This is a genomic window from Bifidobacterium sp. LH_449 (genome assembly GCF_056356755.1).
In genome coordinates this window covers 403,701-452,239 of the sequence record NZ_JBKEUV010000001.1, presented here as the reverse complement: position 1 = coordinate 452,239, position 48,539 = coordinate 403,701, and the positions used below count along the sequence as shown (strand labels likewise).

Here is a 48,539-nt window from a genome sequence, read left to right as displayed (position 1 = left end):
TACGAGAGGACCTGGGTGGACGGACCTCTGGTATGCCGGTCGTCACGCCAGTGGCGCGGCCGGTTGGCTACGTCCGGGAGGGATAACCGCTGAAAGCATCTAAGCGGGAAGCCTGCTCCAAGATAAGCATTCCGTGGCCTCTTCGGAGGCTTGTAGTCCCCATGGAGAACACGTGGTCGATAGGCCGGAGGTGGAAGCCCTGTGAGGGGTGGAGCCGACCGGTACTAACGGACGAACGACGACATCACTCTTGTCCTAATGCCCATGTTTTGGGTGCCTGTGTCGGCATGGCCGGTTCCATGGTCGACAGGGAGCGCTGCGTCGCATACGGTTGAAACGAATCGATTCTTTTTCGCGTCCATTGTCCGGTTCCCGGACCGTCACGGTCCATGCCACGCCCCTTCTCGTGGGGTGTGTTCGTGTTGGTTTTGCGGTGGCCTTGGCCCAGGGGAGACGCCCGGTCCCATTCCGAACCCGGAAGCTAAGACCTGGCACGGCGATGGTACTGCACTCGAGAGGGTGTGGGAGAGTAGCACGCCGCCGCATTCATCGTTAGGGGAGGCCCCACGGCTCGTGCCGTGGGGCCTTTCCCGTTTCCGGGCCGGTCCCGGTTTCCCGGTTCCTGAAAACCGTCGCAACGGCACCGGTGCTGATATGGCGGTCCCATCGTTTCCTGGGTGCCGGTTTCGTCAGAACCACGTGGTTCTGACGGTTTTATGGTTTCCTGGACGCCAGCTTCGTTAAAACCACGTTGTTTTAACGGTTTACGACCTCCTGAAAACCCGTTCCGGCATATCGGTGCCAAGATAACGTGTTGGAATGTCCTACCGTTGCTGCCAGGCTTCGAGAAGCATGCGATTACGGTCGGTGTTGACGTCGAAGGTGTCGTCGAGACGCTCACGGTAAATCGCGCAGAGTTCGTCGCGGCGGCCTTGCAGCTCGTAGATGGCCTCGCGAAGGCTTTCCCACTCGTACGGCACCAATTCCTCAGGAAACATCAGCGTCGCCTGATTGGGGCTATCACGCTCCACCAAATCAATGAAGTCAAGTAAGTCGCCCCAGCGCTCTGTGGCCCACAATCGGGCGGCATATGCATCCGCAAGAGGCTCGGTCGTATGATGCTCAAACAGGAAACGATCGGCTCCAGCAGCATCTCCACTGACACGCATCAAATCATGACGCAAAAACTGTATGGAATGCTCAAATTGCTTCCTGACGCTTTCCGCAACCTCACGAGGATCCTCCAGCATTGCGGACGCCGCCAACCCCTCCGCCAAATCAGCAGGCAAATCAGGCATCGGTCCAATCATCGCAGCCAACTCTTCATTCGAAATATCTATCGTCGACGCGTCCTGCGAAGCAGTATCAGGCGAAAGACCATCAGTCGAAATGCTACCGGCAGGAACGGCATCAGCCGAAGCGGCATCAGACATTGCCTTGCCGGATTGTGCATTATCGCTAGCAGCGTTACCAGCAGACGCATTGCCGTCAGCATCATCTGCAAAGCCGCCAAAAGTGGGGTCGGCAAGCAGCGCGTCCATTGTCGCAAGCGCCTTATTCAACGCGTCATATGCGAACATGCTCGTATCATCCCATTGCGCAAACGACAGACAGCACGACAGCAACTCGACCATCTGCATCGGATTGAGGCGGAAATCCTCATTGCAGGCAACCTGTGTGATCGTACGCAAGGCGGCCTCGCCGGTCATCGGATCCGCATGACAGGCCACCGAATCCAAGTACAGACGCGTGTTTTGAATCAGTTCTTTCAAATAATCGAAGCCCTCATTGTCGCGGTCGGCGACATTACCAACGAATTTCGCCGTCAACGCGATAGCCGTCGCCAAATTTGCGGCCGCATCCTCCCAACGCGTGCTCATCAGCGCATTGCCGACGACGGCGTCTACCCCTGACAACGCCTGCGAATCCATATGAAATGTCGGCATGTCGATACGCGGCATCTCCACGCCGTCTTCGGTTCGTACAGCCGTCGGCACAATGGACGCCATCGAATCGAAATACCATTGCATGGGCAGACGAATCACCATTTCCGCATCATGCGGGGCGGCGACAGGCATATCCTGCCGGTCCGCGTTCGCCTGTTCGGAAGTCTCGCGAATCAGATGATGCCACAAAAATGTGGGGCCGTCGAATTCACAGGATGCCAGCCAACCGTTATTGATGAAATCATTTAAATCATCGAATTCTTGGCGCAGATTCAAATGTTGCATATTGTCCGTCATATGATTCCTGGCTGATCGTGAAATTGGTGGCTGCGTATTGTTCAAGCGATATTTTCGGATAGTTTCCAAAATTATTGCGGATTCATTGTATACGCGGACGCATATATGCGGATTGACATACGCGAATGGCCTCATGACGGGAACTTCAAACCGTCATGAGGCCATTCGTTAAGGATTGATTCGAGAACACGAAATCATGGATTCCGGCATCCTTGAATGCGCGGTCACTCGAACGGGTAACGCATGCCCCAGGTGTCGCGAATCGAATCCATCAAGCGCATAATGCGCATCGTGTCGGCATGAGGCATCTCCTCGCATTCGAGACGGCCGTCAAGAATCGCGTTCGCAGCGGACGCGACCTCATATTCGTAGCCGGTCAGCTGCTCCGGCACGTCATAATGCGCAACAACCTGATGATCGACGTCATACACGTCAATCGCTTCGACATTATTGATGTTCTGGCAGGCGATATAGCCCTTCGGACCATAAATAAATCCGTAACGATCCGACGCGTTCATCATCGAACTGTAAGCGACGGCGGTGGTGCCATCCTCGTAATAGAACGTCATGTTGTTCTGCGCATCCACGCCGGTCTCATACGGAATCATCGACGTTGCGAAATGGTCGAGCTTGCGGCCTTCCAACACCATGTCGATGAAGTTGATCGGGTACACGCCGACGTCAAGCAGAGCACCGCCAGCCAGCTCGGGATCATACATGCGCTGCTTCTTCCACACCGGATAGCACAGATTCGCGTTCACGGCCTGGACCTCGCCGATCACGCCGGAAGCGACAATGTCGTTGATCATCTTGCGCGACGGCATATAACGCGTCCAAATGGCTTCGGTGCACAACAATCCGGTCTCGCGGGCGACGGCCAACAGCTCTTCGGCCTGCTTGGCGTTGCCTGTGAACGATTTCTCGACCAGAACATTCTTGCCGGCCTTCAAGCAGGCGATGCCTTGTTCGGCGTGCATGGCGTGAGGCGTGGCGATGTACACGAGATCCACGTTCGGGTCGGCCATCAGCTCATCATAGGAACCGTACGACACCGGAATGTTGTATTGTGCGGCAAAGGCTTCGGCGCGCTCGCCGTCGCGGGCGGCGACGGCGTACAACGCCACCAGATTCTCATAGCGTGGGTCGGCTTCCATCTTGACCAACGTTTGCGCCATCAGATGGGCGATGCCGCCGGCGCCCAGAATCGCGACGTTGACTTTGAGACCGTCACGTTCGGCTTCGGCGCGCTTGCCGTTCAGTCTGCTCATGCGTTCCTCCTTGCGTCTGCTCTTCCACAGCATGTTTCACGCAATGTTTCACATATGATGCCGTGTGAAGAGCGTGTATACGTGATTATCAGATTACGCGCATCGGCGACCTTTGCCGGACGCAAAACGCATCGACTGTGCTTCGGCCGTCGTTGCGCGGCGTCATAGGGCGACATATGACATCGCATGGCGTATTGCGATGTCATCGCCTATCATGATGTCATCATGACGGCAAGGAACGGACAGGACGCGACAAGCAAATATGAGCGCGGTACGCGCAGCTACACGATGTCGCGCATTCGCGGCAAAGACACATCCATTGAAATGCTGGTGCGACGTTACCTGTTTTCGCGAGGATTGCGGTTCCGTAAGAACGACAAACGATATTCTGGCCATCCGGACGTTGTGCTGCCGAAATACCACACGGTCGTGTTCGTCAATGGCTGCTTTTGGCATATGCATGAAGGCTGCACGAAGCATTCCATGCCCAAATCGAATGTGGAGTTCTGGAACGCGAAACTGCTGCGCAATCATGAACGCGACATTCGCCAGCATGCCGAATTGGAGGCGATGGGCTGGCGTGTAATCGTCGTATGGGAATGTGAACTCGCCAAAGCGACGCGCCAGGATCGCCTGGAGCGCCTTTACCATCAGATTATCGACGGCGATACGTCCACCCGCGACTGAATGCGGAGGCTGTGGGCAGTGTGACCTCCGTATTCAGTCACAAACCACGTGCCCCGCGCGTGCCCCGCGTCCTTACGCCTTAAGCGCTTCAAGCTGCTGCTTTGCCTTGTGGAGTTTGGCGAAGATTTCGTTACGCCGTTCCGTGCTTTTCGCGCGCTGATGATTCGCGGTGAGTTTGGCGATTTCCGCTTCCAACTTGCTGATTTGCATGCTGCGTGTGATGCGGGCATCCAAATTGGCCGGATCTGCATAATCGACGCCGAAAATGATTTGAGAACAGAAGGATTCCCATAAATCATCAATGCTGGCGATTGCACTCTGATTGCTGGTATCGCCCGCGGCATCACAGGCAACACCAGCGGCACCGTCACCAGCATCACCACCCGCATTCAAATCCGGGAATCGCAGCGTCGCTTCAGACGCGGGCTTCCATGCAGACGTGAAAATCGTGTATGTCGGCGTGTGCCCGGGGCGGCAGGGGAGCGCACGTCGTACGGCGAACGCACATTCTTCCATGCCGTCAATAATATTGCCTTCCACATCGCGAGCATCACGAACACAAACAAATATGATGCCGGATTTACGTTGCATCGCAATCAATTCAATGATTTCGCGCGGAATCTGCGAGGATTCAGCAGGCAAACGCAATCCGATAACAAGAATTTCAGGAATACGTTTTCCGTTTTGCAGTCCGGTATTTGCAGAACGCATCAGCGACAGCATAGTGATGCTGCTGATGTCATGGGTGAGACGCTGCTTGATTTTGGAAGAAACCGGTATTTTTGCGACGAATAATCCTTTCGGCAGCGTTGCCTTTTGAGCGGGAACCGCCGTTGCTGCAGGCAGGGACATGGTCAGCGCATTCACGGATCCGCATGAAGCAATGGTCATCGTCGACTTCCTTCCACCAGTATCGGTTTTGCTTCGCACTGTAATCAATATGGAAAGCAAAGTCCAGCATCATAAAGTCGCGACAATAAAAATTACGAATGCAATTGTTCTTTGCTGGGGGTCTCATAGCCTTCCGGCTCCAATTGGAATGTGGTATGAGGCACGGAAACGGGAAAATGTTCACGCAGACAATCCTGCAGACGAGCAAGGATCCGCGCCGCTTCCTCCATGCTCAATCCCCGCTCCACCACAATATGGGCGGTCAAAATCGGCATTCCTGTCGATACAGTGCTTGCATGCAAATCATGAACGGCAATCACATGCTCAACCGATTCCAAATGCGCGCGCACTTCATCCAAATTCAAGCCTTCCGGCGTCTGCTCCAACAGCACTCGCATAGCCTGAATAAGTAAATGAATTGCGCGAGGAATCATGAGTAAAGCAATCAGGCCGCCAGCGATGGCGTCAAATCCTTGCCAGCCTGTCAACATCATTACACTTGCGGAAATGACGACGGCAACCGATCCGAGTGCATCGTTCAACACTTCCAAAAAGGCGGCGCGCATGTTCATATTGTCATGAGACTGCGCGGACAACACAAGAATCGAAATAATATTTGCGGCAAGACCGAGAATGCCGAAAAACAGCAGCAGATTCGGATTGTGAATATCATTGCCGGGATGATTGGTGAATAGACGCGCTACCGCTTCGATAAGCGCATAAATGCCGACCATTAGCAATACCAGCGCGCCTCCGGCAGCGGTAATGACTTCCAATCTGGCCCAGCCCCATGTGCGTGTGGTGTTTGGCTTGCGCCGCATTAGAATCGCGGTGATGGCGGAGGCGGCCAATACGGACATGTCAGTCATCATGTGACCGGCGTCGACCAGCAATGCCAACGATTCCGTGACGACGGCGCCAATGACCTCAGCCAAAAAGACGGTGCCGGTTGCGCATAACGTAATCAGCAGTCGGTTTTGATGCTCCTTGACGGTTTGCATTGCGGTTGCATTGTGATTGTGCGCCATTGTGTTTTCGCCTTCTTTGTGTACCGCGTTTAAGCTGATGAACGATTCCGACTATATCCCGCAAAATGCTGAAATATCAACGTTGTCAATCTGCCGGCTGAATGCTTGGCGGGGGACTCGTGGAATTGTTTGGTTTTGTTTCGGATCCGTCATGGGAGATGGTTTGGGTTGCTCCAGTTTGTGCCGCGGACGGGGTCGCTTACGGCATTTTGTGGAGCATGATTGGCGCGGCTGCTCCAGTTTGTGCCGCAAAGTAGATGGCGGCGACGTAAGAATGGAAGCGTGAACGGGATCAGCGGCGGGAAGAGGAGAGGATGAAGGAAAAGAAAAGTGCCCGAGACGCGATTCGAACGCGCGACACCCGCTTTAGGAGAGCGGTGCTCTATCCACTGAGCTACCCGGGCAACGACGTTTCATTGTACACGCTTTTATACGTTCTCCGCCATTCGCGTCGTGTCGATTCCGTGCATAAGTCGCCGCAAGCCCTGTGGATTCACGTTTTCGCCAAACGAAATGCGCTATGGTAGGGGGCTTACCGGCAACTTCGATCGTATGAAAGGCGGGCGTGATGTCGAGAACAGCATCCGCGGCGAGAACGGCGGCTTCACCTGCCGCGCGAGGGCGAAAGCCTGGAACGGGCCGCAAGCGCCATCGTATTGCCGGCGCATTTGCGGGAATCTTCGGACTTACCGCACTGCTGTGCACATTGTGCCGTGCGCTGCCGTCTGAATTGCAAGCGTTGCCATATATTCCGATTATTGTGTCGGCGACGCCTTGGTTTGCGCTTTTGGCGGCTGTCGCTCTGATTTTGGCGTTCGTTTCACGCCGATGGTGTATCGCGTTGACGGCTGTTCTGGCGATTTGCTTGCAGATATGGTGGCAGTATCCGTTTTTCATCGTGCAAGATCAGCTTTCGGATGAGGCGGTTGCCGCAGTGGGCGGCGCGTCCGCGAATACGGGCGATTCGTATGCGCGCGTGATGACCTGCAATGTGTATCGTGGCGCGGCCGACGCGCAGTCGATTGTTGACGCAGTGCGTGATGAACGCGTGGAAGTGTTGGCGTTGCAGGAGACTTCCGATGAATTCATTGATACGTTGAATGCGGCTGGCATTGGCGATTATCTGCCATATGCACAGGTGTCCAGTTCGGATGGCGTGTACGGTAATGGGATTTGGTCGGCGACGCCGTTGGGGAATCCGTCGGATGATGATGTCGATTCAAGCGCGTCCTTTATGCCGGGAGGCACCGTCACGTTTGCAGATGGCAGCAAGCCGGTGCGTTTTGTGTCGGTGCACACGACGGCGCCTGTTCCGGGGTATTGGGATCAGTGGAAGCGCTCGCTGGATGAATTGGCGTTGATGCGTGCCGATACGGATACGCGATACGTGTTCATGGGGGACTTCAATGCGACGGATGATCATACGCCGTTTCGCATGTTCTTGGGCGATCGTTTCCAGGATGCCGCGCAGGTTTCCGCGCATGGCTTCGCATTTACATGGCCGTCCGATCGCGTGTGGCTGCCGGCTTTTGCCGGCATCGACCATGTGGTGATCAATCAGGATATGCAGGCCGGACAGGTGGAAGTGCTGGATGTTCCCGGTTCGGATCACAAGGCGCTGCTGGCCACGATTGCCGTGTGACACGGCATACAGGAACGCGAAAACGGGGACTGCGCTCTGTGCGCGGACCCGTTTTTAGTATGCAGAATCAGTATCTGGCGAAATCAACCATTAATATTTGTATTCTTTCTTTAACGGAACCGTAATGCTGGACATGCATGTGTTTTTGTTCTTTTTGGACAATTGAATCACAACAGTAAAAAGCTCGTTCGTCAATATATTCGTGACATTTGAGCAGGTTGTTGGTTCGAATGCGATGAAACGAGGAACAATGACACAAACGATTGCGAAGTTATTGGATGAGGTTAGCCAGCCTGTCGGTCTCAATGCGTTTGATGGATTGTCCAAGAACGCACCGGCGCCGTTTTGGCTGTTTCGTGGCGTATGCGCAGCTTGGGGCATCGAACATGAACGTGCAGCTTTGAATTTGATTACGGTTTCGGAAAATGCCACATTCCTGCTTTTGCTGGATAATAAACCGGAAGGCGTCGTACGAGTTTCCCAACCGGGATATGTGGGCGGACCTGAGGCTGTCGCTTCGGAAATCAGTTGGATTAATGCGCTTCACGACATTAAGGACATCAATATCATCAATCCGGTTCCGACGGTTCGTGGCACTTTCGTAACGAAGATCAATGATCCCAATGGTATGAGCTGGACCGTTATCTCCACGAAATTTGTTGAGGGAACGGTTTTGGAAGATTTGGATAATCCGGCACCTTACTATAAGACCATTGGAAAGTGGGCGGCGAAATTCCATGAGCAATCTCGTCATTGGGATAAGCCGTTTGGTTTTACACGATTCAATTGGGATATATCGAACATGATTGGCCCCTCGCCACGATGGGGACGGTGGGAACACGCATCGCTGACGGAACAAGAGCGTGACATCTGCGAACGAGCATTGTGGAAGGCTCTCGACACAGTGATGAAAGCGCCTCGCACAAATGAGACATGGGGACTTATCCACGCGGATTTACGTCCCTCCAATGTGATTCGAAGGCCCGGGGGTGATTTGGTCATCATCGATTTTGATGATGCCGGCTACAGCTGGTACCTCTACGATTACGCTTCTTCGCTGAGCTTCGTCGAGCATAAGCCGTATGCGCCGCAACTGGCGCAGGCATGGGTTAGCGGATATAAGGAAATTGCGGGGCCGTTCGATGATGAAAGTCTGCAAATCATGTCGGCGTTGTCGATGATTCGACGTCTGCAAATGCTTGGTTGGACAACCAATCATCGCAAAGATGCTCTGCCCGAAGGATTAAGCGACGAGCAAGCGCCCGGCAGCGTTGAATGCGCCGAACGATACTTACATGATTCCCTGTGGCTTTTGCGATGAGTAAAAGGAAGGAGTTTTTTGAATAGTCATTTTCAATATGCGCGATCGACTGTTTGAACGGTTGCTTCGCCGATGATGTGCATTCAATAAGAGAGGAAGGTGACTGTCATGACTGCAGTTGCTTCAAATAGATCCGGTTTTGGTGACGTGACATATGTTGCTACCGATAAGGATTATTTTCAAAAAAGACAATTAAAACGTACTGCTGGAGCGTTCGGCCTCTGGGCGATGGGCATTGCCGCAGTCGTTTCGGGAGATTTTTCCGGATGGAACGGCGGTCTTGCGCAAGCAGGATGGGGCGGAATGTTTATTGCGGGAGTCATCGTGTACGTGATGTACGTACTGATGCTGAATTCAATCAGCGAAATGGCTTCGGCAATGCCTCATACAGGCGGTGCGTATTCATTCGCACGTGCGACAATGGGAGCTTGGGGAGGATTCTTCACAGGGCTGGCCGAAACTATTGAATATGTGATGACGGCAGCCACAATCGTATATTTCTCGTCTTCTTACGCAGATGCGATTCTTATGAATCTGACCGGATTCTCGCTGGATGCGATTGGCCTGCAATGGGTCTGGTGGTTGCTGCTGTACGTGGTGTTCGTAATTGTCAATTGGCTGGGTGCTGAAAGCTCATTCCGTTTTGCGGAAGTGGTTTCCATCATGGCGCTCGTGATTGTGGCTTTGTTCGGTATCGGTGCCGTCATCTCAGGCCATGTCGATTTCTCCACGCTGCTCAACGTTAAGCCTGAAACGGGCCAGTCGTCATTTTTGCCGCTCGGCGTTGGTGCGGTATTTTTCGCCATGCCGTTTGCGATGTGGCTGTTCTTGGGTATTGAACAGTTGCCGCTGGCTGCTGAGGAAGTGCATAATCCTGAACGCAATATCCCTAAGGCTTCTCGCTTGTGCATCGCAACTCTTGGCATTTCCGCACTGATTATTGTGTTCCTGAATCCTGCGGTTGTGGGAACGGCATCATTGGCACAGTCGGATGAGCCTCTTCTGGATGGTTACAGGGCCATTCTGCCAGGCAATGTGGCCGCTATTTTGTCTGCATTCGCTCTGGTCGGCCTGCTTGCTTCGGTGCAAGGCATTACTTTTGCATATGGTCGCAATCTTTATTCGCTGTCTCGTGCCGGCTATTACCCGACTTTCCTATCTTTGACAGGTAAAAATAAGACTCCTTACTGGGGACTGATCGTTGGGGCGATTATCGGTTTTGCGGCGTTGTTCATCATCGCTTATGGCGGTGCGGGCGCAGGCTCGGTCGTCCTGAATATTGCAGTGTGGGGAGCGGTTCTTGCCTATTTGCTGCAGATGGTGTCTTATGTGTTGCTGAAGTATCGCATGCCGAATATCAAGCGTCCATTTGTCAGCCGTTTTGGCGTTCTGGGAGCTGTCATTGCCGGCGTATTGGCGTTGATGATTTTCGTGTCCGTGCTGCTGAATCCCGATTATAGGCTTGCCGTCTATGTGATGGTTTGCATCTACTTGTTGGCGACACTGTTCTTCGCGTTGTACGGGCGCAAGCATTTGGTGCTTTCTCCTGAAGAAGAGTTTGCCGCTTCGGGAGGCAATGCTGAATACCGCACTGATAACTGAATCAATAGATAGTTGATTTCATCTGGCCGGCATCGCTTGCTGATTTGATGCCGGCCGATGATTCAACATGATTTGCTGCTTGAAATTTGGCGTTTTAATACGATTTAAGAAGGAATTATGGCGACTCGTTCAACAATCATGGATACCAACAGTTTCCGTCCGGAAATGGCTGCCGCTTTGGATAGTGAGACCCGCAAGCTTGTCAAGGAACGCGATGTTCTAGGGCCGGCTTATCGACTGTTTTATCGTACTCCTGTGCATCTGGTGAAAGGTCGTGGTTCTCACCTGTGGGATGCAAATGGTGAGGAATATTTGGATGTGTACAACAATGTGGCATCTGTTGGCCATTGCCATCCGCGTGTAGTGGAAGCCATGACGCAGCAGGCGAGCATGCTGAACACGCATACACGCTATTTGCATGAGAATATCCTGAATTACGCTGAGGATATTTTGTCGACCATGCCTGACGAACTTGATCGCATTATGTTCCAGTGCACGGGTTCTGAAGCGAATGATTTGGCGGTAAGGGTTGCACAGGCGTATACCGGTGGCGAAGGCGTTATCGTGACCGCCGAAGCTTATCACGGCAATTCTGCGCTGACTTCCGGCCTGTCTCCGGCCCTTGGAACCGCGCAGCCACTGGGCCTGACCATGCGTATGATTCCCACTCCTGATGTGTACCGTTTGACGATTGATGGAAAGCCTGCATCTGAATGCACCGCTGCGGAATTCGGCGGATGGATGGCCGGCGAGGTCCGCAAGGCCGTTGCCGACATGGAACGCCATGGCATTCATTTCGCGGCGCTGCTGGCGGATTCCATTTTTTCATCCGATGGCGTGTATCCCGATCCGGTTGGCTATCTTCAGCCCGTTATCGATACCGTGCATGAGTTGGGCGGTGTGTGGATTGCTGATGAGGTGCAGCCTGGATTCACTCGTACCGGTGATGCGTTCTGGGGCTTTGAACGTCAGGGTATTGTTCCGGATTTGGTCACATCCGGTAAGCCGATGGCTAACGGTCTGCCTACTTCGTTGATGGCTGCACGCCATGAAGTGCTTGAAGCGTTTGCGGGCTCCATCCCGTACTTCAATACATTTGGTGGTAATCCTGTGTGCATGGCCGCAGCTCAGGCTGTGCTTGATGTGATGCGTGATGAAGATACGCAGGGCAATGCGAAACGTGTCGGCACTCTCTTCCGCAATGCGGTGCGTGGATTGATGGATCAGCATCCCTGCATCGGTGATGTGCGTGGAACCGGTCTGTATATTGGCTGTGAAATCGTTGTGCCTGGCACGAAACAACCTGATCAGGCGACTGCGTTGAATATTTTGGAAACTCTACGCGAGCATCATGTTCTGACTTCGGTATGCGGACGTTTTGGCAATATCCTGAAGCTGCGTCCTCCGCTGGTTTTTAGCGAATCAGATGTCGACTGGTTTATGGATGCCTTTACGAAGACTCTGGAAACATTGAAATTGTAGACTCTTTCGTACTGATGGGCTGGCGGCCATCATGGCTGCCAGCTTTTTCATTGGAAGGAGCGGCGGCATGAACCATCAAACAGCTCATCAAGATGAGTCGATGCGAGCATCGATTTCATGCGAAGACGTGGTGCGGCTGATTCGTTCCTTCATCCGTGAATATGAATTATCCGCTGGGGAGAAAATCGGCACTGAACGTAAGCTTGCCGAATATCTGGGCATTAGTCGATTTCTGTTGCGTGAGGCGTTGCACGAAATGGAACGCAGTCACGAAATCATTCGCAAAATAGGGCGTAACGGTGGCATTGTCGTTTCCGATGGCCGGTTAGAACGTTCTTTGAATACCTTGGAATCATTACCGGAAATTGCGAGGCGACAAGGATTCCGTGTGTCGTCCAAGGTTATGCAGGCTGTTATTTGTCCGGCTTCTTCGGCGGATATGCGGATGCTGAAATTGCATGACGGCGATTCGGCGATTTATATGGTGCAACGATTGCGCTTTTTGGATGACAAGCCACTGTCCTTGGAAATTTCGCATTTGCCGGCATCATTGTTTCCCGGCTTTTTGTCGCAGGATCTGACGAATCCGTTTTATGGGATTTTTCAGCAGCAATATGGAATTCGCGCGCTCGTTGTGGATGAATGTTTGGAGCCCGTACGAGCCGCGGGAAACGTATCCGCACTATTAGGGATTGACGTTGATGATGTTGTCATACGGATTCGTCGCGTTGCTTTTGATGAGCAAGGTAGGGCGTTTGAACTGGCAACGGATATGTATCGGGCTGATCGCGTGCGCTTTACCATGCATCATTCCGGATACGTGAGGATTTCCGCTTCAAAGAATGAAACGGAATAGAACGACAACGGTCGCGGAACTAATGCGATTGGCGTGATGTTTTCGCCGTTGTTGCAACGCATTCTGATGGCAGTGTAATTGGAACGGCTGCGGCGAGACGGATATGCAAAATAATACGAGAAAGAGGATGATGTCTTCGTGGATCATCATCCTCTTTTGTATGGCATCGCCTATTATGCGATGTACCGGAATGCTTAGTCGATATTGGCTTGGGTGCCGGCGGTTTCCGCTGCTTCGGCCTGGTCGGCCTGCGCGGCGTCAAGTTTGGCGCGCACTTCACCCAGCAGTGACTGGGCGCGCTTGGCGAGGGCTTCGCCGATTTCCCATTGGCGCATCGACTGGTCGAGATTCAGTCCACCGGCCTCCAGTGCCTGCACGGCTTGGATGAGCTTGTCGCGTGCCTCCTCGTACGGCATCTGTGCGATGGCTTCGCGTTCCTTGTCGGTCAGGCTGGATGCTGCGGTGGCTTCGGTGTTGTCTGCCATGATGGTTCCCTTCGAATATTCGAATATTTGCTGATTTCGATGTAATTTGTGTGATTTGTTGTATTGTGCGCGTATTGCTGGCGTTATGCCTTCACGTTTTTTGCCTCGGCGACGATGATGCCGCGCTTCAATGTGACGGTGATATCGTCGCCGGCATTGACCGCGGTGGCGTTATCCAGCACATGCCCGTCGGCGGTTTGTACGACGGCATAGCCGCGGTTGAGCGTCGATTGGGGGCTGAGGGCGGTCAGTGATGCATGCGCTTTTTCGATGGTGAGGCTTGCATCGTCGAGAATGCGCGTCAGGCCGATGCGCATGCGTTGCAGGGATTCGTCGATAAGCCGTTGGTGTGGCTCCAGCATGGTGTGTGGATGCGTAAGGCTGGGGCGACTCGCATAGCCTTCGATGAGGCGGATTTCATTGCTGACTTTTGCGTCGATGCGCATACGCATACGTTGCAGGGCGTTATCGACAAGCTGCTGCTGTTCGCGCACGTCGGGCACGACTTTTTTGGCGGCATCCGTTGGTGTGGATGCGCGCAGGTCGGCGGCCAGATCGATAAGCGTCCAGTCGTCTTCGTGTCCGATGGCGGAGATGATTGGCGTTTCGCATGCGGCCGTAGCTCGTACGACGCCTTCGTCGGAGAATCCGATGAGATCTTCGAATGCGCCGCCGCCGCGTGCCACGATGATGACGTCGACGTCGGGGTCGGCATCCATTGTTTGGATCGCTTTGATGACGTCAGCCGGGCATTGTTCGCCTTGCACGTGAACATGCATGATTTTGAAATTGACGATTGGCCAACGCAGTCGTACGTTGGTGACGACGTCGCCTTCGGCGCGGGCTTGCGGCGCGCAGATAAGGCCGATGCATTTGGGGAATTCCGGCAATGGGATTTTGTTTTCCGCGTCGAACAGGCCTTCGCCTTTAAGCTTCTTGCGCAGTTCGTCGATCATTTCTTTCAGGCTTCCGCCGCCGCCGGCTCGTACGATGACGTCGCCGCGCAACGATAGGGAAGTGCGTTTCATCCACAGATTCGGCTTGCCGTGGATGACGACGCGGTCGCCTTGGACGAATTGGGTTGCTGCGGCCGCGAATTGGCCGAAGCCGTTGACTTCCATGGCGATGTCTTGGAAGTCGTCGCGCAGGGTGATGTAAGCGGAGCCTGCGCGTCGTGTATTGATTTGGGTGATTTGGCCTTCAACCCATACGGAAGGCCAGCGTTCCACGGCATTGTGGAATTTTTCGCTTAACACGCTGACCGGCCATGGATTATCCACGGTGGTTTCGCCCGCCATGCGAGGCAGTTGGTCAAGGGGCTTTGGCACTGTATTCATGCATTCCAGATTCTCCCACGAGAGGGACAACCATGCTCTGCGTGAGGCGGCGAAGTAACGCTCATCGCTGGAACGTCAACGACTCGCCGAAGTCGATTTTTGTGGTATTTTTCACAAGGTTATTTTTTGGCGGAATGAAGCCAAAAATCACCATATCTAGTTTTCTCTCGGCGTGCCGTCCCTAGATATAGGGGTGGGGGTGTCGTACAGTACCTTAAGCAGTTCGGTGCGGCATCGTGGAGGCGATGCCGCACCGAACGATGAGACGAGGTATGTATCGGCCGGAAAACAGAGGCAACCGGCCCGGAAAGGAAGCGGAATGGACGCTCAGGTTCTGCATGAGGCCAGTGTCGACATCATCCCTGGCAAGGTGATGGTCGAGAAGCGTGACGGCCGTATTGTTGATTTCGACCCGATCAACATCATCAATGCAGTGAAGTCCGCTTTCGCCGATCTTGACAAGAAGGTCGGCCCGGAAGAGGAGCGCATGATTCGTGAACTCGCCGACCAGGTGGAAGGCGAAATCCGTGAACGTTACAACGGTCCGGCCAAGATTGAAGACATTCAGAATCTTGTGGAGCACGGCCTGATCGACAATCACCTGTATGAGGTCGCCCGTACCTACACCAATTACCGTCTGAACAAGGACATCGAACGTGCCAAGGCCACCGATATCAACGAAGCGGTGAGTCGGCTGATCAATCGCGACGAATCCCTCGTGCGTGAAAACGCCAACAAGGATTCCAACGTGTACGCCACGCAGCGCGATCTGCTGGCCGGCGCCGTGTCTAAGGCGTCCGCGTTCTCCATGCTGCCGGAAGTCGTGTCCAACGCCCACATGAAGGGCGACATCCACTTCCATGACGCCGATTATTCGCCGTTCACTTCCATGAACAACTGTTCGCTGCCTGATTTCGGCGACATGCTGAAGCACGGCTTCGCGCTGGGCAACGCCATGATGGATTCCCCGAAGTCCATCGGCACCGCCTCCACGCAGATCACGCAGATCATCAAGGACATCGCCGGTGCCCAGTATGGCGGTCAGACCGTGAATCGTGCCGACGAGATGCTCGAAGAGTATGCCAAACGCGACTATGTGAAGAACATGGACATGGCCCATGCCATGATTCCGGATTCCACACCGGTCGAAGTGGCCGAAGCGATGGTGAACGGGCTGAAGGCCCAGGAGCCGCGTTGGCTGCATTTCGAAAACCGTGATCCGCTGCCGGAAGATAAGCCGTTTGACGAGAATCTGCCGGAATTGGAGCAGCTGCGCGAGGTCTATGCGAAGATCATGACCCGCAAGGCCATCTATGATGCCATGCAGACCATGGAATACCAGATCAACTCCAATCGTGTGTCCAACGGTCAGACCCCGTTCGTCACCGTTGGCTTCGGCTTGGGCACCAGCTGGTTCGCCCGCGAAATCCAGCGCGCCATCCTGCTCAACCGTATTCGTGGTCTGGGCAAGGACCGTCACACCGCCATCTTCCCGAAGCTGGTGTTCACCATCAAGCATGGCATCAATGCCGATCCGGGCGACCCGAACTACGATCTGAAGCAGCTTGCCCTCGAATGCGCCACCAAGCGCATGTATCCGGATGTCGTGTTCTACGACAACATCGTCAAGATCACCGGCAGCTTCAAGGCTCCGATGGGATGCCGCTCCTTCCTGCAGGGCTGGATCGATCCGAAGACCGGCGAGGACGTTGAAGACGGCCGTATGAATCTCGGCGTCGTCACCGTGAACGTGCCGCGCATCGCGCTGGAATCCCACGGCGATAAGGACCGCTTCTGGCGAATCTTCGAAGAGCGCATGGAAATCGCCCACCAGGCGCTGCAGTTCCGTATCATGCGCTGCAAGCAGGCCACCCCGGTCAATGCCCCGACGCTGTTCCGTTACGGTGCGTTCGGCCGTCTCGGCGCCAACGAGAACGTCGACCAGCTGTTCCGCAACGAGCGTGCCACCGTATCGCTGGGCTATATCGGCCTGTATGAGACAACCGCCGTGTTCTATGGCAAGGATTGGATGCGTGACCACAGCTGGGATGAGGACGGCAAGGAATTCGCCCTGTCCATCGTCAAGCGCATGAACGAGCTGTGCAAGGAATGGAGCAAGGCCGAAGGCTATCATTATTCCGTGTATTCGACCCCGGCCGAATCCCTGACGGACCGCTTCAACCGCATGGACCATGAGAAGTTCGGCGAAGTCGAAGGCGTCACCGACCACGACTTCTACACCAACTCCTTCCACTACCCGGTGTGGCTGCAGCCGACCCCGATGGAGAAGCTCGACTACGAGAAGGACTTCCCGTACTACGCGTCCGGCGGCTTCATCAACTACTGCGAGTTCCCGTGCCTGCAGGCCAATCCGAAGGCGTTGGAAGCGGTCTGGGACTACGCCTACGGCATCGGCATCGGATATCTGGGCACCAACACCCCGATCGACCACTGCTTCGTGTGCGGCTTCCAAGGCGATTTCGAACCGACCGACGAAGGCTTCAAGTGCCCCGAATGCGGCAACGCCGACCCGGACCAGTGCAATGTGACCAAGCGTACCTGCGGCTACTTGGGCAATCCGGTGCAGCGTCCGATGGTGCATGGCCGCCATGAGGAGATCGCGCATCGCGTCAAGCACATGTCCGGCGAAACCGGGCATGTGACGCTGTCCGACGGCGAAACCCGCGAATGGTTCGCCGAAACCAAGTAATAACGGAAAACGATGTCAGGGGGACGGTCGCCTAACGACGACCGTCCCCCTGACATACGCCGTCCGGCGCCATCCTGCTTGTCTGCATGTGGACGCAGCAACGTGAAATCAGACCTGAACAGGAATCGTTGCATTCGAAAATCATCCCACAATGAAAGGGGCCGTTATGGCTTTGCCGCTGACCGTCCGTGATTTCGCATCCGGGGAAGAAAACCGTGGCCCATCCGTGCCGAGCGACCTGTGCAACAACCCGCGTGCGGGGCAGTGGGACAATCGTATGAGCCATAATATGGTCGCCGACTACAAACGATTCCTCATGACCGATGGCGAAGGCATCCGCTGTTCGCTGTACGTTTCCGGATGCCCCTTCCACTGCGTGGGCTGCTACAATTCCTCGATCTGGGATTTCCGGGCGGGATACGAGTACGACGATAGGCTCGAAGAGCAGATCATGAACGACCTTGCACAGAACTACGTGCAAGGCATCACCTTCCTCGGCGGCGAGCCGATGCTGAACACCGGCATGCTGTTGCCGCTCGCACGCAAGATCCGCGAACGTTTCGGGCACGGCAAGGACATCTGGTGCTGGACGGGATACACGTGGGAGGAGCTGATGCGCGAAGGAGAGACGCAGGACAAGCTCGACCTGCTGGCATACATCGACGTGCTCGTCGACGGACGCTATATCAAAACATTGCACGATTCGCTGCTGCAGTTCCGCGGAAGCTCCAACCAGCGCATCATCGACGTGCCGAAATCCCTGCAGACCGGCAGGCCCGTGATCTGGGGGCGTCTGCACGATCAGGAACGCTTCATCCCGGAAATCTACGGCAAGGAACGCGCCGCAGGCGAAGGCGCCGCCAGCTGACGCGGCGAAGCATGCGCATTCCGGGACGCAGTCCGATCGTTCAGCGTCGATAGGATCGAAGCGTCGACGCCGTCGGTCCTCAACGCCGACAGCACCACCGGAGGCATGGCCGTCGACAGTCGCCGGAAGAATCCGGTGCGCATCAAGTGACGCATGCCATCATCGTCATGCGCGTAGTGGCTGAGCATGCTGGTGATGCCGCCGAACATGAAATCGACGGCCAGAAGGGATTCCTCCCCGAGCTCGCTTTGCCGTATGCCCAACGTCCCGCACCAGATTTCGATTAGTGAGGCTTTCAACAGCCGTTGCAATGCGGGCGAGCCGTGAGGTCCCACGACCAGGCATAATCGCGCGAAGCGCTCTGGCGAAGTCGACGGTAGCTCGGTCTCGAAATCGCCCGTCATCATCCTGTTGATAATCGCTATGAAGACGTCGACGGGGACGATGTCCTCCAAAGCGTCCTGCGCCAGCTCGTCAAGGTTTTTGTATCGGTAATAGAATGTGTTCTTGTTCACATGCGCGGTGCGCACGATGTCGCGCACCGTGATCGAATCATAGGAGCGTTCCCCGAGCAGCGTCCAAAACGCCTCCTGCAGGCGGACCGTCATGGGTGAACTGCGTCTGTCCATATTCCTCATTCCCGATCGAGACGACGGATGATGGCCGGAATCCGCGAATCCGGCCATGGCCGATCGCGTGCCACCAAATTATCATATTCGTTTGTTCTCTGGAAGCCGCTGCGGCGGTGAGGAATCAAGGAGGAGCATCGAATGGGGAAGACGTCTGGGCGGGACCGGCATGGCACAGGCATGCGGACTCCGGCCATCGAACTGCATCATGTCGTCAAACGATACGGTATCCGTACGCCGTTCGCGGACAGCAGGAAAACGGTGTTGGACGGTGTCGACCTGATTGTGCCGGCCGGTCGGATCCTATGCCTTCTGGGCCCCTCCGGCGCGGGAAAGACCACGATGGTGAACCTGATCATGGGCAATGAAACGCCATCCGCCGGCACCGTGACCGTTTTGGGCGAGCAGGCGCCGTATCCGACGGTTCGCCGTCGCATCGGCTATATGCCTCAGGATGAAGCCTTGTATGACGATATTACGGCGGAGGAGAATCTGCGATTCTTCGGTGCCATGAACGGCCTGCGAGGACGTGGATTGTCGGAACGGGTGGACGCAATGCTGGAATTCGGACGGTTGACGGATCATCGTCGCAAATTGGTCGCCGATTATTCGGGCGGCATGAAACGCCGTCTTTCATTGGGCGTCGCCTTGCTGCATGAACCGGACGTGCTTGTATTGGATGAGCCGACGGTCGGTCTGGATCCGGAGCATCGCCGGCGCATTTGGAAGGAATTCCGGTCGATGGCGCGCAACGGCACGACTTTGCTGGTCACCACGCATGTCATGGATGAAGCGGAGCGCTGCGATGAAATCGCAATGCTGGATTCGGGCCGTATCATCGCCGCGGCGCCGCCGGCCGAAATCCTGCGCGATACCGCGACGAATACCTTGGAAGACGCGTTTTTGGCGTTAAGCCACGACGGCGACGCCGGCCAATGACGCACACGACGGCATATCGGTGACAAGTCGGATGGATGTAAGGAATAAAGGATGAAAACATTATCGGTCGCGCGCCGAATTCTGGCCCAGTTCATTCATGACAAGCGGACGCTTGCGTTGCTGTTCGTGGCGCCGCTCATCGTGCTGTGGCTTCTGTCGGTGCTGTTGGGCGCCGACGCATACACGCCGAAATTGGCCACGGTATCGCTGCCGAGCGACTACCAGCAGGTCCTGGAACGGCAGGATGCCGTTATCTATGATGTCTCCGCGGCAAAGGCCGAGCACATGCTGTATGACGATGATGTGGACGCGGTATTGCGCATCACGGACGATTCCACGTTGAACGTGTGGGCGGAAGGCAGCGATGCCGGCAAGACGGCCGCCGTGTCGCAGGTCGTGGCGCAAGCGTTGTCGGACATGCAATCCGACGCCATGGACACGCTGCGCGAGGCGATGCCGACAGCGCCTCATATGGCGGTCACGGACGTCGAAACCACGTATCTGCACGGCAACGAAAACTGGAATATGTTCGACAACTACGGTCCCGTGTTCATCGGCATATTCCTGTTCGTGTTCACCTTCCTCACCAGCGGCATGTCGCTGGTCGACGAACGCACGGCGGGAACCATGCAGCGTTTCCTGGCGACGCCGGTCAACCCGCTGCAGATCATGGGCGGATACATGATCGGTTTCGGCCTGCTCGCATGCGTACAGGCCGCCGTGATCCTTTGGGTGGCGTTGTCGTTCATCGGATTCCCCAACGAAGGCGGTCCCGCGCTGGTGGTGTTGATGTCCGTGTCCATGGCGCTCGTATCGGTGACGCTCGGCCTGCTGGTTTCAGGCTTGGCCCGCAACGCGTTCCAAGTGATCCAGCTCATCCTGCTGTTCGTCGTCCCGCAGATTCTGCTCTGCGGCTTGTTCGATCTTTCCTCCGCTCCGGGGTGGATGCAGTGGCTGAGCCGCCTCATGCCGCTCACCCACGGTGTGGACGCGTTGAAAAACGTCATGCTGCGAGGATGGGGATTCGCCGATACCGCGGCTGATTTTGCCGTCGTCTGGGGATTCGTGCTGGCGTTCTTCCTGCTTGCGGCTTGCGGCTTCCGCAAAAAGCGCGCCCGTCATCCGCGCCCATGATCGGTTCGCGGATGGGGAGAAGGCGAGCCGGGCAATGTTCGCGATACGAATAATACGTGGCGCGTGACGCGGATTGTGACGTGGCTTCGGACTACATTACGTAGAGAGCAGCCGGGCGCAACGAGGCTGAAACCTCGTCCCGGAAAAGAGATAGTAGAGGTTGGTGCATGAGCGACGCAACGCATACCGTGGCGACAAGCCATGATACAAAGCCGTTACGCGTAGGATTGGATATCGGGTCGACCACGGTCAAGGCCGTGGTGCTGGACGCTTCGGATTCGCTCAACGACGTGCTGTTCTCCGACTATCGCCGTCACCACGCCAACGTGCGCGCCACCGTAGCCGGACTGCTGAAAGACATCCATGCGGAGCTGGAACGCCAAGGCCGCGGCGACGAGCCGATTCGGCTGGCCATCACGGGATCGGGCGGCCTTGCGCTCGCCGACAGCATCCATGTGCCGTTCGTGCAGGAGGTCATCGCCGAAACCCGCGCCATCGACCAGGAATATCCTCAGGCCGACGTCATCATCGAACTCGGCGGCGAAGACGCGAAAATCACCTATCTGAAGCCGACTCCGGAACAGCGCATGAACGGCTCCTGCGCGGGCGGCACCGGCGCGTTCATCGATCAGATGTCGACATTGCTCGACACCGACGCCGCGGGCCTCAACGACATGGCCAAGCAGTATCAGACGCTGTACCCGATCGCGTCGCGCTGCGGCGTCTTCGCGAAAACCGATCTGCAGCCGCTCATCAACGACGGCGCGGCCAAGCCGGATCTGGCGGCGTCCATCTTCACCGCCGTCGCCACGCAGACCATCGCAGGCCTCGCATCGGGCCGCCCCATCCACGGCACCGTCATCTTCCTGGGAGGTCCGCTCTTCTTCATGTCGGAACTGCGCGAAGCCTTCCGGCGCGCCCTTGACGGCAAAGTCGACGAATTCATCGTCCCCACCGACGCGCATCTGTACGTCGCCTACGGCGCGGCGCTGATCGCGGGCGAGCCGGACGGCATCGACATCGACGGCGAGCACTTCGAACCGCGTTCCAGCGCGGAGATCCTCGCCGATCTGGACAATCTCAACAATCTGCCGGCCAATACGGCGACGATGCCGCCGCTGTTCCCCACCGAAGCCGATCGCGAGGCGTTCAACGAACGCCATCATCGCGAGCATGTGCATGTCGGCACGTTGGAAGGCGCGCACGGCCCGCACTTCCTCGGTATCGACGCGGGCTCGACCACCATCAAGGCGACTCTGGTCAACGACGACAGGGAAATCGTCTGGTCCAGCTACGCCACCAACGAAGGCAGCCCGCTGACAGCCGCGGTCAACATCGTCAAACGCATTCAGGGCGAACTGCCGGAAGGCGCGTACATCGCCCGATCCTGCGCCACCGGATACGGCGAAGGCCTCATCACCACCGGTCTGCATTTGGATGAAGGCGTCGTCGAGACGATGGCGCATTATCGCGGCGCCGAAATGGTCAGCCCCGGCGTCACCGCCGTCATCGACATCGGCGGTCAGGACATGAAATACCTGGCCATCACCGACGGCGTCATCGATTCGATCGCGGTCAACGAGGCCTGCTCGTCCGGCTGCGGCTCCTTCCTGCAGACCTTCGCGCATTCGATGGGCCTGACCATCGAGGAATTCACGCAGGCGGCCCTGAATTCGACGCATCCGGTCGACCTGGGCTCCCGTTGCACGGTGTTCATGAACTCCTCCGTCAAGCAGGCGCAGAAGGAAGGCGCGACGATGGAGGACATCGCCGCGGGCCTGTGCTATTCCGTCGTGCGCAACGCCTTGTATAAGGTCATCAAATTGCGTGATTCGGGCGAACTCGGCGACACCGTCGTCGTGCAGGGCGGCACATTCCTGAATGATGCCGTATTGCGCGCCTTCGAATTGCTGACGGAACGCGAGGTGACGCGCCCGAACATCGCAGGATTGATGGGCGCGTACGGCGCCGCATTGACGGCGCGCATGCATTACAGCGACGTCGCCGATGCCGCCGACAACGCCGGCGACGACGCGCATACCGTCACCGTTGACGGCGTGACGCACACCATTTCGGACATCCTTTCCGGCGAAGAGCTCGACCACCTGTCGATGACGTCGGAACGCGACGTGTGCAAGCTGTGCCAGAACCACTGCAAGCTGACCATCACCACATTCCAGGACGGCTCGCGCTACGTGACCGGCAACCGCTGCGAACGCGGCGGCGACGCGAAGAAGCAGCGCTCCGACCGGCCGAACCTGTACGACTACAAGTACAAGCGGTGCTTCGCATACCGCCGGCTCACCGACAAGGCGGCCACGCGCGGCGAAATCGGCATTCCGCGCGTGCTCAACATGTACGAGAACTATCCGTTCTGGTTCACGCTGCTGACCAATCTCGGCTTCAAGGTCGTGATCTCCGGACGAAGCAGCCACGAACTGTTCGAAACCGGCATCGAATCGATCGCCTCGGAAAACATCTGCTATCCGGCCAAGCTCGTGCACGGGCACATCAAATGGCTGCTCAACAAGGGCGTCAAAACCATCTTCTACCCGTGCGTCTCCTATGAGGAGAATCTGGTCGAAAACGCCGACAACCACTACAACTGCCCGGTCGTGGCGAACTATCCGGTCGTCATCGGCGCGAATATGCCCGAACTGCGAGAAGAGGGAATCCGCTACATGCGCCCCTACTTCAACATGGCCAACCACGGGCTGATGGTCGACCGCATCGTCGAGGAGTTCGCGTGGGCGAACGTCACGCGCGAAGAGGCCGAGCAGGCGGTCAAGGCCGCATACGCGGAAGACAAGGTCTTCAAATACGACGTGCAGCAGGAAGGCCTGCGCGCGCTGGCCTATATGAAGGAGCACGACTGCCGGGGCATCGTGCTTGCAGGCCGTCCATACCATATCGATCCGGAAGTCAATCACGGCATTCCGGAAACGATCTGCTCCCTGGGCATGGTCGTATTGTCGGAGGACTCCATCTGCGAACTGCAGCCGGGGCAGAAGCTCAATCTGAGCGAATTCCTCGCCGAAGGCGAAAAGGATCCGCGCGCGAAGACCGCCAACGGATTCCGCCATGTCGGCGACCGCACCGTCACCAGGATGCCGCTGCGCGTCACCAACCAGTGGGCCTACCATTCACGCCTGTATGCGGCGGCCAGCTTCGTCGCCTCCTATCCGGGCCTCGAATTGGTGCAGCTCAACTCGTTCGGCTGCGGCCTCGACGCCATCACCACCGATCAGGTCGCCGAAGTCCTCGCAGACAAGGCCGACGTGTACACGCTGCTGAAAATCGACGAGGTCTCCAATCTGGGCGCGGCAAAGATCCGACTGCGTTCGCTGAAGGCCGCCGTTGAAGAGCGTGAACGCAACAGGAAGCTGCATGACGGCGATGCCGCCCGACAGGAGGCGGCCGTCGCCGAAGACGCATCATCAGTAGAGGCCGTGTCTTCGGCGTCCGAGCGGGAATCCGCGAATGCCGAAGCCGTGAATCGGCAGGCGGCGACGTCTTCGCCGGCGAACGGCGGATTCCGCAAAACCGGCTCCGAAGCGCCGACGCCCGGCCGTCAGGTCATGCTGGATACGGTGATGCGCAACAATCCCAAGCTCACCGAAGCCGTCAGAACCGCCGCGCATCGCGCCGCCGAAAAGGGAGCGGAGAAGAACGGCGTCAGCGCAAAGCCTGCCGCCGATTCGGCCGTCAGGAAGACTGCCGGGAAGACGGCCAAGTCCGCGCACAATTCGGCGACCATGTCGAAGTACGCGAACAAGGTGCCGTTCGGCAAGTCGATGAAGAAGGATTACACCATCGTGGCCCCGCAGATGAGCCCGATCCACTTCTCCCTGGTCGAATCCGCGATCCGTTCCGCGGGATACAAATTCGACATCATCGAGCACGCCAGCCGAAAGGACGTCGAAGTCGGCCTGAAATACGTCAACAACGACGCCTGTTATCCGGCCATCATGGTCATCGGCCAGCTTGTGGACGCGATCCTGGAAGGCAAATACGATCCGGACAAGACCGCGCTGGCCATCACACAGACCGGCGGCATGTGCCGTGCGACGAATTACTTCGGCCTGATCCGCAAGGCGCTCATCGACGCCGGATACCCGCAGATCCCCGTGCTGGCGATCTCCACGCAGGGGCTTGAGGACAATCCGGGCTTCAAAGCGACGCCCGCGCTGCTGCATCGCGCCATCAAGGCGCTGATCATCGGCGACCTGCTGATGAAATGCCTGTACCGTGTGCGCCCGTATGAGGCGGAGCCCGGAAGCGCGAACGCCCTGTACAGGCAGTGGGATTCCATCGTGCGTGAAACGTTGGAGCATCACGGATTCTCGAAGACCGCCGCGAAGACCATCGGCAAGGGCTACCTGCCGTACGGCACGCTGGTGCATGAAATCGTCAGGAGCTTCGACGCGTTGCCGTTGAAGGACGGGCCGCGCAAGGTGCGCGTCGGCGTCGTGGGTGAAATCCTGGTCAAATACCATCCGGACGCGAACAACCATGTGGTCGACGTCATCGAATCGCAGGACTGCGAGGCCGTGGTGCCGGGCATCATGGAATTCATGACGACCCGTCCGTATATCTCCGATTGGAACGAGCATTATCTCGGCATGGGCGGCAACCCCGTGTCTTACGCCGTGATGCGTTGGGGCCTTGACCGTTATTATGCGCCGGTGCGCGACGCCATCGCCAAATCGAACGGCAAGTTCCAGCAGGACGAGCCCATGGACGAGCTGGTCAAGAAGGCCGGCGAAGTGACGTCCATCGGCGTGCAGGCCGGCGAAGGGTGGCTGCTGACCGCCGAAATCCTGGAGCTCATCGAACAGGGATGCCCGAATGTGGTGTGCGCGCAGCCGTTCGCCTGCCTGCCCAACCATGTGACCGGACGTGGCATGTTCGGCAAGATCCGCCGCCTGTACCCGCAGGCCAACATCGTGTCGATCGACTACGATCCGGGCGCGTCCGAAGCGAATCAGCTCAACCGCATCAAGCTGATGATCGCCGCCGCCAAGAAGGCGCATAACAAGGAATCCCGTTGATGAACGGCCGTGCTTCGCGATCGGCTTCCGCCTCCGGCCCGGCCAAGCGCGTCCGCAAATCGCCGGAGGAGCGACGCCGTGAAATCCTGGATGCGGCGACGAAGCTGATCGCGAAAAGAGGCTATTACGGCACGTCTTTGAAGGACATCGCCGATGCGGTGTCGATGAGCCAACCCGGCCTGCTGCATTATGTCGGGACCAAAGAGAATCTGCTGTCGATGCTGATCACGGATGACTATGACCTGTATGGCAGTCCGGAGGACTTCATCCAGTCCGGACTGCCCGGCAGTGATCCCCGGGCGCCGCTGTTCCCCGCATATCTGCGCTATCTGGTGCGCTTCAACGTGAAGCGCAAGGATCTGATGCGGCTATACACCATGCTGGAGATCGAGGCGCTTGATTCCGACCACCCGCTGCATGATTATTTCGACGGACGCCCGGCTGCGGTGTGGGACCATTATTCGCGTTATCCGTGGAGCATCCCCCCGCAGTTGGGAACTTGGGAGGAATCCATGCGTCCGCTGGTACGGCAATGCATGGCGATGATGGACGGCGCGCAGCTGCGCTGGTTCCGCAATCCTCCCATCGATTTGTACGAGGAGTGGCTCAGATGCGAGCAGACGCTTTTCCCGTCGCCGCTATGGGATCGCTTTCGCTGATTCCCGCCATTGATCGATGCACGGGCCGCCTGAAGTGATATGAGAGGATTTCTTTGACGGTGGCGTCGCATGGGCCCTTTATGCGGGGCTTGTGCTGCCTTTCATGATGCCCATACCGTTCTCCTCTCGGATGGTCGTCGATTTTTTTTTTCATGCCGTCGGCGTTTGACGATGGCATGTACTCTAATATGATTATGTCTAACACCTGTTAGATATAGTGTTGTCGCGATTTTCATCGATGATGATGGCAGAAAGGAATACACATGAGCGCAACGTCGGTTGATCACATTCTGTTCGGCGCGGCATATTATGACGAATATCTGATGATGAAAGGCCTCGACCGCATCGATACCGATATGGAGATGATGAAGGCCGCAGGCATCAACGTCATTCGTATCGCCGAATCCACATGGAGCACATGCGAGCCGCAGCCCGGCGTCTTCGATTTCTCCCATGTCGACCGCGCATTGGAAGCCGCGCGGCGTCACGGCATCGACGTGATCGTCGGCACGCCCACCTATGCGGTGCCCTCCTGGCTGGTCGCCATGCATCCGGACGTGCTTGCCGAGACCCCATCGGGCAAAGGCAGGTACGGATCCCGTCAGATCATGGATATCGTCAACCCCGCATACCGTTTCTACAGCGAACGCGTCATCCGCAAACTGATCTCCCACGTCGCCGACCATCCGCGCGTCATCGGCTACCAGGTCGATAACGAAACGAAATACTACGATTCCGTTTCCAACGATATGCAACGCCTGTTCGTCAAATACCTGCAGAAGAAGTTCGACGGCGACCTGAACCGTCTCAACTCCCACTTCGGTCTCGACTACTGGTCGAACCGCATCGATTCCTGGGAGGATTTCCCGGATGTGACCGCATCGATCAACCAGTCGCTGCGCGGTGAATTCGACGTGTTCCGTCGCGCCCAGGTGGCGGACTTCCTGCAGTGGCAGGCCGACATCGTGCGCGAATACGCGCGTGACGACCAGTTCATCACGCAGAACTTCGATTTCGAATGGCGCGGCCACTCCTTCGGAGTGCAGCCGGCGGTTGACCATTTCAAGGCATCCAAGGCCCTTGACATCACCGGTGTGGACATCTACCACCCGACCGAAGACGATCTGACCGGCAAGGAAATCGCGTTCGGCGGCGATATGACGCGCTCCACCAAGGACGGCCGGAATTATCTGGTGCTGGAAACCGAAGCGCAGGGACAGCACGGCTGGCTTCCGTTCCCGGGGCAGCTGCGCCTGCAGGCGTACTCGCATCTGGCCAGCGGCGCCGATTCCGTGATGTACTGGCATTGGCATTCGATCCACAATTCATTCGAAACCTACTGGAAGGGTCTGCTCAGCCACGATCTGGAGGCAAACCCGACCTATGAGGAGGCCGGCGTATTCGGCCGTGAGATCGCCGATCCGAAGGTGGGGGAGCGTCTGCTGCATCTGAAGAAACGCAACGGCGTCGCCATCATGGTGAGCAACGAGTCGCTGAGCGCCCTCGACTGGTTCCTGATCGAAGCCGGCTTCCCCTTCGGCGGTACGCTGAAATACAATGACGTGGTGCGCCGCGTATACGACGCGCTGTTCGAGCTGAACGTCGAATGCGACTTCGTGCCTTCGGACGCTCCGGCGGAACGCCTCGGCAAGTACGAGATGATCGTCACCCCGGCGCTGTACTGCGCGTCGCAGGAGACCATCGACAACCTGCACGGCTACGTCGCCAACGGCGGGCATCTGGTCTCCACCATGCGCTCCTTCGTCTCCGACGAGGAAAGCACCGTATGGGCGGATCGCGCACCGCACGGTCTGACCGACGTATTCGGCATGACCTACAACCAGTTCACCCGTCCGAAGAACGTCGCACTCGACTTCACCGACGCATTCGACGCCATGGACTGCGATGCCTCGGTGCTTTGCGACGCGCGGTCCGAAGCGTTGATCGAACTGCTCAAGGCGGATGCCGGCACCCAGACGCTGGCGGCCTACGGCCATTACGCATGGAAGGACTATGCCGCCATCACGCGCCATGCCTTCGGCAAGGGCGACGCCGAATGGATCGGCACGTTCCCGAGCGCGGAAGTGACGAAGGCGGTTCTTGCGGAGGCCGTGCGCCATGCCGGCATCGAATCCGCGGGCCAGGCGCTCGCCGGCGTCGTGACGGTTCGCCAGGGCGTCAACACCAAGGGCGAGACGGTCACCTATCTGCTGAACTATTCTGCTCAGGAGGTCCGTTTCGCAAGTCCCGTCGCAGGCGAGGCGGTCGTGGCGCCGGTCGTGCTCGGCACGGACGGCACCGTGGACGAGGCCGCATCCGCCGACGTCGCGCTAAAGCAGGGCGACGCAGTCGGCGTCGGCGACGAGCTGGCCATCGGCCCGTGGAACCTTGCGGTCATCGTCGGCTGATGTCTGATTGCTGATCGTCGATCGCCGATTCGAGTGGCCGGAGCGTGTTCGCTCCGGCCACTTTTGTGATTTGCGCTTATCGGCGACCGTCTGACGTATTTGATGCGGGTCAGCGGTATTCATCCCATTCGGGGGAGGGGAACAGTATCTGTTCGGCCCTATTCCAGAGTTCCGGCATGGTTTCATGCGAATTGGTCAGCGACTGTATCTGCACGCCGTCCATGATGAAGAATGCGGTGACGATGAGGTCATGCAGCTGTTCCTGCGAGCGATATCGTTCCGGCAGTCTCCAGTCAACGGACATCATATTATTCAATACGATATCGTGGCGACGCTGATAGAAATCGTGCGCGGGGTGTTGCGGGTCTCCCGCTTCGACGGCCAGTTTCATGAACAGCATGACCATATTCGGCCGCTTTGTGTTCTCTATGACCACGTTCCGCAGCACGGTGGGAAGGCTGAAGCCTCCGTCGTCGCCGACGTCGATCGAGTTGACGCCATGGAAGACGTCAAAGCCGTCGTAGAGCGATTCGATGACCATGGACAGCAGCTCTTCGCGGTTATGTACGTAATGGTTCAGTCCGGGCACCGTCATTCCGACGGCGTCTGCAAGAGCCTGCATGGGGAATCCGTAGGAGCCGTAGCGGGCGATCAAAGTCGCTGCCTCTTGGACGATGAGGCTGCGCCGTGCTTCGGGTGACATGCGTGTGCGCTTGTTGATGGGGCGGTATCCTTCTCCCTGCGACGGCATTGGTATCCTCTCTTCACGGTACGGATTCGAGCGTACCACGTGTTGGTCGCGTCCGGCCAGCGCGGCCGTTCTTTCGATAACACGCCGATTTGTTATCTTATATCTTTAATATATAAGATATAGACGGGTCGGGATGATTCCCGACCCGAACGGCCTCGAGTCCTTGGTGATGTAGCCATGGGCGCACTGAGAGGCGTTGTCTGACAGGTATCAAAGAAGAGTTGTAAAGGAGACTCCATGTCACGGAATATCGGTGAGACTCGCGATGCCGAAATCGGAGGCGGGACGTTGTCCAGAATATCCAAATTGCGTTTTTGCATTGCGTTTTTCGTGTTTTCGTTTTTCTGGATGATGGCATTGCAGATCGTCGCCGCGGTCTTGCTGCCCCAACGTCTTGCGATCATCGCCCCGGATGACAAGGACGCGATTTTCGGCGTGCTGAATTCCGCCACGGCTTTGGCGTCGTTGCTGGCCAATTTGGTCGTGGGCAATCTGTCCGATCGTACACGTTCCGTTTTCGGGCGGCGTGCGCCTTGGATCGTTGCAGGCGGCGTCATCGCCGGCGTATCGCTGTTTCTGATCGGCGTGCTGCCGGATGGCTTCACCATCGGAGTAAGCTACTGCCTGGCAATGGTCGGTCTCAATATGATGATCGCGCCGGTCGTCGCATCGTTGTCCGATCGCGTTCCGGAAGCCCTGCGTGGCACGATGTCCGCGTTCATCTCGGCGGGAACGCTGTTCGGCTCCGGTCTGGGACAGGTGGTGGGCGCCCAGTTCATCACCGTTCAGCTGCCGGGATTCGTGCTTTCCGGCGTCGTCATGGGCGTTTCTGGCGTGTTGACGGTAATCCTGTGGCCGCGTGAGAAGTCCAGTATGGACATGCCGAAGCAGAAGGCCGACTTCAAGGGCATGCTGATGAGCTTCCGTCCTCCGGTCAAAGGCGCTCGCGACTTTTGGCTTGCCTTCGCAGGACGTTCCCTCCTGCTGTTCAGCTATTACATGATTCTCAATTATCAGCTGTATATCCTGCAGGATTACATTGGACAGAGCGTTGAGGATTCCGCCGCCACGATTTCCACCATGAGCGTGGTCCTTATGGTCGTCTCCCTGATATCCTCTTTGTCGGCTGGTCCGATATCCGACCGGATCGGGCGTCGCAAGGTTCCGGTTCTCGTTGCCAGTATTTTGTTGGCCATCGGCTATGCGCTGCCGTGGTTGCTGCATAATCCAATGGGCATGATCCTGTTCGCGGCCATCGGCGGCTTCGGCAACGGCATGTATGGTGCGGTCGATCAGGCGCTGAACGTGGATGTGCTGCCGAATAAGGAAGAGGCGGGTAAGGATCTGGGTATACTGAACATCGCCACCACGTTGGGGCAGATGGTCGGTCCTATCGTGACGTCGGCGATCGTGGTCGCCACTGGTTCCTACGAGTTGGTGTTCCCGACCGCCATCGTGATGGTGCTCATCGCTTGCGTGTTCATTATGTTGATCAAGAAGGTCAAGTGAATTCCATGGTCATCTGTATCGATCCGAATCGTGAAATAGGCGTCATCAATCCGAAGCTGCACGGGCAGTTCATCGAGTTTCTCGGCGAATGCATCGACGGCGGATTGTGGGTGGGCCCGGATTCTCCCATCGACAACGAGCAAGGCTATCGCAAGTCGACGTTGGATGCTTTGCGCGCTCTTGAGCCGCCGCTGATACGGTGGCCTGGCGGCTGCTATGCCGACACCTATCATTGGCGTGACGGCATTGGTCCGCAGGACGAGCGACGCACCACATTCAATGAGAATTTCGCCACCTATGAATTCGACGACCACTCCTTCGGCACCGACGAATTCCTTCGTCTATGCGAAATGCTTGGCGCGGAGCCGTGGGTCAACGTCAACATGTTGTCGGGCACCGTGGCGGAGATGAAGGATTGGATGGAGTACTGCAATCGCCGGCAGTCCACCGATCTGGCTCGCGAGCGCGCGAGCAACGGCCATGCCGAACCGTACGGCGTCAAATATTGGGGGCTTGGCAACGAAGTCTGGGCCGGCGGCGGCATGATGACCCCGCAGACCTATCTTGACGAATACCGTCGCTTCGCTTCGGCCATGCCGAGCTTTACTACCGACGTGTTCGCGGCATCCGACATGTATGCGATCGCATGCGGTCCCGACGGCAACAAGCCGCGCGAACGTGTGCAGTGGACCCGCGATTTCTTCCGTGGCCTCGCCGAATACCGTCAGCCGCGCATCAACGGTTACGATCTGCATTTCTACAATTGGAACATCGACGATGACGCTGATACTCCGACCGAATTCGATGAGGCCGGATGGGATCGTGTCATCAACGGATGCCTCGAATTGGAGGATATCCTGCGTGATCAGTGGCGACTGATGAACGAAGGCCTCGCTCTGATCCCCGAGCCGGAAACGTCGATGGACACCAAACTCGATCATATCGACCTGATCATCGGCGAATGGGGAAATTGGCACAAGACCGCGTTCTTTGCTCGCCCGGCACTCAAGCAGCAGGTGACGATGCGCGATGCGGTCACCACGGCGTTGACGCTTGACCTGTTGCAGCGTAACTGCGACAAGGTGACGATGGCCTGCAACGCCCAGACGATCAACGTGCTCAATTCGCTGATTCTGACCGAAGGCGATCGGACGATTCTGACTCCGAACTATGACGTGTTCATGATGTACAAGGGACATCGTGGCGCAGTCGCATTGGATGTGCCTCGTTCCGATATGCAGGATGACGGGGTGTTTGTGTTCGCGTCAAAGTCCGGCGATGGCAATGAACTGCTGGTGAATCTGACCAACGCGCATATGACGCAGGCCGTGCAGGCCACCGTGGAACTCCCCGTCGGCGCGCGTGTGACGGACGTGCAGACATTGGCCTCCGATGACCCGCACGACTGCAATACCGTTGAACATGCCGATCTGGTGCGGGTTCGCGATGTGGCGGTCGACGACGCCGTGACGGTTCGGGACGCTGGCGATGCAACAGAGGCGACCGTTCGTCTGGCTCCGGCTTCGGTGAACGTATTGCGCGTCGTGTTGGGATGACGTCATAGTTCATAGCCCGTGTTCCCTTTCCTTGGGCACTGAAGGCGGGATGTCGGTCAAGCGGCATTGTCGTGACGGACGTTCCGCCTTCTTCGTGTAGGTCGGACATTGACCGTTTGTCCTCAATATGGATTTTTTAACACGCCGATATTGCCGTTTGCGGGGAAGAGCTATATCATACTTACCGAATGGTTATTAGATAGAGGTGGTTGATGTCTAATAGCGGTCGGCGGACGGCCACGGTGTCGTGTGTTGAATGCCGGGAAGCTGCATCGATGCATCTGTTTGTGACCGTAGGCTCAAGAATATGAAAGGATTCAATGGTGAACTCTATGTCCGCTACGAACGCACTGCAAAGCAAGGAGGAGCGGCTGGCCGCGTATAACGCGAACGTCGCGGCCGCCGAAAAGGATCCGACGCTCTCTCCGGCCACGGGCGCCCCGTTGAGCAAGGCCGAAGTGGGACGTTTCGGCGCAGGCTTCCTGCTGTTCGGCATTCTTTGGATGAGCGGTCTGGGCATCGTGTCCGCCGTGCTGCTGCCGGAACACTATAAGAGCATCGAAGGCATTCAGCCGGAGGCGCTGCTGGGCATCGTCAACGCGGCGACGGCCGTCGCCTCGCTGGTGTCGAACCTGCTGTTCGGCAACTTCTCCGATCGTTCCCGCTCCAAGTTCGGCCGCCGTACGCCGTGGATCCTGTTCGGAGCGGTGCTTGGCGGCGTGACGCTGTTCCTGACCGGCACCACCACGAATCCCGTGCTGCTGACCGTGTTCTACTGCGCCTGCATGTTCGGCCTGAACTGCATGATCGCCCCTCTGGTCGCCATTCTGTCCGACCGTGTACCGTACGGCATCCGCGGCACCATGAGCGCGTTCTACGGCGCCGGCTCAACCATCGGTTCGCCCATCGGCACGATGATCGGCGCGTTCTTCATGGGCAACCTGCTGACCGGCTTCGGCGTGGCGGGCGTGCTGATGTTCCTCGGCGGCGTCGTCGCCGTGCTGGTGATGCCGAAGGAAGCGCCGGCGGACTTCCTGCCCAAGGACGAAGGCACGTTCCTTGATGTTCTCAAGAGCTTCCAGCCGCCGCGCTTCTCCACCGCGCATGATTTCTACAAGGCGTTCGCCGGCCGTTTCTGCATGCTGATCAGCTATCAGATGATCTTCACCTACCAGCTCTACATCATCCAGAACTACGTCGGACAGAGCCAGGAGGAATCCGCTGTCACGATTTCCGTGATGTCGTCGATCATCATGGTCGTCTCCCTGATCGGCACCTTCATCTCCGGTCCGGTCTCCGACTTCATCGGACGCCGCAAGCTGCCCGTCATCGTCGCCTCCGTGCTGTTCGCCGTCGGCATCGCCATGCCATGGATCATGCCGACCGCCACCGGCATGTACCTGTTCGCAGGCATCGCAGGCCTCGGCTATGCAGTGTACTCCGCAGTCGACCAGGCGCTGCTCGTGGACGTCCTGCCAAGCAAGGAGGAAGCAGGCAAGGACCTGGGCATCCTGAACCTGGCTACAACGTTGGGCCAGATGTGCGGACCGGTCATCATGAGCGCCATCGTGCTGAACTTCGGCTACGCATTCGCGTTCCCGGTCTCCATCGCGCTCGCCCTCATCGGCTGCGCGTTCATCATGGTCATCAAGAACGTCAAGTGATCCAATGGTCTTGGCGGGAGGAATGAAAATGGCGGGGAAATACATCAATGGCGTGAATCTGGGCAATTGGCTCGTCCTGGAAAAATGGATGAACCCGGCCCTGTTCGACGGCACCACGGCGGAGGACGAATACTATCTGCCCACACAGCTTGATCCGGAAACCTACAAGGCCCGTATCGCCACGCATCGCGCCGAATACATCACCGAGCGTGATTTCGCCACCATCAAATCATGGGGCCTCAATTCGGTGCGTATTCCCGTGCCGTATTTCATCTTCGGCGACCGCGCCCCGTTCATCGGCTGCGTCGATGAGCTGGACAAGGCGTTCAACTGGGCGGAAAAATATGGTCTGAGCATCCTCATCGACCTGCACACGACCCCGATGAGCCAGAACGGCTTTGACAACGGCGGCATTTCCGGCGTATGCAAGTGGGCGCAGCTCGCGGACGAAGTCGAATTCGTGCTGTCCGTGCTGGAGCGCCTCGCGCGTCGCTACGGCGGACGCACTGCACTGCTGGGCATCGAAATCGTCAACGAGCCGAACACCACCTCCTCCTGGGAATCGATGAACGTGACCGAACGCTACAAGGCGGTCGATCCGGAACTGGCTCAAGGAAGCGCGCCGATCGAATTCGACTGGCTCAAGGACTTCTACGTCACCGCATACCATCGTCTGCGCGACGCCGACCGCGGCGCGCTGCCGGAAGACAAGGCGGTGGTTTTCCACGACGGATTCGACATCCGCATGTGGAAGGACTTCATGCGTGACGGCGAAGAATTCCGCAACGTGATCCTTGACACGCATCAGTATCTGATGATGGCCGAAATGAGCGGCTGTCCGCAGACCGCGGAAGGCTATGACGAATTCGTCCGCACCGTATACGCGCCGATGATCGAGGAAATGAACGAATGCCTCCCGGTGATCGTAGGCGAATGGTGCCTGTTCAACTCGTTGGGCTGCGGCGTGGACACGCATGGCGGGCAAAGCGTGCTCAACGGTGAGGAAGGCGCCCAAGCCGAAACGATGTCGGTCGAAGCCAAGCGCGACCTGTACCGGGCGCTCGCTGAAAGCCAGCTCAAAGCGTGGGCCAAGGGCGCCGGACATTATTACTGGAACTACAAGCTGCTGACGGACACGGTCAACACTCCCGGCTGGATCGGCTGGGATGCGTGGGACCTTGGCCGTTGCGTGGCGCAGGACTGGTATCCGGTCAACCATAAGTGACACGCATGTAGCCGTCGGCAGAGCGCCGGCGGCTACATGCCATATTTTATGCAAAGCGAAGGCATCCGGCCTCGCGGCGCAAAGGAGAACATCATGCTGCATAATCCGATTTTCCCCGGGTTCAATCCGGATCCGGCGATCTGCCGCAAAGGCGACGACTATTATGTCGCCGTCTCCACATTCGAATGGAAGCCGGGCATTCCGGTCTACCATTCGAAGGATATGAAGCATTGGGAACTGCTCACCCATGTGCTGACCGACGATAACGGGCCGGACCTCACCAAGCTTCCTTCCGCCAAGGGCATTTGGGCCCCGTGCCTGACCTATTGCGAGGCCGAAGACATGTTCTACGTCATCTACGGCGTCATGAATTCGATGAACGCCCGCTACTTCGACGTGGACAATTACCTGATCAAGTCGAAGAGCATCGAAGGCCCGTGGAGCGGACCGGTCTACTTGACCTCCTCCGGCTTCGACGCCTCCATCCTGCATGATGACGACGGCAGGAAGTACGTCGTCTCGTTGGAGTGGGAGACCCGCGAAGGCTACGAGAAGCCGGGTGTGATCTGCTGCGTCGAATACGATCCCGAAACCAGGCATGTGGTGGGCTATCCGAAGCGCATCTGGCGCGGCGCCACGGATCGCGGCTGCATCGAAGCGCCGCATCTGACCAAGCGTGACGGATGGTATTACCTGATGTGCGCCGAGGGCGGCACCGGCTACAACCATGCGGTCACGATGGGGCGTTCCCGTAACGTGTGGGGTCCGTACGAGCCCGATCCGAACGGTCCGATCGTCACGTCGCAGCCGGTCGAATCGAACGAACGCGCCGACGACGACCATCTGAAGCCGCGCTATTTCAATCCTGATTCCGTCCTGCAGAAGTCCGGGCACGGCAGCTACGTCGACCTGCCGAACGGCGAAACATATCTGGTGCACCTGACCTCGCGCCCGTTCGTGCCGGAACTGCGCTGCACGCTCGGTCGTGAAACCGCCATCCAGAAGGTGCATTGGACCGAGGACGGCTGGCTGCGCATGACGGACGGATCGAATCTGGCCAAGCTGGAAGTGGAGGAGCCGGATCTTCCGGACGTGCCGATGCCGGCGATTCCGTCGCTCGACGATTTCGACCAGCCGCAGCTGGGCAATTGGTATTACTCGCCGCGCATCATGCCGACTTCGTTCGCGAACGTGACCGAGCGTCCGGGCTGGCTGCGCATACGTGGCCAGGAATCGTTGGCTTCCCTGAACCGCACCAGCCTGGTGGCCCGCAAACTCACCGGCGTCTATGGCACGGTCACCACGAAGATGGAGTTCTCGCCGGAGGTCTATCAGCATGCCGCCGGTCTGACGATCTACTACGACAATATGAACAACGTCTTCCTGCGCAAGTATTGGTCCGAAACGTTGGACAGCGCCGCCTTGTCGATCGTGCGCTTGGAGAACGGCGTGAAGACCGAAATGCTGGACACCCGCGTCGCCGTCGACGACAGGCCCGTGTATCTGCGACTGAACGTCGAAGGCCGCCGCACCTGGTTCGAATGGGGCTACGATGCGGAGCGTATGACCAAGATCGGGCCGGATTTCGACACGACGACCTTCTCCGACGAATACTGCAAGTTCGGCGAATTCACCGGCACGATGGTCGGCATGGCCGTCACCGACGCCGCGTTGCATGAGCGCACCGCGGACTTCGATTTCTTCGATTACGAGATCGACGAAACCAAGCCGGTGGCCTAGCATGGCTGCCTGATGCGGCGGCCTGTCCTGGTGTGATCCCTGTGCTGCTGTTCCGTGTGATGCCGTTTCGAGGCTCTCAATGGGATGGCGGCGCGGGGACCGCGTTTGATGTTGGCGAAGGGGCAATGGGACGGCGATGCGGGGATCGCGGAAGAGACGGCGGAAAGGGAGTGGGATAGACTGACGGGTATGCCGATGAACAGCCGATCCGCGCAGCCAGCCTCTGCGCCCGCTCCGATAAAACGTGTTCGCAAGGCGCCCCAGGAGCGGCGGCGTGAAATCCTGGACGCGGCGGTCCGGCTGATTTCCGAGCGCGGCTACAACGGCATCTCCATCCAGGACGTGGCCGACGAAGTGGGCATCACCAAGCAGGGATTGCTGCGTTATATCGGCAGCAAAGACAACATGCTGTCGATGGTGTATCGGGATAATTACAACGTCGCCGCCACCGTCGAGGATTTCATGCGATCCGGACTGCCCGGCAGCGCCGCCGACGATCTGCGGTTCCCCGCATATCTGCGATATCTGGTGCACTGCAATTCGCAGCGTCGCATGCTGGTGCAGCTTTTTTCGATGCTGCAGGTCGAATCGTTCAATCCGGCTCATCCTTTGCATGACGAATTCGAAGGCCGTCTTGCCGGGATCTGGCGATACTATTCGTCCTTCGATTGGCGCATCCCGTCGCAGGTCGGCTCTTGGGACGGCAACATGCGGCCTGTCGTACGGCGTGCCATGGAGTCGATGGATGGTATGCAGCTGTGCTGGCTGAGGGAGGACGGCGTCGACCTTGACGATGAATGGCGTGCTTTCGAGATGATGATCTTCCCTTCGCCGTTGTGGGATGATTTTCGCTGATTGACGGTTATTTGATCGATCATTCGTGTCGTGTCCCCCTTGTTTCGTGCTAAACTACCGACTGGTAGTTAAAAATATTGATCTTCAGCGAGGAAGGCGAAGCATGGCACAAGAAGCATTGCCCTACAAGAACCCGCAATTGCCGGTCGAGGAGCGCATCTCCGACCTGCTCGGACGCATGACGTTGGAGGAAAAGGTCGGGCAGATGATGCAGCTCGACGCGCGCAGCGGCGACTTGGAAGACCTCATCGTCAACAGGCATGTCGGCTCGATCCTGCATACCAGTCCGGAGGACCTGCCGCGTGCGGTCGAAATGGTCAACGGCAAAACCCGTCTGAACATTCCGCTGGTCATCGGCGACGACTGCATTCACGGCTACTCGTTCTGGCCGGGCGCCACCATCTTCCCCGAACAATTGGGCATGGCCGTCAGCTGGGATTCCGAAAAGATCGAGGCCGCGGGCCGTGTAACCGCCGAAGAGGTCTCCTGCACCGGCGTGCATTGGACGTTCTCCCCGGTACTGTGCGTCGCGCGAGACACCCGTTGGGGCCGTGTCGGCGAAACCTTCGGCGAAGACCCGTATCTGATCGGCGAACTCGCCTCCTCCATCGTCAAGGGCTATCAGGGTGGCGCCAAGGCCGGAGAGCCGCTCGCCAAGGACGCCATCCTCGCCTGCGCCAAGCATTTCGCCGGATATTCCGAAACGCAGGGCGGACGCGACGCCTCCGAAGCCGACCTTTCCCACCGCAAGCTCGAATCCTGGTTCCTGCCGCCGTTCGAACGCGTCGCCAAGGAAGGCTGCGGCACGTTCATGCTCGGCTACGAATCCATCGATGGCGTGCCCGTCACCTTCAACAAGTGGCTGTTGAGCGACAAACTGCGCGGCGCATGGCACTATCAGGGCACGCTGATCACCGACTGGGACAACGTCGGCCGTTCCGTATGGGAACAGAAAATCAAGCCCGACTATGTGCATGCCGCCGCCGACGCCGTCAAGGCCGGCAACGATCTGGTCATGACCACGCCGCAATTCTACGAAGGCGCCATCGAAGCGGTGAAGACCGGACTGCTCGACGAATCCCTCATCGACGCAGCCGTGTCGCGCATCCTCGCGTTGAAGTTCCGCCTCGGCCTGTTCGAAGACCCGCGTCTGCCGGACGCCGAACGCATCAAAACCGTCATCGGCTCCGACGTGCATCGTGGCGTCAACCTCGACCTGACCCGCGAATCCGTCGCGCTGCTGCGCAACGACGGCGCACTGCCCTTCAATGCGGCCGCAGCCAAGCGCATCGCCGTCGTCGGGCCTCTCGCCGACGACGCGCAAACCCAGCTCGGCGATTGGGCAGGAAACTCCGGACAGGTCAACTGGATGCCCGAAGGCCACCCGCGCAACCTGATCACCACCGTGCTCGACGGATTCAGGCGGCTCGCCGGCGACGACGCCGAAATCACCTATGCGCGCGGCGCGAACATCGTCGACCTCGTGCCCGATCCGGAAGGCGAATTCTACCCGGATGGCCAGCCCCGCCCGCATGTCGCGGTCCCGGCGGCGGTCGACCAGCGGCTGCTCGATGAAGCGGTGGCCGAAGCCCGTGAAGCCGACCTCGTCGTCGCCGTCGTCGGCGACGACATCCAGCTTGTCGGCGAAGGCTGCTCCACCGCCACGCTTGAACTGCAGGGCGGGCAGAACGCCATGCTCGACGCACTGGGCCAGGTCGCCAAGGAAACGGGCAAGCCCTTCGTCGTCGTGCTCATCAGCTCCAAGCCGCAGGTACTGCCCGCATCCGTCATCGGCAACATGCCGACCGCGGCAAACGTGCTTGCGGACGGAAGCATTGCGAAGCGCGGTGAGGGCGCGCTTGCGGATGCGTTGCTGTGGGCTCCGAGCCCGGGCATGGAAGGCGGCCGCGCCATCGCCGAAATCATTCTGGGGCTGACCGAACCGAGCGGCCGTCTGCCGATCACGTTCCCGCGCCATGCGGGCCAGCTGCCCGTGTACTACAACCAGATCCGTGGCCAGCACGGCAACCGTTACGCCGACCTGACCCAGGATCCGGCATTCGCTTTCGGCGAAGGCCTGAGCTACACCAGCTTCGCCTACGGCGAGCCGGAAATCACGAACGGCGATGTCTTCGGCGAATCCGACACCGTGCATGCCCGCATCGAACTGACGAACACCGGAGAACGCGTCGGTACCGAAATCGTGCAGGCCTACATCAGCGACGTCGTCACCTCATACAGCTGGACCGACCGCGAATTGAAGGCGTTCAAGCGCGTCACCCTGGGGCCGGCCGAAAGCACGACCGTCGAATTCGACATTCCGGTCTCCGCCTGCACGATCGTCGACCCGCAGGCCGAACGCATCGTCGAGGCGGGCGAATTCGAGCTGCTCATCGGCCATTCAAGCCGCCGCGAGGATCTGAAGAAGGTGGCTTTCACCGTCGCATGACATCAGTCTTGGCGGTGTCGCTCGCTCAGTGATGCCGCCAAGCCCGCAATGGCGGAACATGTCGTTTCGATGTTGCGCGCCGCCTGCGCAAGCAATGCCGGCAGGTCGGCCGCGCCCGGAGCGATGCCGAACACCGCGCAGATGCCGGCGTCACGCAGTCGGCATCTGACGTCGCCGTCGTCGGCGATTCTGCCGCCGACGGCGACGACGGGCGTGCCGTGATTGCCGGCCAGTTTCGCGATGCCGCTGATCGCTTTCCCCCGTAATGATTGCGCGTCGATGGACCCTTCGCCGGTGATGATCAGATCGGCCCATTCGCAGGCCCGGTCGGCATCGCAAATATCAAGGACGAAATCAATGCCGGAAACGATTTCGGCATGCAACAGTCCCAGCATGCCGCCCGCCGTGCCGCCGGCCGCTCCGGATCCCGGAACGCTGCGAATATCACGGCCGTTATATCGCAGCAATATGTCGGCGAGATTATTCAACGCATCATCCAACAGTGCAACCTGTTTTGCGTCGGCGCCCTTCTGAGGGGCGAACACATGTGCCGCGCCCAACGGGCCGGTCAGCGGATTGGTCACATCGCACGCCAGCGTGATCGGCAGCGAGCGGATTTCATCGGGCACCATCGCGTCATCGATATGCGACAGATGAATCAGCGAAGCGCCGCCCAACGGCAGATCATCGCCGTAATCATTGAGAAAACGGTATCCCAGCGCTCGCGCCAATCCGGTGCCGCCATCCGTCGTCGCACTGCCGCCCAATCCCAAAACAACGCGTTGCGCCCCGGCCTTGACGGCGTCGCGGATCAGCTCGCCGGTGCCGAACGTGGAGGCGGCAAGCGCATCGCGATCATGTGGCGCGATACGCTCCAGGCCGCTTGCGGCAGCCAATTCGATGACCGCGGTGCGCGTCGGCGTGTCATGATCCGCCGCATGATCCGCGTCATGATCCGCACTGTGATTCGTTGCGGGGGAGACGTTGCCGAGAAAACCGTACCGCGTCTGGATCGGACGCCCCAGGGCGTCATGGGCGTCGGCAAAACGAATCTCGCCGCCGGTGGCTTTGACCAGCGCCTGCGTCAATCCTTCACCGCCATCCGAAAGCGGCAGCAGCCTGCATTGCGCATCGGCGTCGGCGCCCATAATGCCTTTACGCATCGCTTCGGCGGCCCCATCCGCCGACAGCGACTCCTTGAACGAATCAGGGGCAAGCAGATAACGCATAATCCACCTTCTCTCACCAAAGTAAAGCCATCGCAGGAAGAACAAAGCTCCGGCGGCATCGCCGTCAACGATAATCCTTTTGCGGAGAAAGAAAAAATGACACTGCAGTTGACGCCGAAACAAAATCGGCGCGTAATGGTGTGTGCGGCAACGAGGATATGCAATCTCGCCGCCGCACATGTTGCAGGGACTGACGCTCGAACAAGGCGCATTGGTCGTATCCGGCGTCATGTTCGGCGCGGCCATCGGAAAGGCCTCCATCGGCATCCTGCTCGACAGGGTGCGGACATCGCTGGTTCTTATTGCCTATTCCATCATCGGCATGTGCGGCTGGGGCATGATGGCGTTCGTCACCGCTTCCGTTCCGGCCATTGCTGCAGGCGTCATGGCCGGCTTCGCTATGGGCGTCGTGCTCGTCGCCCTGCCATGGGTCATTCGCAAGGCGTTCGGCCAGCGTGACTACGGCGAAATCCTTTCCATCATCTCCATGTTCGGATCGGTATTCTCCGCCATCGCCGTCACCGTGCACGGCACGGTCTACGACATGACCGGCTCCTACCTGCCGTCCTTCATCGGCAACGTCATCATGACAGGTGTTGCGGCGGTCTGCATGGTGATCGGCTATCGCATGCGTCCATTCAAGAAGAACGAATAAGCAGAGTCTTCACCTCCGTCAGCGATACCCCTCCCACATCGGCAAAGGGAACAGCGCATCCTCACAGTCTGCCCACATGGCGACCAGATCCTGGCCGGGGCGGCGCAGCCAACGCAATTGAACGCCGTCCATCGCACACAAACCTGTGCGCAATATCTGATCGACATCGACGCCCTTGGGCGTGGCCCAACGAATATTGCGCGCATATTCGACGGTATCGCGCTCGCGGGCTTCGAAATAGGCGTGGGCGGGATGGTCGGGATTCAGCGCTTCGGCGCTGAGCGTGGAGAACATGTGCACCAGGGCGGGACGCTTCGCGTTGACGGCGACGATGTGGCGGAACATTTCGCTGATCAGCGGGCGCTGTTCCAGCGCCATGTCGGCGATGATGCGTTCGGTCACCTCGTCGTACATTTCGTTGAGGACCAGATTGAGCAGGCCCTCCTTGCTGCCGACGTAATGCAGCACGCCCGCCTTGGTGAGACCGACCTGTGTGGCGATGCGTTGCAGGGAAGTACCGTAATAGCCCATGGTGCCGAAGCCTTCGACGGCAGCATTGAGTATGGCGGTGCGGCGGTCGGCTTCTCCGGCGTTCATTGCGCGGTTCCTTTCATGGCAGTCAAGATAGCTTCACTGTATGATCGGTTAGTTTATTATTCAAAGTTTTTCGGCGTGTTCTTGAGACTGCTTTGATAAAGTGCCTACCAATCGGTTAGTAAGGGTTCGGGGTTGAATCCTGCCGAGCATCGGAAGCGAGGCGTAATGAGTGAAAACATATATCCGTCCGTCAAAGATCTGACACTCGAAGAAAAGGCGTCTCTGACCTCCGGCAGCGATGCGTGGCATCTGCAGGGCGTCGAGAACAAGGGGATTGAAGGCTACATGATCACCGACGGCCCCCATGGGCTGCGTAAGTCGCTGGCCGTTCAGACCGGCGACACGGATCTGAACGATTCCGTGCCGGCGACCTGCTTCCCGCCGGCTGCCGGTCTGGCCAGCTCGTGGAATCCCGAACTCATCCGCAGGGTCGGCGAAGCCATGGGAGAGGAGTGCATTCAGGAGAAAGTCGCCGTCATACTCGGTCCCGGCGTGAACATCAAACGCAACCCGCTGGGCGGACGCTGCTTCGAATATTGGAGCGAAGACCCGTATCTGGCCGGCCATGAGGCCATCGGCATCGTGGAGGGCGTGCAATCCAAGGGCGTCGGCACATCGCTGAAGCATTTCGCCGCCAATAATCAGGAAACCGATCGCTTACGCATCAGCGCCAACATTTCGCAGCGTGCGCTGCGCGAAATCTACCTGCCGGCATTCGAGCACATCGTCAAAACCGCCCAGCCGTGGACCATCATGTGCTCCTACAATCAGATCAATGGAGTGCATTCGTCGCAGAACCGTTGGCTGCTCACCGACCTGCTGCGTGACGAGTGGGGCTTTGAAGGCATCGTCATGAGCGATTGGGGCGCGGTGCACGATCGCGTCGCGGCGCTCAACGCCGGCCTGAATCTGGAAATGCCACCGAGCTTCACCGATGATGAAATCGTCTATGCCGCCAAGGATGGCCGTATTTCCGCCGAACGGCTCGACCGCATGGCGCAGGGCATGATCGATCTGATCGACAAGACCCGTGACGCGATGAGCGTCGACGGTTATCGTTTCGATGTGGATGCGCATAACGAGGTGGCGCGACGGGCCGCCGTCGAATCGATCGTCATGCTGAAGAACGACGACGGTGTTCTGCCGGTCAAGAAGGATGCCAGGATCGCCGTCATCGGTGAATTCGCACGCACTCCGCGTTATCAGGGCGGTGGTTCCTCTCATATCACGCCGACCAGGATGACAAGCTTCCTCGATGCGCTCGAAGAGCGGGGCGTCAGCGCTTCCTTTGCGCCGGGCTTTACTCTGGATCTTGAGCCGTCGGACCCGGCGATGGTGGCCGAAGCGGTGAATATCGCTGCAGACGCCGACGTCGTGCTGCTGTTCCTCGGACTGCCGGAAGCCGCGGAATCCGAAGGCTTTGATCGCACCGACATCAATATGCCGGCCAAGCAGATCGAGCTGCTGCGGGCCGTCGCCGCACGCAACAAGAACATTGTGGTCGTGCTGTCGAACGGTTCGGTCGTTTCCGTGCATCCGTGGGCCGATCAGGCCAAGGGCATCCTGGAATCCTGGCTGCTCGGCCAGGCCGGAGGCCTCGCCCTGGCGGACGTGATCTTCGGCGACGTAAGTCCGTCCGGCAAGCTGGCACAGGGTATTCCGATGGATATTGACGACGATCCGAGCATGCTCAACTGGCCGGGTGAGGAAGGTCACGTCGACTACGGCGAAGGCGTGTTCGTCGGCTACCGTTACTACGACTCGTACGGCAAGACGGTAGACTATCCGTTCGGCTACGGCCTGAGCTACGCGACTTTCGGCATCGATGACGTCAAGGTCGCCAAGACGGGTGCGAACACGGCGGAAGTCGTCGCCGTCGTCACCAACACTTCCGACGTGGACGCCGCGGAAACCGTGCAGGTGTACGTCGCGCCGGGCAAGGCCGATGTGGCCCGTCCAAGGCATGAGCTCAAGGGGTTCAAGAAGGTCTTCCTCAAGGCGGGGCAGTCCGCCGAAGTCCGCATCGAGCTGGATGAGCGCGCATTCGCATACTGGTCGGAGCGTTTTGACGGTTGGCACGTCGAAGCCGGCGAATACGGCATCGAAGTCGGCGTCTCGTCGCGTGACATCGCCGCGAATGTGACGGTCGTGCTTGACGGCGATGGCAGGACCCTGGATCTGAACGAATGGTCCACGTTCGGCGAGTGGAAGTCCGACGCGATCGGAAGCAAGGCGGTGGCGGCGATGCGGGCCAAGGGCGAGGCCGGCGAACTGGCGGCGCTGCCGGACAACGACATGACGGCGATGTTCATCGATTCCATGCCGGTCAATAGCCTGGCCGCGTTGCTCGGCGAATCGGGCAAGGAGCTGTCGAAGTTCCTGCTGGAGGAATATTCGCGGCTGCGTGGCTGAGGTCGGCGCGATCCGGCCTGTCCGCCGACCGGCCGATGCCGGAGGCGTGAATATGTAAGGACGCGGAACCCGTATGACGGGCCGCGTCCTTTTACTGTCCAAACGTAGGCGTGCCACTTCGGGGGCCGCGGCCGCCGGCGCGCGGATGGGATGAAGGCAACACGCCGATTGTTGTATTTGCAACTGTTGTATGTGAGTCGTATTATGATGCTTTGTTGCATATACAACTAAGGGGAGATGTATGGACCAACATGTTCTCAGTCTCGAACTACGGGCGCTGAGCAGGTCCATGAACCGCTACCTGGCGGAAAGCATGCCTGATTCCGCACGCATCGCGACCGGTGGAAACGCGAACATCATCATGTTTCTGGCCCGCAACCGCAACGTGGACGTGTACCAGCACACCATCGAACAACGGTTCGGCGTCACCCGGTCCACGGCATCCCGTGTTCTGGCGCTGATGGAGGGAAAAGGGCTCATCACCCGCGAACCCGTAGCCCATGATGCCCGCTGCAAACGCATCGTGCTGACCGAAGAGGCCGACGCGATTGTCGCCGACCTTATGGAAAACGGCAGCCGCGTGGAGGCGCAGCTCGTCAACGGGTTCACCGAACAGGAAAAAGAAGCGGTTCTGGACTATGTGCTGCGCATGCGCGAAAACATCGCCCAAGCGCAACGCGATTTCGCTGCTGCGAAAACGAAATCCGCAGCCAATGAGACAGGCCATCAAACGAACGACGAAATAGAACGAGAAACGCAGAAGGAGGAAGACAAGTGAGCAACACCGCTGCAACCAAACAGACGGCGCGCGGCAGTGAGCCGGCACGTCCGCGGCACATCATACGAACACTGGGCAAATCGCTTCGCGAATACAAAAAGGCCAGCCTGCTGGCGCCGCTGTTCGTCGCCATCGAAAGCATCCTGGAAATCCTGATCCCGACCGTCATGGCGACGCTCATCGACCAGGGAATCACCGGCGGCAACATGTCGGCCATCATCAAATTCGGCGTCATACTGCTGTTGTGCGCCGCGGTATCGCTGGCTTCCGGCTTCCTCGCAGGAAAATTCGCAGCCATCGCGGGCGCCGGCTTCGCGAAGAACCTGCGTCACGACCAATTCAAGAAGGTGCAGGAATTCAGCTTCACCAACATCGACCGCTTCTCCACCGGCTCCATCATCACGCGACTGACCACCGACGTGACGAATCTGCAGATGGCGTATTCGATGATGGTGCGTATGGGCGTGCGCGCGCCGATCATGGTGGTCGTCGCATGGATCTTCTCGTTCCGCATCAGCCCGTCCATCTCCATGGTCTTCCTCGCATGCATCCCGATCCTCGCCATCGGCCTGTGCGGTCTGGCCGCATTCGTCCACCCCGTGTTCGAGCGCGTCTTCCACACATACGACGAACTCAACAGCGTGGTCGACGAAAACCTGCAAGGCATTCGCGTCGTGAAATCCTACAATCGCGAATCCCATGAAATCGGCAAGTTCAACGCGATCTCCCAGCGCATCTTCAAGGACTTCATGAAGGCCGAACGCGTCATGAGCTTCAACAGCCCGATCATGATGATCTGCGTATACGGATCGATGCTTCTGATCTCCTGGATGGGCGCGCAGCAGATCGTCGCCTCCGGCAACAACGCCGCATTGGGCCTGACCACGGGCGACCTGACCGCACTGGTCACCTACGCCATGCAGATCCTGATGGCCATGATGATGCTGTCCATGATCTTCGTCATGTTCATCATCTCCCAAGCGTCCGCCGAACGAATCTGCCAGGTCCTGCAGGAGGAAAGCACCGTCACCAACCCGGACAAGCCGGTCAAGGAAGTCGCCGACGGATCGATCGACTTCGAACACGTCGACTTCCGTTATTCCGACAGCTCCGAAAAGCCGGTCCTCGACGACATCGACCTGCACATCGCGTCCGGACAGACCATCGGCATCGTCGGCGGCACGGGCTCCGCGAAATCCAGCCTGGTGCAGCTCGTGCCGCGCCTGTACGACGTGACCTCCGGATCGCTCAAAGTCGGCGGCCGAGACGTGCGCGAATACGACATGGAAGCGCTGCGCGACCAGGTCGCCATGGTATTGCAGAAAAACGTGCTGTTCTCCGGAACCATCGCCGAAAACCTGCGTTGGGGCAACCCGAACGCCACCGACGAGGAGATACGCCACGCATGCCAGCTGGCCCAGGCGGACGGATTCATCCAGGAATTCCCCAAGAAGTACGACACGTACATCGAACAGGGCGGCACCAACGTCTCCGGCGGCCAGCGCCAGCGTCTGTGCATCGCCCGCGCCCTGCTGAAAAAGCCGAAGATCCTGATCCTCGACGATTCAACCAGCGCGGTCGACACCAAGACCGACAAGCTGATCCGCTCCGCCTTCCATAACGAAATCCCGGACACGACGAAGATCATCATCGCCCAGCGCGTCGCTTCCGTGCAGGACGCCGACATGATCATCGTCATGGACAACGGACGCATCATGGCGCACGGCACCCACGACGAACTGCTCGCCACCTGCGACGAATACCGTTCGATCTACGAATCCCAAACCAAGAACCAAGGCCAGCCGGAAGGGGAAGGAGAAGCACGATGAGCGAAAAAGAACCATTCAGCGAACGCAAGCCCGGCATCGGCAAAGCCGCG

Annotated in this window: 34 protein-coding genes, 1 tRNA gene, 2 rRNA genes and 2 pseudogenes (1 of these 39 only partly in view); 28 read left to right on the top strand and 11 right to left on the bottom strand. The window is 58.2% G+C overall.

Annotated elements, in window-relative coordinates; translation table 11 throughout:
• Nucleotides 1-248 (top strand): 23S ribosomal RNA (locus AC1AX7_RS01825); the annotation flags it as partial.
• 181 nt (nt 249-429) lie between these two features.
• Nucleotides 430-546 (top strand): 5S ribosomal RNA (gene rrf / locus AC1AX7_RS01820).
• A 278-nt stretch (nt 547-824) separates the two neighbouring features.
• On the opposite strand, the gene AC1AX7_RS01815 is transcribed toward rrf, so the two are convergent.
• Nucleotides 825-2,243, bottom strand: coding sequence for a hypothetical protein (locus tag AC1AX7_RS01815; protein WP_476508374.1), 1,419 nt, complete (start codon nt 2,241-2,243; stop codon nt 825-827).
• Between the two features lie 224 nt (nt 2,244-2,467).
• Nucleotides 2,468-3,511, bottom strand: a complete 1,044-nt coding sequence (locus AC1AX7_RS01810; RefSeq protein WP_476508373.1) for a Gfo/Idh/MocA family protein — start codon at nt 3,509-3,511, stop codon at nt 2,468-2,470.
• 225 nt (nt 3,512-3,736) lie between these two features.
• On the opposite strand from AC1AX7_RS01810, the gene AC1AX7_RS01805 reads away from it, so the two are divergent.
• Nucleotides 3,737-4,198 (top strand): very short patch repair endonuclease, encoded by a 462-nt coding sequence (locus AC1AX7_RS01805; RefSeq protein ID WP_476508410.1) that lies wholly within the window; start codon nt 3,737-3,739, stop codon nt 4,196-4,198.
• A 72-nt stretch (nt 4,199-4,270) separates the two neighbouring features.
• On the opposite strand, the gene AC1AX7_RS01800 is transcribed toward AC1AX7_RS01805, so the two are convergent.
• From AC1AX7_RS01800 to AC1AX7_RS01790, 3 genes are all read right to left on the bottom strand, one after another.
• Nucleotides 4,271-5,089, bottom strand: a complete 819-nt coding sequence (locus AC1AX7_RS01800; RefSeq protein ID WP_476508372.1) for a DUF4391 domain-containing protein — start codon at nt 5,087-5,089, stop codon at nt 4,271-4,273.
• Nucleotides 5,090-5,181: 92 nt separating this feature from the next.
• Nucleotides 5,182-6,117, bottom strand: coding sequence for a cation diffusion facilitator family transporter (locus AC1AX7_RS01795; RefSeq protein WP_476508371.1), 936 nt, complete (start codon nt 6,115-6,117; stop codon nt 5,182-5,184).
• Between the two features lie 331 nt (nt 6,118-6,448).
• Nucleotides 6,449-6,521: transfer RNA gene (locus AC1AX7_RS01790), tRNA-Arg, on the bottom strand.
• A 164-nt stretch (nt 6,522-6,685) separates the two neighbouring features.
• Between AC1AX7_RS01790 and AC1AX7_RS01785 the strand changes: the two genes are divergently transcribed.
• The 5 genes from AC1AX7_RS01785 to AC1AX7_RS01765 all read left to right on the top strand — a co-directional run bounded on the left by AC1AX7_RS01785 (nt 6,686) and on the right by AC1AX7_RS01765 (nt 13,020).
• Complete coding sequence (locus AC1AX7_RS01785) at nt 6,686-7,759, top strand: endonuclease/exonuclease/phosphatase family protein (RefSeq protein WP_476508370.1); 1,074 nt, start codon at nt 6,686-6,688, stop codon at nt 7,757-7,759.
• 250 nt (nt 7,760-8,009) lie between these two features.
• The gene (locus tag AC1AX7_RS01780) at nt 8,010-9,080 is read left to right on the top strand and encodes a phosphotransferase enzyme family protein (RefSeq protein ID WP_476508369.1); all 1,071 of its coding nucleotides are present in this window, start codon (nt 8,010-8,012) and stop codon (nt 9,078-9,080) included.
• Between the two features lie 108 nt (nt 9,081-9,188).
• Nucleotides 9,189-10,682: an amino acid permease gene (locus AC1AX7_RS01775; RefSeq protein WP_476508368.1), complete on the top strand. Its 1,494-nt coding sequence runs from the start codon at nt 9,189-9,191 to the stop codon at nt 10,680-10,682.
• 117 nt (nt 10,683-10,799) lie between these two features.
• A complete protein-coding gene (locus AC1AX7_RS01770; RefSeq protein ID WP_476508367.1) occupies nt 10,800-12,164 on the top strand; it encodes an aspartate aminotransferase family protein in 1,365 nt (454 codons plus the stop codon).
• A gap of 67 nt (nt 12,165-12,231) precedes the next feature.
• Entirely contained in the window at nt 12,232-13,020 is a 789-nt protein-coding gene (locus tag AC1AX7_RS01765; RefSeq protein WP_476508366.1) for a GntR family transcriptional regulator, read from the top strand.
• A gap of 194 nt (nt 13,021-13,214) precedes the next feature.
• Here AC1AX7_RS01765 and AC1AX7_RS01760 read toward each other — a convergent pair whose 3' ends face one another.
• Nucleotides 13,215-13,505 carry an exodeoxyribonuclease VII small subunit gene (locus tag AC1AX7_RS01760; protein WP_476508365.1) on the bottom strand — a complete coding sequence of 97 codons (291 nt, stop codon included), beginning with the start codon at nt 13,503-13,505 and terminating at the stop codon, nt 13,215-13,217.
• Between the two features lie 83 nt (nt 13,506-13,588).
• The gene (xseA, locus tag AC1AX7_RS01755; protein ID WP_476508364.1) at nt 13,589-14,842 is read right to left on the bottom strand and encodes an exodeoxyribonuclease VII large subunit; all 1,254 of its coding nucleotides are present in this window, start codon (nt 14,840-14,842) and stop codon (nt 13,589-13,591) included.
• 319 nt (nt 14,843-15,161) lie between these two features.
• Between xseA and nrdD the strand changes: the two genes are divergently transcribed.
• On the top strand, nt 15,162-17,552 hold the full coding sequence (gene nrdD, locus AC1AX7_RS01750) for an anaerobic ribonucleoside-triphosphate reductase (protein ID WP_476508363.1): 2,391 nt from the start codon (nt 15,162-15,164) through the stop codon (nt 17,550-17,552).
• 166 nt (nt 17,553-17,718) lie between these two features.
• Entirely contained in the window at nt 17,719-18,420 is a 702-nt protein-coding gene (gene nrdG / locus AC1AX7_RS01745) for an anaerobic ribonucleoside-triphosphate reductase activating protein (RefSeq protein WP_476508362.1), read from the top strand.
• Here nrdG and AC1AX7_RS01740 read toward each other — a convergent pair.
• Nucleotides 18,378-19,049: a TetR/AcrR family transcriptional regulator gene (locus AC1AX7_RS01740; RefSeq protein ID WP_476508361.1), complete on the bottom strand. Its 672-nt coding sequence runs from the start codon at nt 19,047-19,049 to the stop codon at nt 18,378-18,380. The two genes, nrdG and AC1AX7_RS01740, sit on opposite strands and share 43 nt — an antisense overlap.
• Nucleotides 19,050-19,190: 141 nt before the next feature.
• Between AC1AX7_RS01740 and AC1AX7_RS01735 the strand changes: the two genes are divergently transcribed.
• From AC1AX7_RS01735 to AC1AX7_RS01710, 6 genes and pseudogenes are all read left to right on the top strand, one after another.
• The gene (locus tag AC1AX7_RS01735) at nt 19,191-19,988 is read left to right on the top strand and encodes an ABC transporter ATP-binding protein (protein ID WP_476508360.1); all 798 of its coding nucleotides are present in this window, start codon (nt 19,191-19,193) and stop codon (nt 19,986-19,988) included.
• A 51-nt stretch (nt 19,989-20,039) separates the two neighbouring features.
• Nucleotides 20,040-21,122, top strand: a complete 1,083-nt coding sequence (locus tag AC1AX7_RS01730; protein ID WP_476508359.1) for an ABC transporter permease — start codon at nt 20,040-20,042, stop codon at nt 21,120-21,122.
• A gap of 167 nt (nt 21,123-21,289) precedes the next feature.
• Nucleotides 21,290-24,493: pseudogene (locus AC1AX7_RS01725) on the top strand (acyl-CoA dehydratase activase-related protein); the annotation flags it as partial.
• Nucleotides 24,494-24,532: 39 nt separating this feature from the next.
• Nucleotides 24,533-26,173 (top strand): annotated as a pseudogene (locus tag AC1AX7_RS01720) (activase); the annotation flags it as partial.
• Nucleotides 26,173-26,832, top strand: a complete 660-nt coding sequence (locus AC1AX7_RS01715) for a TetR/AcrR family transcriptional regulator (RefSeq protein WP_476508358.1) — start codon at nt 26,173-26,175, stop codon at nt 26,830-26,832. The pseudogene AC1AX7_RS01720 and the gene AC1AX7_RS01715, both read left to right, overlap by 1 nt.
• Before the next feature lie 263 nt (nt 26,833-27,095).
• On the top strand, nt 27,096-29,240 hold the full coding sequence (locus AC1AX7_RS01710; protein WP_476508357.1) for a beta-galactosidase: 2,145 nt from the start codon (nt 27,096-27,098) through the stop codon (nt 29,238-29,240).
• A 109-nt stretch (nt 29,241-29,349) separates the two neighbouring features.
• Here the strand turns inward: AC1AX7_RS01710 and AC1AX7_RS01705 are convergent, their stop codons facing one another.
• The gene (locus AC1AX7_RS01705) at nt 29,350-29,991 is read right to left on the bottom strand and encodes a TetR/AcrR family transcriptional regulator (RefSeq protein ID WP_476508356.1); all 642 of its coding nucleotides are present in this window, start codon (nt 29,989-29,991) and stop codon (nt 29,350-29,352) included.
• 237 nt (nt 29,992-30,228) lie between these two features.
• On the opposite strand from AC1AX7_RS01705, the gene AC1AX7_RS01700 reads away from it, so the two are divergent.
• From AC1AX7_RS01700 to AC1AX7_RS01670, 7 genes are all read left to right on the top strand, one after another.
• Entirely contained in the window at nt 30,229-31,500 is a 1,272-nt protein-coding gene (locus tag AC1AX7_RS01700; RefSeq protein WP_476508355.1) for an MFS transporter, read from the top strand.
• Nucleotides 31,501-31,505: 5 nt separating this feature from the next.
• The gene (locus tag AC1AX7_RS01695) at nt 31,506-33,056 is read left to right on the top strand and encodes an alpha-N-arabinofuranosidase (RefSeq protein ID WP_476508354.1); all 1,551 of its coding nucleotides are present in this window, start codon (nt 31,506-31,508) and stop codon (nt 33,054-33,056) included.
• Nucleotides 33,057-33,388: 332 nt separating this feature from the next.
• A complete protein-coding gene (locus AC1AX7_RS01690; RefSeq protein WP_476508353.1) occupies nt 33,389-34,720 on the top strand; it encodes an MFS transporter in 1,332 nt (443 codons plus the stop codon).
• Between the two features lie 28 nt (nt 34,721-34,748).
• Nucleotides 34,749-35,945 carry a glycoside hydrolase family 5 protein gene (locus tag AC1AX7_RS01685; protein ID WP_476508352.1) on the top strand — a complete coding sequence of 399 codons (1,197 nt, stop codon included), beginning with the start codon at nt 34,749-34,751 and terminating at the stop codon, nt 35,943-35,945.
• A 93-nt stretch (nt 35,946-36,038) separates the two neighbouring features.
• Entirely contained in the window at nt 36,039-37,685 is a 1,647-nt protein-coding gene (locus AC1AX7_RS01680; protein WP_476508351.1) for a glycoside hydrolase family 43 protein, read from the top strand.
• A gap of 189 nt (nt 37,686-37,874) precedes the next feature.
• The gene (locus AC1AX7_RS01675; protein WP_476508409.1) at nt 37,875-38,540 is read left to right on the top strand and encodes a TetR/AcrR family transcriptional regulator; all 666 of its coding nucleotides are present in this window, start codon (nt 37,875-37,877) and stop codon (nt 38,538-38,540) included.
• A 103-nt stretch (nt 38,541-38,643) separates the two neighbouring features.
• Nucleotides 38,644-40,989: a glycoside hydrolase family 3 N-terminal domain-containing protein gene (locus AC1AX7_RS01670; RefSeq protein WP_476508350.1), complete on the top strand. Its 2,346-nt coding sequence runs from the start codon at nt 38,644-38,646 to the stop codon at nt 40,987-40,989.
• 2 nt (nt 40,990-40,991) lie between these two features.
• Here AC1AX7_RS01670 and AC1AX7_RS01665 read toward each other — a convergent pair whose 3' ends face one another.
• Nucleotides 40,992-42,218: a glycerate kinase family protein gene (locus AC1AX7_RS01665; protein WP_476508349.1), complete on the bottom strand. Its 1,227-nt coding sequence runs from the start codon at nt 42,216-42,218 to the stop codon at nt 40,992-40,994.
• 178 nt (nt 42,219-42,396) lie between these two features.
• Between AC1AX7_RS01665 and AC1AX7_RS01660 the strand changes: the two genes are divergently transcribed.
• The gene (locus AC1AX7_RS01660) at nt 42,397-42,873 is read left to right on the top strand and encodes an MFS transporter (RefSeq protein WP_476508348.1); all 477 of its coding nucleotides are present in this window, start codon (nt 42,397-42,399) and stop codon (nt 42,871-42,873) included.
• Nucleotides 42,874-42,891: 18 nt separating this feature from the next.
• Here AC1AX7_RS01660 and AC1AX7_RS01655 read toward each other — a convergent pair whose 3' ends face one another.
• Entirely contained in the window at nt 42,892-43,470 is a 579-nt protein-coding gene (locus AC1AX7_RS01655; RefSeq protein ID WP_476508347.1) for a TetR/AcrR family transcriptional regulator, read from the bottom strand.
• 165 nt (nt 43,471-43,635) lie between these two features.
• Between AC1AX7_RS01655 and AC1AX7_RS01650 the strand changes: the two genes are divergently transcribed.
• The 4 genes from AC1AX7_RS01650 to AC1AX7_RS01635 all read left to right on the top strand — a co-directional run.
• A complete protein-coding gene (locus AC1AX7_RS01650) occupies nt 43,636-45,882 on the top strand; it encodes an exo-alpha-(1->6)-L-arabinopyranosidase (protein WP_476508346.1) in 2,247 nt (748 codons plus the stop codon).
• 241 nt (nt 45,883-46,123) lie between these two features.
• A complete protein-coding gene (locus AC1AX7_RS01645) occupies nt 46,124-46,660 on the top strand; it encodes a MarR family winged helix-turn-helix transcriptional regulator (RefSeq protein WP_476508345.1) in 537 nt (178 codons plus the stop codon).
• Entirely contained in the window at nt 46,657-48,489 is a 1,833-nt protein-coding gene (locus AC1AX7_RS01640) for an ABC transporter ATP-binding protein (RefSeq protein WP_476508344.1), read from the top strand. Before AC1AX7_RS01645 ends, AC1AX7_RS01640 begins: the two co-directional genes overlap by 4 nt.
• Nucleotides 48,486-48,539 carry the 5' end (the start) of an ABC transporter ATP-binding protein gene (locus tag AC1AX7_RS01635; protein ID WP_476508343.1) on the top strand. It continues 1,962 nt past the right edge of the window, so 54 of the gene's 2,016 nt are visible here — the first part of the coding sequence; its start codon is at nt 48,486-48,488; its stop codon lies off the right edge, out of view. The genes AC1AX7_RS01640 and AC1AX7_RS01635 overlap by 4 nt, the downstream gene beginning before the upstream one ends.

Bases quoted from the DNA above. Each gene is read 5' to 3' on its own strand.
- AC1AX7_RS01815 (WP_476508374.1), bottom strand. From the start codon at position 2,243: ATGACGGACAATATGCAACATTTGAATCTGCGCCAAGAATTCGATGAT.
- AC1AX7_RS01675 (WP_476508409.1), top strand. From the start codon at position 37,875: ATGCCGATGAACAGCCGATCCGCGCAGCCAGCCTCTGCGCCCGCTCCG.
- AC1AX7_RS01735 (WP_476508360.1), top strand. From the start codon at position 19,191: ATGGGGAAGACGTCTGGGCGGGACCGGCATGGCACAGGCATGCGGACT.
- AC1AX7_RS01655 (WP_476508347.1), bottom strand. From the start codon at position 43,470: ATGAACGCCGGAGAAGCCGACCGCCGCACCGCCATACTCAATGCTGCC.
- AC1AX7_RS01680 (WP_476508351.1), top strand. From the start codon at position 36,039: ATGCTGCATAATCCGATTTTCCCCGGGTTCAATCCGGATCCGGCGATC.
- nrdD (WP_476508363.1), top strand. From the start codon at position 15,162: ATGGACGCTCAGGTTCTGCATGAGGCCAGTGTCGACATCATCCCTGGC.
- AC1AX7_RS01660 (WP_476508348.1), top strand. From the start codon at position 42,397: ATGTTGCAGGGACTGACGCTCGAACAAGGCGCATTGGTCGTATCCGGC.
- AC1AX7_RS01705 (WP_476508356.1), bottom strand. From the start codon at position 29,991: ATGCCGTCGCAGGGAGAAGGATACCGCCCCATCAACAAGCGCACACGC.
- AC1AX7_RS01710 (WP_476508357.1), top strand. From the start codon at position 27,096: ATGAGCGCAACGTCGGTTGATCACATTCTGTTCGGCGCGGCATATTAT.
- AC1AX7_RS01760 (WP_476508365.1), bottom strand. From the start codon at position 13,505: ATGGCAGACAACACCGAAGCCACCGCAGCATCCAGCCTGACCGACAAG.
- AC1AX7_RS01665 (WP_476508349.1), bottom strand. From the start codon at position 42,218: ATGCGTTATCTGCTTGCCCCTGATTCGTTCAAGGAGTCGCTGTCGGCG.
- xseA (WP_476508364.1), bottom strand. From the start codon at position 14,842: ATGAATACAGTGCCAAAGCCCCTTGACCAACTGCCTCGCATGGCGGGC.
- nrdG (WP_476508362.1), top strand. From the start codon at position 17,719: ATGGCTTTGCCGCTGACCGTCCGTGATTTCGCATCCGGGGAAGAAAAC.
- AC1AX7_RS01670 (WP_476508350.1), top strand. From the start codon at position 38,644: ATGGCACAAGAAGCATTGCCCTACAAGAACCCGCAATTGCCGGTCGAG.
- AC1AX7_RS01765 (WP_476508366.1), top strand. From the start codon at position 12,232: ATGAACCATCAAACAGCTCATCAAGATGAGTCGATGCGAGCATCGATT.
- AC1AX7_RS01740 (WP_476508361.1), bottom strand. From the start codon at position 19,049: ATGGACAGACGCAGTTCACCCATGACGGTCCGCCTGCAGGAGGCGTTT.
- AC1AX7_RS01715 (WP_476508358.1), top strand. From the start codon at position 26,173: ATGAACGGCCGTGCTTCGCGATCGGCTTCCGCCTCCGGCCCGGCCAAG.
- AC1AX7_RS01780 (WP_476508369.1), top strand. From the start codon at position 8,010: ATGACACAAACGATTGCGAAGTTATTGGATGAGGTTAGCCAGCCTGTC.
- AC1AX7_RS01685 (WP_476508352.1), top strand. From the start codon at position 34,749: ATGGCGGGGAAATACATCAATGGCGTGAATCTGGGCAATTGGCTCGTC.
- AC1AX7_RS01645 (WP_476508345.1), top strand. From the start codon at position 46,124: ATGGACCAACATGTTCTCAGTCTCGAACTACGGGCGCTGAGCAGGTCC.
- AC1AX7_RS01700 (WP_476508355.1), top strand. From the start codon at position 30,229: ATGTCACGGAATATCGGTGAGACTCGCGATGCCGAAATCGGAGGCGGG.
- AC1AX7_RS01795 (WP_476508371.1), bottom strand. From the start codon at position 6,117: ATGGCGCACAATCACAATGCAACCGCAATGCAAACCGTCAAGGAGCAT.
- AC1AX7_RS01730 (WP_476508359.1), top strand. From the start codon at position 20,040: ATGAAAACATTATCGGTCGCGCGCCGAATTCTGGCCCAGTTCATTCAT.
- AC1AX7_RS01770 (WP_476508367.1), top strand. From the start codon at position 10,800: ATGGCGACTCGTTCAACAATCATGGATACCAACAGTTTCCGTCCGGAA.
- AC1AX7_RS01785 (WP_476508370.1), top strand. From the start codon at position 6,686: ATGTCGAGAACAGCATCCGCGGCGAGAACGGCGGCTTCACCTGCCGCG.
- AC1AX7_RS01650 (WP_476508346.1), top strand. From the start codon at position 43,636: ATGAGTGAAAACATATATCCGTCCGTCAAAGATCTGACACTCGAAGAA.
- AC1AX7_RS01695 (WP_476508354.1), top strand. From the start codon at position 31,506: ATGGTCATCTGTATCGATCCGAATCGTGAAATAGGCGTCATCAATCCG.
- AC1AX7_RS01800 (WP_476508372.1), bottom strand. From the start codon at position 5,089: ATGACCATTGCTTCATGCGGATCCGTGAATGCGCTGACCATGTCCCTG.
- AC1AX7_RS01805 (WP_476508410.1), top strand. From the start codon at position 3,737: ATGACGGCAAGGAACGGACAGGACGCGACAAGCAAATATGAGCGCGGT.
- AC1AX7_RS01810 (WP_476508373.1), bottom strand. From the start codon at position 3,511: ATGAGCAGACTGAACGGCAAGCGCGCCGAAGCCGAACGTGACGGTCTC.
- AC1AX7_RS01690 (WP_476508353.1), top strand. From the start codon at position 33,389: ATGTCCGCTACGAACGCACTGCAAAGCAAGGAGGAGCGGCTGGCCGCG.
- AC1AX7_RS01775 (WP_476508368.1), top strand. From the start codon at position 9,189: ATGACTGCAGTTGCTTCAAATAGATCCGGTTTTGGTGACGTGACATAT.